Below are 41,946 nucleotides of genomic sequence, written 5' to 3' on the forward strand. Positions count from 1 at the left end.
TTGCCTCCCGCCCAGTGCACCAGCCTGATGTCGGGGTAGGTCAGCTGCTGGCCGTTGTAGTCGTACTGCGCTCCCGGGTTGAGCAGCATGTCGGCGATGCGCGCGACCGGGATGAACGCGCCGACGGGGTTGGGGCCCTGCGGCAGCGTCGGCAGCCACAGCACCGGGCCCTCGTCGCCGACGTCGGCCATCGAACCGTAGCCGTGACCGAAACCACCGCCGGGCAAGCCGATCTGACCCAGCATCGCCGCGAGCGCGATCCCCGCCCACACGGGTTGCTCGCCGCCTCGGGCGCGCTGCAACGACCAGGTGACCGTCACCAGCGTCCGTCCCGAGGCCATCCGGCGGGCCAGCTCGCGGATGTCGTCGGCCGCGATCCCGCAGATCGGGGCCGCCCACTCCGGCGTCTTCGGCACTCCGTCGGTCTCGCCCCGCAGGTAGTCGGCGAAGACGTCGAACCCGGTGCAGCAGCGGGAGAGGAAGTCGGTGTCGTGCAGGTCTTCGGTGAGCAGGACCTGCGCCAGGGCGAGCTGCATCGCCACGTCGGTGCCTGGCTCGATCGAATACCAGCGCCCACCTGCGGGAACGTCTGCGGTCAGCGGGCTGATCGAGGCCACCTCGACCCCGGGGTCGGCCGCTGCGGCGGCGCTGGTGTGCCGGGTGACCCCGCCGGGGGAGACCGACAGGTTCTTCGTCGGCAGCCCGCCGAAGGCCACGATCAGGTCGGTGTGCTCGCGCACCGTCGCCCAGCTGTCGGCGTAGCCGAGCACCGCGGCCGAGCTGCCGACCACGTGCGGCAGCAGGACCTGCGAGGTCCCGAAGCTGTAGTTGTTCCGCGAGGACGTGTAGCCGCCGATGGTGTTGAGGAAACGGTGCAGCTGGGACTGGGCGTGGTGGAACCGTCCGGCGCTGCCCCAGCCGTAGGAACCGCCGAAGATCGCCTCGTTGCCGGACTCGACCCGCACCCGGTCCAGCTGCGCGGCGACCAGGTCCAGCGCGGTGGCCCACTCGACCTCGACGAACTCGTCCCGGCCGCGCTGCGAGGAGGGACCCGGCCCACCGATGAGCCAGCCCCGTCGGATCGCCGGGCGCATGACGCGCGTGTCGTGCAGCGCGCTGCCGGGCACGTTGCCCAGCAGCGGCGAAGGGGCCGGATCGTCGGGGTGCGGGCGGACCCGGACACCGCCGTCGGCGTCGACCGCCGCCTGGTAGGCGCCCCAATGCGCGGTCGTCGGCACCCAGCGCTCGGTCGGCATCCGGCTCCTCCCGCGGCCGGAGGTGTTCCGACCTGCGAACTCGTGGTCGGCCCCGATGCTACCGGCGCTCGGAGAACGTCACCGACGCCTCCGCCGAGACCTGATCTGAGCGCACCGACATCGCCCCATCCTCGTCGCCGCAGACCAGCACCGGATCACCGGAGAACACCGGGCGGCGCAGCCGGTAGGACACCGAGCCGAGGGCCCCGTGCTCGCGGGCGAGCTCGGTCATGAGCAGAACCAGCAGCGGTCCGTGCACCACCAGCCCCGGATATGCCTCGACCTCGCGGCAGTAGGGCTCGTCGTAGTGGATGCGGTGGGTGTTGGCCGTCAGCGCGCTGAACCGGAACAACCGCGTCGGCTCACCGACGAACCGCCGCTGCCACGGCGCGTCGGAGGACGGGAAGTCGGTGGGCCGCAACCGGTCCGGGCTCTTGGCGTCCGTCTCACCGCTGCGGTAGACGTAGTCGACCTCCTCGGCGATCCGCAGCCGTCCGTCCTGGCGGAACTCGCGGCGCTCGGTCACGAACGCCATCTCGCCGGAACGTCCTCGCTTGACCGTGACACCGCCGAGCTCGGTGGTCCGCTCGGCGGGTGTGCCCAAGCGCAGGGGCTCGTCGATCGTCATCCGCCCGCCCGCGAACATCCGGCGACGATCGGGCACCGGCGGCAGGAAGTCGCCGTTGAGCGGATGCCCGTCAGGTCCCAGCTCGGAGTGCGGTGGCCAGGCCAGGAAGTGCACCCAGTGCCACAGCGGAGGCAGCTGGTCGACCGGGGCCGGTACCTCCAGCACGTTGGCCAGCGCCCGCGACTGCTCCGGACCCATCGGGTCGTGCTCGACCACGGCCTCCGGCCGCCACTCCCGCAGGAACTCCTCCAACATCCGAAACCTCCTCGTCGCCTTCGAGGTGCCCCGGTCATCCAAACATGTCGGAATCCTCAGCGGAGGTAGACGCGGGCCGGGTCCACCTCGTGCCTGAGCGTGTGGAGTTCGGCCTCGGTGGGCGGGGTGATGGTGCTGAGGTCGTCGGCGACCTGGAGGTCCCAGCCGGTGGCCTCGCGGACCTGCTCGGCGGTGACGCTCGGGTGGGTGGCCACGAGGCGGAGCTCTTCGCCGGCCCCGTCGCGCGCGAGGATCCCGAGGTCGGTGATGACCCGGGTGACACCCTTGCCGCGCGGGCGTATCCCGTCGGCCAGGGCGCGCTCCGGGCCCGGGGAGGTGCAGAAGTCGAGTTCGGCGGTGAACGAGCGGGGGTGGTGGCGCCGCATCACCACGAAGACCTCGCCGGAGTTGGCCATGACCTCCATGGCGCCGCCCGACCCGGGCAGCCGGACCGCGGGGGAGTGCCAGTCGCCGATCACCGAGGAGTTGAGGTTGCCGAAGCGGTCGATCTGCGCGGCTCCGAGGAAGCCGATGTCGATCCGCCCACCCTGCAGCACGTAGCCGAACAGCGCGGTCATCGGCAGCACGGCTTCCGAACCTGTGATCAGCACCGCGTCGGCGATCGTCTCCGGCAACTGGTCCGGATGCGCGCCGCAGACACCGGACTCGTAGACGATCTCCACGTCCGGCGCCACCGTCCGCTGCGCCAGCGACACCGCCAGCGTCGGCAGGCCGATCCCGGCGAAAACCGTGTTCGCACCGGCGAGTTCGCGTGAAGCGACCGAAGCCAGCAGCTCCGACGACGTGATGGACATGATCCTCCTCAAATCCTGCGGCCGTAGTTGACCGGCTCGCTCCACGCCTCGCCCACGGCCAAGTCCGCCCAGCGCTGCCCGCCGAGCTTGGCGACGTACTCGGAGTGGTCGACCGTGCCGAACACCCACTCGTCCAGCCACGTCCGCAACCGGTCCGGATCACCGCTGATCCGCGACCACTCGCGGTAGAACTCGCCGTCGCGGTCGTAGTAGCCCTGCACGAACGCCGGGTGCGCGCCGCGCGGGCACTCCACCACCGCGTCCACCGCGTGGGCGGGGATCACCGTGCGGTTCGGGTCCGAGCGGACGACCTCGTCGGACACCACCTCCTCGACCACCACGATCGCCTTGCGCCCGGCGTAGACGGCCTCGGCCTGGACGCCCGTCAAACCCCATACCTGGGTGTTGCCGGACCGGTCCGCGCGCTGCGCCTGCACGATCGTCACGTCCGGGTTCAGGGGCGGCACCACGTAGATCTGCTCCTCGCCGCCGTCGGGACCCGGGTAGGGAGAGGTGACCTTGCGGATGCCCGGGTTGATGCCGGGGACATCGCTGCCGGCGTAGGAGCGCAACGGGTAGAACGGCAGCCGCTGCGCACCGGCCAGGTAGCGGCAGATCATGCCGTAGTGGCTGTACTCCTCGTACTCCAGCGCGCCCGCCTCAACCCGCCGTCGCAGCTCACCGAGCGAACCGGCCGTGGAGTTGCCGACGAACGAGGAGATCAGCCTGCTCACGCAGTCACCCGCGATGAGCTGATCGGTGACCACGTCGGCGGTCATCCGCGCGATGGTCAGGTCTCGGCGGCCCTGCCGGATGATCTCGTGCCCGGCCGCGGTCGGGATCAGGTGCGTGAAGCCCTCCAGCGACACCGTGGCGCCGTCGGTGACGAACTCGGCGATGGCGTCCCGCATCGACGTGGTCTTGTCCGACTTGCTGACCTGCGACATCGATGCCCCCAGGGATTTCGCGGTGCGCCTGCGCATCAGCCTGCCACCCCAGATTGAGACAGGTCCAATACCGAATTAGTGTCAGATCCAGAGCAGAGTCGACTAGATCGGGGATGGGTGTGGAGCTGCGCTACCTGACCGCCTTCGTGGCGGTCGCCGAGGAGCTTCACTTCGGCCGCGCCGCCAAGCGCCTGCAGATGGCCCAGCCGCCGCTGAGCCAGCAGATCAGGCAGCTGGAGAAGGAACTCGGCGTGCGGCTGTTCGAGCGCAACACGCGGTCGGTGCGGCTGACCAACGCGGGGGAGTCCTTCCTCGAACCCGCGCGCACCGTCCTCGACGACGTCGACATGGCCGTCGGCGCGGCCCGGGCCGCCGGGCGAGGCGAACGCGGGCGGGTCACCGTCGGGTTCGCCGGAGCCTCCAGCCACGAGGCGCTGCCGGTGCTCACCCGTGCGGTGCGCGCCGCCCACCCGGGCCTGGAACTGGTGATGCGCGGGCAGACCTACGCCGACGTCGCCCTGGCCAAGGTCGCCGACGGAACGCTGGACCTCGGATTCGTCCGGATGCCGGTCAACCAGCCCGGCGTGAACACCCGCGTCATCGAGGTCGAAGAGCTCATCTGCGCCCTGCCCACCGACCACCGGCTGGCCGAGCTGGACCGCGTGCCGATCGCTGAACTCGCCGAGGAGCCCTTCGTCAGCTTCCCCTCCAACGCCGGGTCCACGCTGCGCGACGCGCTGGTCAAGGCGTGCGTGGCGGGCGGATTCACGCCGCGCGTGGTGCAGGAGGCGCCCGACTCCTACACGATCCTCGCCCTGGTGGCGGCCGGTGTCGGAGTCACGCTGACGCTGACCTCCTGCCAGCACATCCAGCAGACCGGCCTGGTCTACCGCCAGCTCGCGGGCCAACCGACCCGCTTGCGGGCGGCGCTGGCCTGGCGCGAGGACAACACCAACGCCGCGCTGCACACCGTCCTCGGCATCGCCGAAACCGCCCTGCCCACCCCCGATTGATCTGAGCGGCGTCTCAACGCGGCGTCGATTTCGTATTGGACGCCCCCGCGTTCGGCCTGCCACGGTTGCTGAGATCACACCGGGTTCGAAGGGGAACGCATGAGCAGCGCGCGCACGGCGAACCGTGCCGGGTTCGGGGCCTTCGTCGGCTCCACCATCGAATGGTTCGACTTCTACATCTACGGCACCGCCTCCGCGCTGGTCTTCGACGAGGTCTTCTTCCCCGAACTCGACGGTGCCCTGGGCACGCTGGTCGCCTTCGCGACGTTCTGGGTCGGCTTCCTCGCCCGCCCGATCGGCGGCGTCATCTTCGGCCACGTCGGAGACCGGTTGGGTCGCAAGAAGACCCTGGTCATCACGCTGCTGATGATGGGCATCGCGACCACCGCCATCGGACTGCTGCCCGGCTACGCCGAGATCGGGGTGTGGGCGCCGATCCTGCTGGTGTGCATCCGGATGGTGCAGGGCATCGGACTCGGCGGCGAGTGGGGCGGCTCGGTGCTCATCGCCTCCGAGCACGCCCCCAGGGGGAAGTCCATCCTCTACGGCGCCTTCGCCCAGCAGGGCTCGCCGGTCGGCAACACGCTCAGCACCGTCTGCTTCCTGCTGATCAGCGAGCTGCCCGAGCCCGACATGCTCAGCTGGGGCTGGCGCATCCCGTTCCTGGCCTCGGCCGCACTGGTCGTGGTGGGCCTGTTCATCCGGCTCCGCGTCACCGAATCCCCGGCGATGGAACGGCTCATCCAGGCCGAGAAGACCGCGAAGCTGCCGGTGTGGGAGGTCGTCCGCTCGCACCCGGGACTGCTGGCACTGGGCATCGGCGCCTGCACCATCGGCCTGTCGGCCACCTACTTCAAGTCGACGTTCGCGCTCGCGTGGGCCACCAGCGACCTCGGGTTCGCCAAGACCGACTTCCTGACGATCATCCTGACCGCCAACATCGCACAAATCCTCGTGCAGCCCTTCGGAGCCGTGATCGCCACCAAGATGCGCAGCCTGTCGCGCGCGGTGACGTTCATGCTGCTCCCGGAGGTCGTGCTGCTGCCGCTGATGTTCGTGCTCATCGGCACCGAGAACTACTGGCTGGCCATGGTCGGCGTCGCGGTGGCCACCGTGCCGCACTGCCTGTACTACGCGGCGATGGCCGGCATCCTCGCCGGCCGCTTCCCGGCCGAGGTGCGCTACACCGGGCTTTCGCTGTGCTACCAGCTCTGCGGCACGCTGCTCGGCGGAACCACCCCGGTCGTGGGCCAGTTCCTGCTGAGCGCGTCGGGCTCGATCAACCTTGTCATCGCCTACGCGCTGTTCCAAGTGCTGCTCACGCTCGGCTGCATGCTGTTGCTGCTGCGCCGGCCCAGTCATGACGAACGCGACGACCCGGGAGGCGAAGGTGACCAGAGCACGCTGGATCCGGCGGCCGGAAGGGTCCAACTGGGGTGACTTCGGGCCTGACGACACCTCGGGGCGGATGAACCTGCTGACTCCGCAGCGGGTCCGCGCGGCGGTGGCCGAGGTGCGCGAGGGCATCACGCACGCGCTGAGCCTCCCGCTGACCCTGCCGGGTGGGAACGGGTTGAACCCCAACCGGTTCCCACCGGTCCTGCGCCCCACCCGGCGCTTCGGCGAGATCAACTTCAACTACGAACTGCGCAGCAGGGTCGACGGCGCCACCGACGTGCTCTGCGACGACCTCGCCGTGCTCCACCTGCAGTACTCGACGCAGTGGGACTCCTTCGCCCACGCCGGAGCGCTGTTCGACGCCGACGGCGACGGGGTCCCGGAACCGGTGTTCTACAACGGGTTCCGGGCCGGTGCGGACGTCGTCGGGCCGTCCGAAGTGCACGACTCCGGGTTCGGCGGCCTGCACGAGCGCACCACCTCCACCGGCGGCGCGCTGGGCATCGACAACCTCGCGCGCACCGGGGCGCAGGGCCGTGGCGTGCTCATCGACCTGCGCAGGCACCTCGGCGAGGAACGCACGATCGTCGGCTACGACACCCTCGCCGAGATCATGGCCGCCGACGGGGTCGAGGTCGAGGAGGGAGACCTGGTCTGCCTGCACACGGGTTTCGCGCAGCGGCTCGTCGAGATGGGCGGCGACCCGGACCCGGACGTCCTGCACGGCGCGTGCGCGGCCCTGGACGGGCGCGACGAGCGCCTCCAGCAGTGGATCACCGACACCGGGCTGAGCGCGCTGATCGCTGACAACTACGCCGTGGAGAACCTGCCGTCACGCCCGGCCGACCCTCCGGCGCCCGAGCTGCCGCTGCACCACCACTGCCTGTTCAAGCTCGGCGTGCACCTCGGAGAGCTCTGGCACCTCACACCTCTCGCAGATGACCTCCACCGCCTCGCCCGCTCACGCTTCCTCCTCACGGCCCCACCCCTCAACCTCCCTGGAGCGGTCGGCTCCCCCACGACCCCCATCGCCACCCTCTGACCAGGATCGTTGCCGCAATCGGAACCCGGTGCGGGACGCGACGGGCGGGCGGGGTCGCCTTTGATCGGGCGCTTCAACCCACGAAAACGTCGCCCCTGAACACCGCCGCAATCAGGAACCCGAAGTCCCCTCGCGAGGGGTGGGGTGCGGAGGGTCTTCGGTGGTTGGTCGGGTTTCGGGCCAGTGGAGTTGCCGGTGGGAGTGGAAGTGGCGGTGTTCGCCCGTTGTGGGGTCGGTGAACTCGAGCGACCGGGCCAGGAGTTGGAGGGGGTTGGTGAAGTCGTCCGGGGACTTCTCGCGGACCTCGGGGTAGAGGTCGTCGCCGACGATCGGTAGGCCCAGGGAGTTGAGGTGGACCCGGAGCTGGTGGGTGCGGCCGGTGCGGGGGAGCAGGCGGTAGCGAGCCAGGTCGCCGCGGCGTTCGAGGAGTTCGACGCGGGTTTCGGCGTTCGGGGCGCCCGGTTCCTCGACGGCTGCCAGCACACCTCGGTGCTTGGTGATCCGGCTGCGGACCGTGCGGGGAAGCGCCAGTTCCGGGTCGTAGCCGGCGATGGCCTCGTAGGTCTTGCCGACCCGCCGGTCCTGGAAGAGTGCCTGGTACGCGCCGCGCAGCGCCGGGTCGACCACGAACAGCACCAGACCGGCCGTGGCGCGGTCCAGGCGGTGCGCGGGGGAGAGGTCCGGCAGGTCCAGCTGCCTGCGCAGGCGGATGAGCGCGGTTTCGGTGATGTGCCCGCCGCGCGGCGTGGTGGCCAGGAAGTGCGGCTTGTCCACGACCAGGATCTCCTCGTCCCGGTGCAGGACCTCCAGCTCGAACGGCACCGGCGTCTCCGGTGTGACGTCGCGGTGGAACCACACGAAACTGCCCGGCCGGTACGGGGACTCGTGCGCCAGCGGACCGTCCTGGGTGACGAACCGGCCCGCCCGCAGCATCTCGTCGATGCGGTCCTCCGCCAGCTTGGGGATCCGCTCGACGAGGAAGTCCCGGACGGTCGCCCACCGCCCGTCGGTGGGCAGGTGCAGCCGGACCGGGTCCAGGCCGTCGCGCTGGGGCAGCGGTGAGCGGAGCTTGCGGCGCATGGTCCGGCCAGCATAACCAGAGGTCACAGGTCCGTCGTGCAGCGGAGTGCATCCGCCCACCTCGGTCTGTGCGCGCAACTGCCCTGGCGTGCCAGTGCAGGGAAGACGTCAGCTGCGGGGTGCCGACCACGAGCCCGGCTGAGTCCTCACCCGGACGAGGCCCGGCAGACCGCGTACGTCGTCATCCCCGGACCTCCTCGGAGCCGCACCTCATCCCAGGAGCTTGGCGAGGAACCAGCCGACGCGGCTGACCTTGCGGATCTGCGGGTTGCCCTCGATGCCGTGGATCTCCCACTGCTGGCCGCACTCCGGGCACCGGTACAACCCGATCTGGGTGGGGACCTCGCACGGATGGCCGCGTCGACCTCGTCTCATCGGTCGATCTCACCACATCCGCGCTGCGCGGTGCAGTGAGAACCAGCCGCTGAATCGGTGACTTTGTACCTTACGGTCCGCATCGGGGCGTCCGTAGATTCGGCGACGTGAACACGACACGAGGAGTTCGAATCAGTCGCGGCACTCGCAGGCCGGGTCCTGGCACGCGTGGTTGAGACCGGGTAGCGGAGGAGTCTCCACCCGGTCCCCGCGGCCGATGGTCAACGCCGCGATCACCCCGCCTGCGGCGCACATCACGGCCGAGATGTGCAGCGCGGTCGCGAACCCAGGTCCCAGAGGTGCGCCGTCACCGGTGCCTGCCAGCCCGGCGACGACCGGCAGCACCGCCACCGCCAGCAGTCCGGCCAGGCGCGACACCGCGTTGTTGACCCCCGATGCGACGCCGCCCCGCTCCGGCCCGACCGAGCCCAGCACGGCCGCGGTCAGCGGAGCGACCGTGATCGACAGGCCCAATCCGAACACCAGCACGCCCGGCAGCACGCCGCCGAAGTAGGTCGCACCGGCCTCGGCGCCGGTCAGCAGCCACAACCCGGCAGCGCAGGCGAACGGACCGACCGTCATCAGCACGCGCGGACCCGTGCGCTGCGCGAGCGCACCCACCCGACCTGACAGCAGCAGCATGATGATCGTGATCGGCAGCGTGGCGATGCCCGTCTCCAAGGCCGAGTAACCCATCGTCTGCTGCAGCTGCAACGACAGCAGGAAGAGCGCGCCGCTGAGCGCCGCGTAGACCGTCAGCGTCACGAGGTTCGCGCCCGTGAATTGCGAGGACCGCAGCAACGACAGGGGCAGCAGCGGACTCGGGTGGCGCGCTTCCAGCCACGGGAACACCACGAGCGCGGTGGCTCCGACCACCGCAGCTGTGGTGGACGCGGTGTCCCACCCGGCGGTCGGGACCTCGATCAGCGCGAAGATCGTTCCCGTGAGCCCGACCGTGACCGCCACCGCGCCACCGATGTCCAGGTGTCCGGTGGCGTTCGGGTCCCGCGTCTCGGGAACGTGGCGCAGCGCGAGCAGCGCGGCGGCGGCGATCGGCACGTTGATGAAGAACACCCACCGCCACGACGCGGCGTCCACGAGCCACCCGCCCACGAAAGGCCCGATCGCCGAGGACACGCCGGTCAGCCCGGCCCAGCGGCCGACGGCCTCGCCGCGGTCGTCAGGGTCGATGGAGGCGTTGATCAGAGCCAGGCTGCCGGGGACCAGCAGGGCCCCGCCGACGCCCTGCGCCAGCCGCGCGATGATCAGCGCCTCGCCCGTGGGTGCCAGCCCGCAGCCCAGCGAGGCGAGGGTGAACACCACCAGCCCGATCGTGAACACGCGGCGGCGGCCGTAGCGATCGCCCAGCGCGCCGCCGAGCAGCAGCAGCGCGCTCAACGTGAGCAGGTAGGCGTCCAGCACCCACTGCAGGACGCGCAGTCCGCCGCCGACGTCGCGGCCGATGGCCGGCAGTGCCACGTTGACCACGGAACCGTCCAGGAACGCCACCCCCGAACCGAGGATGGTGGCCAGCAAGATCCAGCGGCCGGAACCGGAACGAAGAGCGACGGCGGTGGACACGCGCCGACGATAGGCCGCTACCCGGACACGGGCACGGCCAGGCCCTCGGCGGGCAGCGCCGAGGTGATCGCGTCGGCGGAGTAGCGCGCGAGCAGTCCCAGGCCCAACTGCGCACGACGCACCCGCTCGCGGCCCAGTGCGACGGCGGTGGAGGTGAGGTGGCTGCCGCTGGGGTAGATGTTCGGCGCGTTGCGCAGCCCGAACTTGACGTAGACCGGGGCCGCGACGCGCACGATCTCGGCGATCTCGAAGTGCCGGACGAACCCGCCCATGTCGTCCGGCGCTTCGACGTAGATGTCCAGCGGCAGGTCCGTGGCTGCCCGGATCGCCGCCAGCTGACCGAGGCTGAGATCGGTGGGCACGTTGTAGGTGTCGGCGCCCATGTCCTCGGCGATGCGCACCGAAGCCGGGTTCGCCAGGCCCATCTGGACGCTGATCTTGAACTGCAGGTCGGTGGGCAGGTCGCCTGCTTCGCGCATCGCGGAGGCGACCTTGAGCACGCCCAGGTCGGTGACGAGCACGCTGCGGATGCCGAATTCGGCCGTGCGGCGGATGTCCTCCAGCACGTGCACCAGCTGCTCGGTGCCGCGCGCCTGCGCGGCCACCGGCGCCCCGCCGGAGGACACCGCCATCGCGCTGGTGCCCCACCCGGCAAGCGGCCGGGCGAACAGGCTCAGCTCGACCGACCGCTCGGCGGCGGCGGAGGCCATGGCGGCGAGTTCGTCGTCGGTGAGCAGCATGCCGCCGCTGCCTTGGGAGATCCGGTGCACCAGCACGCCGCGGGCGTCGGCCTCGGCGAGCACCGCGTCGAGCACCTCGGGGCCTTCGGTGCTGGGGATCTCCACCCGGTACTGGGCGCCGTCGGGAAATCTCTTCCCGCTGGTGGCCGCGGTGTCGTCGGTGGGCAGACCCAGGGATCGCAGGAAGTCACGTGTCTGGCGCACCTGTGAAGTCTCCGTTCGATATTCCGAACAACGTTCGTAGAATCGTATGGTCGGAATGAAGCGGAGGTCAATACGCCGTCGATATCAGGTACGATGTTCGAAATACCGGTCAACTCGGGGTTGGCCTCGAAGCGGAAGGAGTGCCAGCGTTGGCACGAGCGGTACCGGCCGTGGAACGGGCGTTCGACGTCCTCGAACTGTTCCTGGAGGCCGACGAACTCAGCGCCCCGGAGATCACCGCGCAGCTCGGGCTGCCGCGCACCACGGTGCACGAGCTGGTCGGCACGCTCAACGAGCGGGGCTACCTGATGCCCACCGGGCGCGCCACCAACAAGTACCGGCTGGGCGTGCGCAGCTTCCAGCTGGGGTCGGCCTACGCCGAGCGGCTGGACCTGGCCCGGGAGGGGCAGCTGGTCGCGGAGGAGATCGCCGAGCGTTGCCAGGAGACCGTGCACGTGGGCGTGCGCGAGGGCGCCGACGTGCTCTACGTCTCCAAGGTCGACAGCAGCCACCCGGTCCGGATGGTCTCGGCCGTCGGGCGCAGGCTCCCGGCGCACTGCACGGCGCTGGGCAAGACGCTGTTGGCCTCGTTGCCGCGCGCCGAGGTGGACGAGATCTACAGCGGCCACAAGCTCGACGCGATGACCGAGCACAGCATCACCAACCGCAAGACGCTGCGCAGGGAACTCGACGAGATCGCCGAGGACGGCGTGGCCCGCGAGTACTGCGAGTCCAACGATTCGGTGGCGTGCGTCGCCGCTCCGGTGCGCGACACCAGCGGTGAGGTCGTCGCGGCCATGAGCATCTCGGTCCCGATCCTGCGCTGGAACGACGAGACCGAGGCCGCACTGCGCGACCTCGTCCGGGACGGTGCGACCGCGTTGTCCGAAAGGCTCGGCCACACCGCCTGAAGGACCACGTGAACCACGACGAGGTGGGCCTCCTGCTCGCGGGAGGCCCACCTCGGCTCCTGCGAGCCTGGAGGAGCGCCTTCGCCGCGTTCTGAGGACGAGCCCGGCGATCAGCGCCGGACGATGACCACCGGGCACTTCGAGTGCAGCGCGGAGCGCTGGCTCACCGAGCCCAGCAGCGCGCCGTAGAAGCTGCCGTGGCCCCTGCTGCCCACGACCAGCAGATCGGCCTCGGTGGAGGCGTCGATGAGGGCCTGCGCGGCGTGGCCGTGCACGAGCACGCGCTCGATGGTCACCTCCGGCGTGGCCTGCCTGAACTCCCCGACGGTGTCGTCCAGGCATTGCCGGGCGGAGTCCTCGAAGTCGTCGGGCGGCATCGGACCGCCTTCCCAGGAGTAGAAAGCGGGGAATTCCCAGGCGCTGATCGCGCGCACCGTCGCACCGGTGAGCTTGGCCTGTTCGAGCGCCCAGCGCATCGCGCACTTCGAGGGTTCCGATCCGTCGACGCCGACGACGATCCTGCCGTGCTCCGTCATGACGACCTCCCGCGTTGGCCCTGCCTCCATGGAAGTACGCGAGCCTGATCCGCGTCCAGTCCGACGGTGTTGGTGCGGCGTGTCGACCCCGCCATCCCCGTACCGGGTAACCCGAACGGGTTTAGGGGGCCGGATACCGTTGTGATCGTCGATCTCGGTCGGTTACCGATGAGGAGCACCCGTGCCAACAACCGACGAGGAGCGACATGGCCTCCAGCCAAACCGGGCGGTACCTGGTCCTGCTCGATGATGACTCGACCATCATCGGCACCCGAGAGGTGACCCGCTTAACCGGGATCCGATGCGCCAACACCGCCGACGCGGCGGGCGCGGCACCCGGCGAACTGTTCAGCGGTGCAGGCGGAATCGTGCTGAACCAGCTCGGAATCGCCCTGATCGACGCCGACGAGGAGCAGTTCGCCCACCTCCAGCGCGCGGCGGGTGAAACCGGCCCGATCGCCGGGATCGAGGCCGAGCGCAGAGTTTTCGCCATCGGCGAGCCGACGCCGCCGCCGGAGGGCGAGTTCACCTGGGGACTTCAGGCGGTGCGCGCCGACGCCGCCGCCGCGACCGGAGCCGGAGTGCGGGTCGCCGTGCTCGACACCGGCCTGGACGAGCAGCACCCCGACTTCGCCGGCCGCGACATCGTCACCGGCGAGTTCGTCGAGGGCCAGAGCGCCCACGACGGCCACGGGCACGGCACCCACGTCATCGGCACCGCGTGCGGGCCGCGCACCTCGCAGGCCGGACCCGGCTACGGCATCGCGCACGAGGCCAGCATCTACGCGGGCAAGGTCCTCGGCGACGACGGATCGGGCTCGGACAGCGGGATCCTGTCCGGCGTCGAGTGGGCGATCTCCAACGGCTGCTCGATCGTGTCCATGTCGCTGGGCTCGCCCACCGAACCCGGCGCGCCGTACTCGGAGGCGTTCGAGCGCGTCGCGCGTCGCGCCCTGGAGCGCGGGACCCTGATCATCGCCGCGGCCGGCAACGAGAGCCAGCGCTCGGCGGGCGTCATCGCTCCGGTCGGTCACCCGGCCAACTGCCCGTCCGTGATGGCCGTGGGGGCGGTGGACTCGCAGATGCAGATCGCCGACTTCTCGTGCGGCACCGTCGACGAGGTCGGGCAGGTCGACCTGGCCGCACCCGGCGTGGACGTCTACTCCAGCTGGCCCGGCGCTGAGCGCTACCGCAAGCTCAGCGGCACCAGCATGGCCACCCCGCACGTCTCCGGCATCGCCGCGTTGCACGCCCAGCAGTCGCCGGACCGCGCGCGTGCGCTGTGGACGCGGTTGACCCAGTCGGCCCGCCGGTTGCCGCTACCGGCCACCGACGTCGGCGCCGGGCTCGTGCAGGCGCCCTGAGAGGTGAGGTCGGGCGGCGGATCAGTCCTCGTCGGCCAACTCGTCCTCGATCGCCCGAGCCGCCGCCCGCGTGCAGTTGCCCAGGTCTTCGGCCGCGGCGGCGGCCTGGTCGAGCGCCACGTGCACATCGGGCGGTTGGGAGCCGCCACCGCCACTGTCGGCCGCGAACAGGTCGAGCTGCCGGGCCAGGCGGGCGCTGGCCGCGCTGAGGTCCAGCAGCGCGTCGCGGGCCCTCGCCGCCTCCGCTGGAGTGCCCGCGATCGCGCGGGTGCCCTCGTGCAAGCGCTGACCGGCGACGCTGATCATGTCGGCGCTCGCGTTGACGTCCTGCCAACTCGTGGATCGTGCGCTCATCATCATGCTCTCCGGTGTCGAACAGGAAGGCGGCGTGACCCGGCCCGGTTACTTGCCGGGCAGCCTCGGACTACCCGCGAATACCGGAGGTCAAGCATCCGCGCACCGCCCGCGAGACCAGCACCACACCGGCCGCACGCGCGGCGACCGCCAACCGGCGCGAGACGGGCACGGCGATGCGCCTGCCGAACACGTCGTAGCCGGAAGCGACCACGTGGTCGAGGATCTCCGCGTAGAGCACCGCCGCCGTGCGCACGCACGGACGCGACTCCGGTGCCAGCAGCGCGATGCCCGGCTCGGCGGCCCGGTAGTGCGCCCGGGTCCGCGCCACCTGGTCGGCCAACGCGCGCCGCACCGGCCCGTCGGCCCGTCCGCGCGCGCGGCACCACAGCAGCCGCTCCCGGTCCACGCCGAACGCGGCCAGCTCGTCGGCCGGGAGGTAGACGCGCCCCCGGTCCAGGTCCTCGCCCACGTCGCGCAGGAAGTTCGTCAGCTGGAACGCCACGCCCAGCGCGGCGGCGGCAGCGCGTGCCTCAACCGGCGGACCGACCGTGCCCAGCACCGGCAGCAGCTGCAAGCCGATGACCGCGGCCGAGCCGTGGATGTAGCCCTCCAGCTCGGCGCGGGTGGTGTAGGAGGTGACGGTGAGGTCCATCCGCATGGAGGCCAGGAAGTCCTCGAACAGCACCGGATCGACCTGGTGGCGCTCCACGGTGTCGACCAGCGCGGCCAGCACCGGGTGCTCGCTGGTCCCCGACTTCAGCGCCAGGCTCAGCCGCTCTTCGAGCAGGTCGAGCCGTTCGGCCCGCAGCGCGGCCGAGTCCTCGCCCAGCTCGTCGACGATGTCGTCGACCCAGCGCGCGAAGCCGTAGAGCGCGTGCACCGCGGGTCGCCGATCCGGCGGCAGGAGGCGGGTCGCCAGGAAGTAGGTGCGCCCGTGCTCGGCGTTGAGGGTCCGCGACCGCAGGTAGGCGGGGCGCAGTCCGGGCGGTACGCCGGCGGAGTCGAGTTCACGGCGTGCTCCCACCGCCGACCAGGCACCCGCGTCCATGCGCTGAATCTCAGCACACCGCGCCCGGTCCGGTGCCGTCGGTAGCGCCGCTCGGTGAACCCGGTCACGTGCTGGGACCGCCGGGCACGACCCGCATCCACAGCAGGTGCGCCCGGCGGCCTCCCACACGCGGGATCCCCTCTGCTTCCCGCGCGCCCGTGGGCGAGAACCAGGCTGCCCACGTGTTCGGGACCGACCCGGGGTGTGGCCATGGCGCGAGGTCGCGGAACCTCTTCCCCGCGTCCCCGACCTGCGGCGTTGCTCCCGTCACCACAGATGTGGTGATCAGGACGCCCTGCGCGACCCCTGCTCGGCTTCGGCGACGGCCTGTTCGAGCTCGGCGCGCTTCATCTTCGACCGGCCCTTGATGCCCAACTGCTTGGCGCGGTCGTCGAGCTCGGCCTTGGTGAGCTCCGAGAGGTCTTCGGACGGAGCGGGCTTGCGGCCCTTGCGGGCCTCGTCGACGCTGCGGCGCAGCGCCTCGGTGAGGTCGATGACGTCGGTGGGCTGCGGCGGGGCCTCGGCCGCCTGCACCTCGCCGCCGCGCGCCTTCTCGGCCAGCAGCGCCTCGACGCGTTCGGTGTAGGTGTCGGAGTACGCCTCGGGCTGCCACTCACCGCTCATCGACTCGATGATCGTGGTGGCCATCTGGAGCTCCTTGTCCGTGGGCTTGGACTGCTCGGGCTGGTCGCCTACCAGATCGGCCGGGTCGCGGATCTCGTCGGCGAAGTACAGCGTGTTGAGCGCCAGCACGTCGGAGTCGGCGCGCACCGCCGTCAGGTACTGCTTGCCGCGCAGCACGAACGTGGCGATCCCGGCCTGCCCGGTCTGCTCCATCGCGCGCCGCAGCAGGTTGTACGGCCGGTAGTGCTCCTTGGAGTTGGGCGCCAGCCAGTAGGTCTTCTGGAAGTGCACCGGGTCGATCTCGCCGAGGTCGACGAACGTGCTGATGTCGATGGTGCGCGAACGCCCCGGCGCGATCTCGTCGAGTTCGGACTGCTCGACGGTGATGATCCCGTCGCCGTGCTCGCGCCCCTTGACGATGTCGTTGTAGCCGACCTCGTCGCCGGTGGTCTCGTTGACCCGCTTGTAGCGGATCCGGTCGGCGGTCCCGCGCTGGTACTGGTGGAACTGGATCGTGTGGTCCTCGGTCGCCGCGTACAGCCCGACCGGAATGGTCACCAGGCCGAAGTTGATCGACCCGGTCCAGATCTTGCGCGGCATGGTGTGCCTCCCATCGCCCGGCGCCTGCTCCCACGATGAGGTGGCGGCCGCAAGATCGCAGCGCTCAGCGCACCAGGCGGTGGGTGCCGTCCGGGAGCCTGCGGGTGCGGCCGCGGCGAGCGAGCATCTCCAACAAGGGAACCGCGACGCGCCGCGTGGTGTCCAGCGCCCGCTTGGCCTCGCTGAGGGTGAAGGGCTCGGCCAGTTCCGCGAGCCGGGGCAGCGCGGTGCGCTCGGCGTCGGGCAGCAGCGCCAACCCTGGGCCCAGTCGCAGCAGCGCACCGGTGCGCTCGGCGGCGGCGAGCTCGCGATCCCCGATGCCGAGTTCGGCCAGCTCCTCGGCGGTGGGCGCGCGGAACGGGTGCTCCCGCAGCCCGCTGCGGATCGCTTCCACGGCGCGCGCGACCCGGTCGGGCAGCGCGGTGGTGCCGTCGCTGAGCCGGCCGGCCGCCAGGTGCAGGCGCGCTTCGGCCGCGATGCCGGCCAGCAGTGCCCGATCCGGGAGGTCCAGGGCGCGGGCGGCGGCCCCGGAGGGCATGCCCTCGTGCAGCGGGTGCGCGCGCCGGTGCTCGGCGAACACCTCGCGCAACCTCGCGGCGAGTTCGGCTCGGTGCTGCGCGGACACCAACCACGGACCTGCGGTGGACGGGGTGGCGCCCATCGCGGCCAGCTCGTCGGCCCGCACGATCCCGCGCCGTCGCAGCTCGTCGGCCCAGTCCGGTGTTCCGTCCATGCCGGAGAGGACTTCGGCGCGCAGTCGGGCGGCGCCTCGGCGGCGCAGCGGGGGAGGCCGCACGTCGAGGACGGTGATCCCGCCGCGCACCTGGTGCCCGCCGGGGTCGCGCAGCAGCGCGCGGTCGCCGATCCGCAGCGGCAGCGCCTCCTGCAACGTCAGCCGGGCGGTGTCGGTGCCCAGCGGGCGGACCCGCGCGGGCACGGCGGCGGAACCGATGTGCAGCACCAGCTCTCGCGGCACGCCCCCCGCCGGGTGCAGGCGCACGTCGAGGACGTCTGTGGTCAGCCAGCGTCCGGGGGTGATCAGGGCGTGACCTCGCCGGACCTGGTCGAGGTCCACTCCGCGCAGGTTGACCGCCACCCGCGCGGGAGCGGAAATCGATTCCTCGGCGGTGCCCAGCGCGTGCAGCGCCCGCACCGGGGCGTCGAGCCCGGACGGGGTGATGGCCAGCTGGTCGCCGACGCGCACCGCGCCGCCCTGCAGGGTTCCGGTCACGACCGTGCCTGCGCCTCGGATGACGAAGGCGCGGTCGATCCACAGCCGCACGTCGGCGTCGGCATCGGCGGGCGGAAGCCGGTGCAGCATCGCGTCCAGGGCCGCGGCGAGCTCGTCGAAACCGGCGCCGGTGCGACCGCTGACCAGCACCGACGGGATCTCCGCCAGGCTCGTTCCGCGCAGCCGGCGCCGAGCCTGCTCCAGCGCGGGCCGGGGATCGGCGAGGTCGCTGCGGGTGATGACCAGCAGCCCGTCGGAGACCCCCAGCGCGTGCAGCGCGTCGAGGTGCTCATCGGACTGCGGCATCCAGCCCTCGTCCGCGGCGACCACGAACAGCACCGCGGGCACCGGGCCGACCCCGGCGAGCATGTTCGGCACGAACCGCTCGTGGCCCGGCACGTCGACGAACGCCACCGAGCAGCCGTCGGCCAGCTCGGTCCAGGCGAAGCCGAGGTCGAGCGTCAGGCCTCGCCGCCGTTCCTCCGCCCACCGGTCGGTTTCCATGCCGGTGAGCCGCCGGATCAGCGTGGACTTGCCGTGGTCGACGTGCCCGGCCGTGGCCACCACGCGCATGGGCACCTCCTAGTGCGCGGCCAGCACCGCGCGCCGCAACGCCTCGTCGTCGTCGGGGTCCAGGGCGAACAGGTCGAGCAGGCAGCGGTTGCGCTCCACGCGCGCCATCACCGGCGGTTCGCCGAGGCGCAGCTGCTTGGCGAACCGCGCAGGCAGCGCCACAGCCGCGCTCGGGAGCACCACCCCGGGCGCCCCACCGCCGCCGACGCTGGCGCCGGAGTCGACCGCCTCGGCGGGAATCCCGGCCGCTGCCAGCGAATCCGCCAGCGCCGCAGCGCGTTCGGCCAGGCCGGAGCGGTGCAGCGCCTCGGCGACCGGCGGGCGCGGCCCGCGCACGGTGGCCTCCAACGCGGCCAACGTCAACTTGTCGACTCGCAGCGCGCGAGCCAAGGGATGGCGGCGCAACCGCTGCACGACGTCCGCGCGGCCCAGCAGCAGACCGCACTGCGGGCCGCCGAGGAGCTTGTCGCCGCTGGCGATGACCAGATCAGCCCCATCGGCCAGCGTCGACGCCGCGTCCGGTTCGCCGGGCAGCGCCGGATCCGGCCGCAGCAGCCCCGAACCGATGTCGGCCACCACGGGCACGCCGAGCTCGCGCAGCTCGGCCACCCCGACCTCGGCGGTGAAACCGCTGATCACGAAGTTCGACGGATGGATCTTGAGGGCGAAACCGACGTCGTCGCCCAGCGCCTGCCGGTAGTCGTCGAGCCGCACTCGGTTGGTCGTGCCGACCTCGCGCAAGCGCGCGCCGGTGGAGGTCAGCAGCTCGGGGATGCGGAAACCGTCACCGATCTCCACCATCTCGCCGCGCGAGAGGATGATCTCCCGGCCGGTCGCCAGCGCGGTGGCCGCCAGGGCGAGCGCCGCCGCGCCGTTGTTCACCAGGTGCGCGTCCTCGGCTCCGGGCACCGCGTCCAGCAGCGCCTCGATCGCCGAGGCGCCGCGACGGCCCCGATCACCGGTGTCGAGGTCCAGTTCCACGTCGGTGGTGCCTGCCGCCACGTCGAGGGCTTCGCGCGCCGCGCGCGACAGCGGCGCGCGCCCGAGGTTGGTGTGCAGCAGCACCCCGGTCGCGTTGATCACCGGTCGCATGCCGGATGCAGAACGAGGCAGCGCGGCAAGCGTTTCCGCCACGACGCGCTCCGGTTCCAGCAATCCGTCCCGCGCCCGCTGCGCTACCTCTCGAACGGTCCGGGCGACCAGCCGATGCCCCAGGCGCTCCACCGCTGCGGCCACGCCCGGATCGGCCAGCACGCGGTCGGTTCCCGGAACAGCACGCCGCCGATCACCCATGCCCCCCACCATAGGAAGCCACCCACCTCTCCGCCCGCCAACGCCCCTCCCGGCGCGGCCCGGGTCCCGGATGCCAGTGGGATGCCGGGTCCGACTTCCGTCGAAATTCGGGTGTTGGCGGAAGTTCGGGTGGTTGCGGGGTTCGATCGGGCGGGACTGTGACAACAGTCGTTGACAACGTGGTTAGGCTTCGCGCATGAATGGCGCATCGCTGCGGGACAGCACCAGCCAACGGCTCGAAACCGCTGACCGGCTGGGATTGGCCGTGCAGGTGCACGGACCGCCGGACGCGCCGACCGTGCTGGCGGTCCACGGATACCCGGACAACCACACCCTCTGGGACGGAGTGGTCGCCGCGCTGTCCGACCGGTACCAAGTGGTCACCTACGACGTGCGCGGAGCAGGCGAGTCGGACCGACCCGCGACCACCGACGGCTACCACGTCGACCAACTCGCCGACGACCTGTTCCGCGTCGCCGACGCCGTCAGCCCGGATCGGCCGGTGCACCTGCTGGCGCACGACTGGGGATCGGTGCAGTCCTGGCACGCCGTCACCGAACCGCGCGCCGCCGAGCGAATCGCCTCCTACACCTCGATCTCCGGCCCGGGCCTGGACCACTACGGCCGGTGGCTGCGCTCGAAAATGCGCCTCAACCCGCGAGATCTGCGCGAACTGGCCACGCAGCTGGCCTTCTCCGCCTACATCGCGTTCTTCCAGCTGCCCGCCGCGCCCGAGCTGGCCTGGCGCAGCGGCATCATGCCCAAGCTGATCTCGACCCTGCAACGCCTCGACCCCAAGGCCGCCGGAAGGCCCACCCGCCCGGTCACCGCAGACGGCATCAACGGCCTGGAGCTCTACCGCGCCAACGCCGGACGCCTCGGCGATCCGGTCCGGCGGCGCACCAGCGTCCCGGTGCAGGTCCTGGCGCCCACCGGCGACCCGTTCGTCTCGACGCCGCTGCAGACCCAGGTCGAGGGCCTGGCCGACGACCTGCGGGTGCGTCGGCTCCCGGGCGGTCACTGGCTGCCGCGCAGCCGTCCCGAACTCGTGGCCCGCTGCGCCGCCGAACTCATCGACCACGTCGAAGGCGGTGGTCATACCCGAGGACTGCGCCGCGCCCGGGTCCGGCCGGGACGGGGTGAGTTCGCCGACCAGCTCGTCGTCATCACCGGCGCGGGCAACGGCATCGGCCGGGCCACCGCGCAGGCCTTCGCCGAAGCCGGAGCGCACATCATCGCCGCCGACGTCGACGAGAAGGCCTTGCGCGGCACCGCCGACCTGCTCGGCGACGCCGCCACCACCTACCGCGTGGACGTCACCGACCGGACCGCGATGAGCGACTTCGCGCTGCGCGTGCGAACCGAACTCGGAACCCCGGACGTGGTGATCAACAACGCCGGGATCGGCCTGGCCGGGTCGTTCCTGGACACCAGCGTCGCCGACTGGGAGAGCGTGATCGACGTCAACCTCTGGGGCGTCATCCACGGCTGCCGCCTGTTCGGCCAGCAGATGGTCGAGCGCGGCGAAGGCGGCCGGATCATCAACGTGGCCTCCGCCGCGGCCTACCTGCCGTCCCAGGTGCTGCCCGCCTACAGCACCACCAAGGCCGCCGTGGTGCGGTTGAGCGAGTGCCTGCGCGTCGAGCTGGCGGCCGAGGGGATCAAGGTCACCGCGGTGTGCCCGGGAATGGTCAACACCGGCATCACCACCAGCAGCCGCTTCGCGGGCACCGACGACGCCGAGCAGGCCAAGCGCAGGCGCGCCGCCACCGAGCTCTACCAGCGCCGCGACTACAGCCCCCAGCGCGCCGCCGAGGAGGTCCTGCGCGCGACCCGCCGGGCTCCGGCCATCGCACCGGTGACGCCGGAAGCGCGTGCCGGACTGGTGCTGTCGCGGCTGACCCCGCGACTGCTGCGCGCCGCAGCACGGGCCGACCTCATGCCCAAGTAGGAGGAGGCATGCCGCAACTCGACCCCGGTGACCCCGACCGCGTCGCGCTGCACGCACGCGACGTGGAGTTCGACTGGTCCCAGCTGCCGATGCACTGGATCCCCGGCGAGCCGTTCGCCACGCACTGGGTGAACTTCCTGCACCTGGTGCTGCCGGAGGGCGAGCGCTGGTTCGTCGAGGTGTTCAAGCAGGCACTGCCCCTGATCAACGACGAACGACTGGCCGAGGACGTGCGCGGTTTCGTCGGCCAGGAGGCCGTGCACGCCGAATCGCACCAGGGCGTCATCGACCACTTCGACGCACACGGCCTCAACACGCGGCCGTTCGTCGACCAGGTCCGCTGGATGTTCCGCAAGACCCTCGGGGACCGGCCGCTGCACGGCAAGCGCGCCGAGTCCTGGCTGGTGCAGCGGCTGGCGCTGATCGCCGCGATCGAGCACTTCACCGCCTTCCTCGGCCAATGGGTGCTCGACGCCGAGGAGCTCGACTTGGCGGGCGCCGACGAGACGATGCTGGACCTGCTGCGCTGGCACGGCGCCGAGGAGGTCGAGCACCGCGCGGTCGCCTTCGAGGTCTACCAGCACGTCCACGGCCGGTACTGGCAGCGCTGCCTGTCGATGCTGCTGGCGACGGCGGTGCTGACGACGCTGTGGGTGCGCGGGATGCGGTTCCTGATGGCCGCTGACCCGGTGCTGCGCGGCAGGCGCACGCCCCGCTGGCGCGACCTGGTCCGCACCGGGCGTCTCGGACTCACCCCCAGCTACCGGGCGCTCTTCGGCGCGATCCCCGCGTTCTTCCGCCCCGGTTACCACCCGTCGCAGCACGGTTCCACGGCGCAGGCGGTGGAATACCTGGCGAGCTCACCGGCGGCGCTGGCGGCAGGGCGCTAGATGACCACCGAGCGACAGTCGCGGCCCGACCGGATGACGCGCGTGCTGCACCGGGTCGTCAGCGGAGTGGAATGGCTGCACCGCAACAGCCGTCGGCACGCCGGACCACCCCGTCCCGTCAACCACGACCTCCCGCTGGTGATCTCCGAGATCAGGGCTGAGGCCGACGGTGTCCGCAGCCTGCGGTTGACCCGGCCCGACGGCGGCACGCTGCCCTCCTGGAAGCCGGGCGCGCACCTGGACGTGCTGCTGCCGTCGGGCCGGAAGCGGCAGTACTCGCTGTGCGGTCCGCCGGGGGAGCGGCGGTACTACCGGATCGCGGTGCGGCGACTCGCCGACGGAGCGGGCGGATCCCGGGAGATCCACGACGAGCTCGCCGAGGGCGACCGGATCGTGGCGCGCGGCCCGCGCAACGCGTTCCCGTTCGTAGCCGGGCGCTCCTACCTGCTCGTCGCGGGCGGCATCGGCATCACACCGATCCTGCCGATGGTCCGCACCGCCGCGACGCGCGGAGCCGACTGGCGGCTCGTCTACACCGGACGTTCCCGCGCGTCGATGCCGTTCCTTGACGAGCTCGCCGGCCTGCCCGCCGACCGCGTGTGGATCCGGCCCGACACCGAGTTCGGCATCCCCGCCGCGGGTGGCGAACTGCTCGCGCACGCCCCGCTGGGCGCCTCGGTCTACGCCTGCGGTCCGGTGCCGATGATCACAGCGCTCCGGCTGGGTCTGCCCGGGAGCACCGCGAGAGGTCTGCACTGGGAACGCTTCTCAGCACCACCGATCGTCGACGGACGGGCCTTCACCGTGGAGCTGACCCGCAGCGGACGCACCGTCGAGGTGCCCGCCGACCGCACCGCACTGGAAGCGATCGGCGAGGTGCTGCCCGAGGTCGCCTACTCGTGCCGCCAGGGTTTCTGCGGCACCTGCCAGGTCCCGCTGCTGTCCGGCCAGGTGCGCAGGCGCGGACGGGCGCGCGGTGACGAGGTGGCCATCTGCGTGGATCGAGGGCAGGGGCACATCGCCGTCGACCTGTGAAGCCCCGGTCGGGGGACCGGAGGGGAAGCGGGGCCGCCCGGTGGCGGGGTGCAGCCGGGCGGCCCCGCGAAAATCGCTTCTGCGGCCGAAGCGCGGGCCGTAGGGTCGTGGGAGGCGACCTGGGAGGCACCGTGGAACTCGAAGGCCTGACCGAGATCACCTCGACCGGCGAGCTGGAAGAGGTGGTCGGCGCACCGCTGCAGCGGGTCATGGACAAGCAACGGCCCGCGCTGCACGCGCTGGACCGCGAGTGGCTCGCCGCATCACCGTTCTGCCTGGTGGCGACCTCCGACGCCGAGGGTCGGTGCGACGTCTCGCCGAAGGGCGACCCGGCCGGGTTCACCCACGTCCTGGACGACACGACCATCGCCATCCCGGAACGCCCCGGCAACCGCCGGGTCGACGGGTTCCGCAACGTGCTGGCCAACCCGCACGTCGGACTCCTCTACTTCATCCCGGGCCGTGGAGACACGCTGCGGATCAACGGCCGTGCCCGGCTGCTGCGCGACGCACCGTTCTTCGAGCGCATGGTCGTCAAGGGTCACCGCCCGAGCGTGGTGCTCCTGGTGGAGGTCGAGGAGGTCTTCCACCACTGCTCCAAGGCGTTCCTGCGTTCCGGGCTGTGGGACAGCCAGACCTGGGACCCCGGGGCCGTGCCCTCCCGAGCGCACATCGCCAAGAACCTCGAGCGCCCGAACGATTCGATGTCCGAGCTGGAGCACTACTACTCCGACGAGCGCTACGCCAAGCTCCTCTACGACGCGACGGTCTGACCGCCAGCCGCGTCGGCGGAAGCGCGCCGGGGTGATGGCGTAGTAGCGGCCGAACCAGCGGGTCAGGTGGTTCAGCCGCGACCTGCCCACCGCGATCTACTCGCACGGCATGTTCAGCACCGGCGACGACACCGACAACCGCGGCGTCGTCGCCGAACGCCCCACCGACGAGCTCGACCTGGTCGGCTTCGCCGTGCACGGACCGCGCAACGCCGTGGACGAGGTCTGCGGAGGACTCGCTGTGCACCCCTGAGCATGTGTGCGAGATCGACGAGGTGGGTAGCCTGCGGTCATGGTGGCCACGTGGCTGAACTGGCCGGTGCTGCGGCAGCTCACCGGCCCCGACCGGCTGGCCCGAGGTCCGGCGGCCCGGTCCCGGAGCACCGACCAGATGCGGGCGCGCACCAGCGACGCCGAGAACGTCACGCGCTCGGTGTGCCCCTACTGCGCGGTGGGCTGCGGCCAGCGGATCTACACCTCCGGCGGACGGGTCACCCAGATCGAGGGTGACCCGGATTCGCCGATCAGCCGAGGCCGGTTGTGCCCCAAGGGCTCTGCCTCGCGCGAACTGGTCACCTCACCGCTGCGCGAGACCAAGGTGCGCTACCGGCGCCCGCACGGCACCGAGTGGGAAGACCTCGACCTGGACACCGCGCTGGACATGATCGCCGACCGGGTGCTGACCACCCGGGACGCCACCTGGGAGGACGCCGACGCCGACGGCAGGCCGCTGCGGCGCACGATGGGCATCGCGAGCCTCGGAGGAGCGACCCTCGACAACGAGGAGAACTACCTCATGAAGAAGCTCTACACCGCCCTCGGCGCGATCCAGGTGGAGAACCAGGCGCGCATTTGACACTCCTCCACGGTGCCCGGTCTGGGCGCCTCCTTCGGGCGTGGCGGCGCCACCACCTTCCAGCAGGACCTCGCCGAATCGGACTGCATCCTCATCCAGGGCTCGAACATGGCCGAAGCCCACCCGGTCGGGTTCCAGTGGGTCATGGAGGCCAAGAACCGCGGCGCCACGATCATCCACGTCGACCCCCGCTACACGCGCACCTCGGCGGTGGCGCACAAGCACCTCGCGCTGCGGGCCGGGAGCGACATCGCCTTCCTCGGAGGGCTGATCAACCACGTGCTGACCCGCGAGGCCCACTTCCACGACTACGTCGTCAACTACACCAACGCGTCGATGATCGTCGGCGAGGACTTCCGCGACACCGAGGACCTCGACGGCGTCTTCTCCGGCTTCGACCTCGACGCCGGTGCCTACGACACCAGCTCGTGGCAGTACGAGGGCAGCCACGCCGTTCCGCCCGTGGGCGGGCACGGCCCCGAACAGGCGCCGAGCACCCGGCACAGCCGTGAGCGCCAGAGCAGCCGCCCGGAACGCACCGGATCGGGCGGACCCGTCTACCACGGCCGCCCCGACTCCGATCCGTCGCTGCAACACCCGCGTTGCGTGTTCCAGCTGCTCAAGCGGCACTACGCCCGCTACACCCCGGACGTGGTGGAGGAGATCTGCGGGATCTCCCAGGACGACTTCGCATGGGTCGCCGACCAGCTCGTCGCCAACTCCGGACGCGACCGGACCTCGGCCATCGCCTACGCCGTGGGCTGGACCCACCACACCGTCGGGGTGCAGTACATCCGGGCGGCCTCGATCCTGCAGCTGCTGCTGGGCAACATCGGCCGGCCGGGCGGCGGCATCCTCGCGCTGCGCGGGCACGCCAGCATCCAGGGCTCCACCGACATCCCGACCCTGTTCAACCTGCTGCCCGGCTACATCCCGATGCCGCACGCCCACGCCGACACCGACCTGGAGTCCTTCGTCGCCGACGACGAGCAGGCCTGCGGCTACTGGGCCAACATGCGCTCCTACCTGGTCAGCCTGCTCAAGGCCTGGTGGGGTGAGCACGCAACCGCCGACAACGACTTCTGCTTCGACCGGCTGCCCCGGCTCACCGGCGACCACGGCACCTTCCAGACCGTCCTCGACCAGATCGAGGGCCGCTGCAAGGGCTACTTCGTCATCGGCGAGAACCCCGCCGTGGGCACCGCCAACGCGCGCCAGCAGCGCAGGGGTCTGGCCGCGCTGGACTGGCTGGTGGTGCGCGACCTCAACATGATCGAGACCGCCACCTTCTGGAAGGACGGTCCCGAGATCGAGACCGGCGAGATGCGCACCGCCGACATCGGCACCGAGGTCTTCTTCCTGCCTGCCGCCGCGCACTCCGAGAAGGACGGCACCTTCACCAACACCCAGCGGCTCCTGCAGTGGCACCACAAGGCCGTCGAACCCACCGAAGACCAGCGCAGCGACCTGTGGTTCTACTACCACCTCGGCCGCCGCATCCGGGACAAGCTCAGCGGCGAGACCGAACGCGACCGCGCCCTGCTGGAGCTGACCTGGGACTACCCGACGCACGGCGAGCTCGGCGAGCCCAGCGCCGAAGCCGTGCTCGCCGAGATCAACGGCCACGACCGCAACGGTGACCCGCTGTCGGCCTACCCGCAGCTGCGCGCCGACGGCTCCACCAGCTGCGGCTGCTGGATCTACTGCGGCGTCACCGCCGACGGGGTCAACCAGTCCGCCCGCCGCACGCCCGGCCACCAGCAGAGCCGCGTGGCACCCGAGTGGGGGTGGGCGTGGCCGGCCAACCGTCGCATCCTCTACAACCGCGCCTCGGCCGACCCCGACGGACGCCCGTGGAGCCAGCGCAAGGCCTACGTGTGGTGGGACGACGAACGCGGCGAGTGGACCGGACACGACGTCCCCGACTTCGACAAGACCAAACGACCCGACTACCGGCCCGAAGTCGGGGTCGCGGGGCCCGAGGGCATCTCGGGCACCGAACCGTTCATCATGCAGAGCGACGGACGCGGCTGGCTCTACGTGCCCGCGGGGCTCGTCGACGGCCCGTTCCCAGCGCACTACGAGCCGCAGGAATCGCCGGTCGCCAACCTCTTGCACCCCCACCAGCAGCGCAACCCCGCGCGCCAGGTCAACTCGCGCCCGGAGAACCGGTACCAGCCCAGCGCAGGCGAACCCGGCGCCGAGGTCTTCCCGTACGTGTTCACCACGTTCCGGCTCACCGAGCACCACACGGCCGGTGGGATGAGCCGCTGGCTCCGGCACCTCAGCGAACTCGCGCCCGCTCTGTTCGTGGAGGTCTCCCCGCAGCTGGCCGCCGAACGCGGTTTGGAACACGGCGACTGGGCCACCGTGATCACCGCGCGCAGCGCCATCGAAGCCCGGGTGATGGTCACCGAGCGGATGCGCCCGCTGCGGGTCGCGGGCCGGACCTTGCACCAGATCGGCATCCCGTGGCACTGGGGGCCCAATGGCCTGACCACCGGTGACGCCGCCAACGAACTCATCGGGGTGGCGCTGGACCCCAACGTGCACATCATGGAGACCAAGGCCGGGGCCTGCGACATCCGGCCGGGACGGCGGCCGCGCGCCGCCGCGCTCAACCGCCTGGTCGCCGAGTACCGCGACCGCGCGGGCATCACCGAGCGCACCGGCACCGAGCACTCCGACGACCCCGAACAGGCAGGAGGCTGAACGTGACCGTCAACCGGCTGTCCGGACCGCTGCCCGACCCGGCGGGGGAGACCGGCTACCCGCCGCAACCCCGCGCCGGGTTCTTCACCGACACCAGCGTGTGCATCGGCTGCAAGGCCTGCGAGGTCGCCTGCAAGCAGTGGAACCTGCTGCCCGAGGACGGCTTGGACCTCACCGGCATGTCCTACGACAACACCGAGGCGCTCAGCGGTACGACCTGGCGGCACGTGGCCTTCGTCGAGCAGCGCGGCACACCCGCCGAGCTCGGCATGCCCGAGTTCGGCGCACCGGACGAGCAGCAGGTGCGCTGGCTGATGTCCTCCGACGTGTGCAAGCACTGCACGCACGCGGCCTGCCTGGACGTGTGCCCTACCGGGGCGCTGATCCGCACCGAGCACGGAACGGTGGTGGTGCAGGACGACGTGTGCAACGGCTGCGGCTACTGCGTGCCCGCTTGCCCCTACGGCGTGATCGACATCCGTCCCGACACCGGCGGCGCCGCCAAGTGCACGCTGTGCCAGGACCGCCTCGGAGCCGGGCTGATGCCCGCCTGCGCCACCGCCTGCCCGACCGAGTCCATCCAGTACGGCCCGCTCGACGAGCTGCGCGAACGCGCCGCTGTGCGGGTCGACGAACTGCACGAGCAGGGGGTGACCAGCGCCCGACTCTACGGCCACGAGCCCACCGACGGCGTCGGAGGAGACGGGGCGTTCTTCCTGCTGCTCGACGACCCCGAGGTCTACGGACTGCCACCGGATCCCGTGGTCACCACCCGCGACCTGCCGTCGATGTGGCGGCACGCGGCCGCGGGCGCGTTCACCGCCGCCGCGCTCATCGCCGGATCGTTCCTCGGGAGGCGGCGGTGACCTCCTACTACGGTCGCCCGGTCCTCAAGGAACCGGTGTGGAAGGTCCCCGACGTCCCCGCCTACCTCTACCTCGGAGGGATGGCCGGGGCCTCGTCGACGATGGCGCTGCTGGCCGAGCTCACCGGCCGGCAGCGGCTGGCCCGCGCGGGCAGGCTGGCTGCGGCGGTGGGCGCGACCACCAGCGTCGGCTTCCTGGTGCACGACCTGGGGCGTCCGATGCGGTTCCTGTACATGCTCCGGGTGATCAAGCCGACCTCGCCGCTGAGCGTCGGATCCTGGATCCTCGCCCCGTTCTCGGGCCTGACCGGGGCTGCGGCGGCCAGTGAGCTCACCGGCCTGCTCCCGCTGCCCGGCCGCGCGGCCGGGGTGGCGGCGGGTGTGATCGCCCCCGCCATGACCACTTACACCGCCGTGCTGCTGTCCGACACGGCCGTGCCGGGCTGGCACGAAGGCTACCGGGAGCTCCCCTTCGTGTTCGCCGGTAGTGCTGTGTCCAGCGCGGGGGCGGTGGGCATGGTGGCCGGCGCCGCCGAGTCCGGGCCGGCGCGGCGGATGGCGGTCGCCGGATCGGTGCTGGAGCTGGTCGCGAGCAGGCGCATGGAGTCCCGGCTCGGACTCGCGGCCGAGGCCTACCGCACCGGGCGCGCGGGTAGGGTGCTGCGAACGGCGCGAGCGGCCACCGCGGTGGGCGCCGGGCTCGCGCTGGTGGCCGGGCGCAGCCGCGCGGCGGCGATCGCGGCAGGCGGGTGCCTGACCCTCGGGGCGATCGCGACGCGCTTCGGCGTCTTCGAAGCCGGCCGCGAGACGGCCCGCGACCCTCGGTACGTGGTCGAGCCGCAACGCGAACGGGTCGGCGGAACAGGGCCTTCGGTCCGTGGGCAAGTGCACTGATCGAATCCGCGTGATGACATCGGGTAGTCACTCACGTGAGTGAGTAGTGGTTCAACTCTCACCCTGAGTGGTTGGATTTCAAGTGAACACTTCGTTTCTGATCAAGGAATGACCAGCCTAAACGTCCGCATCGCCGCGATCTTGATTACGTTTCTATGACGAGCGCCACCGGCTTGCGGTTTTGTTCACGCTTTTCAGCTACGTAGCGTTGCCTTGCGTCGGCGCCCCCGAGCCGACGGCAAGACCGGAGGTCCGCAGCGCCGAACCCTGCCCGGCGGGCTCTCCGAAACCCCGAGACGCATTGCGGGCAGGGACGTGACGACCGCCGGAACCCGGCGCGGCGGGCCGGATCGAATCGGCCCGAGCGCCCGGGACGCCGGAGTCGAGGCGGCACGAAGGCGCTGCTGGAGACGAAGACAGAAAATGGGCAAGCACCGCAAGTCCACCCCCAGCCGCCGCACCGTCACCCGCGTCGCCGTCGCCGGCGCCATGGTCGCTGCGCCGTTCGCGATGACCATGCCCGCCAACGCGGCCTCGGAGTCCACCTGGGACGCCGTCGCGCAGTGCGAGAGCGGTGGCGACTGGAGCATCAACACCGGCAACGGTTACTACGGGGGTCTGCAGTTCAGCGCGTCCACCTGGTCCGCCTACGGCGGCACCAGCTACGCCTCGAACGCCTCGCAGGCCAGCAAGTCCCAGCAGATCGCCGTGGCCGAGCGCGTGCTGCAGGCGCAGGGCCCGGGTGCGTGGCCGGAGTGCTCGAAGAAGGCCGGCCTGAGCAAGAGCGGTAGCGCCGAGCACCAGGACGTCGCCTCGGGCAGCAGCGAGAAGAAGTCCACCACCAAGAAGAAGAACCCGGTGAAGAAGACCGTCCAGGTCGAGGGCACCTACACCGTGCAGGCCGGTGACACCCTGGGTTCCATCGCTCAGAAGTACGGCGTGAGCTGGGAGTCGGTCTTCGAGAAGAACCGTTCGACCGTCAAGGAGGCGAACCTGATCTTCCCGGGTCAGCAGCTCGCCATCAAGTGACCCACCCGGTCCGCGGACCTGGGTGCGCATGAACGAGGGACCCCGCCTTCCTCTCTCCGGTGGGGTCCCTCGTCTGCGAACGCCGAAGCGCCTCTCATTTGAACTTGCGGCGGCGCAGGTCGTTGCGGATGTCCCATGCGGTCCAGCCGATTCCGGCGAAGGCGAGAAGGCCCAGCAGCAGGACGAGTTCGGTCATGTTCGGCTCCCTTCGGATCGTGACGGACGCCGTCGGGATCAAATCCGAGAGTAATTGCACATTCGGTGATCGCAGAGCGTATGGCCGCAATAGACCCCAACGGGTGAGCCGCGGGACGTGAATGATCCGCCGTTCGGCCTCAAACGCCAGCAGCCGCAAGGAGAAAACCGGAGATCTGAACCCGGTCCTGATCTGTCGCATCCGCGTGCTGATCACCTAGCGTGCCCTTTCGGAACCAAGGCGGGTGAAAGATCCCCGATCGCGGGAAATACCGGCATGTCAACCGCGCTCAGCCCCGGTATGCGGCCGGAACATGGACGTGACCGCACTCACCCCGCGTGCCCTTACCCCCTAACTTCGGAAAGGGGACCCCGATGCTCCTCGCACTTCAAGCGGACGCCGCGGCCGAGTCCGGACTCGACAGCTGGGTCGGACCAGCGGCCATCACCACGGGTGTCCTGCTATTGATCGTCGCGCTGTTTCGCCGCAGCCGGGCCACACTGGCCAAGAAGCGAAGGGCGGCGCGATCCAGTGCGGCCGATTAGCGGTGTCGCGCAGCCCTGAGCCGACCTGGCGTGCCGCGTGCGACGGCCGCCTGAGGGGGGAGGGGACGCATGACCGACACCACGCGGGACACCGACGAACCATCACTCGACCAGACGCCGGCCCAGCGCCAGGCGCCCGAGCAGCAGAGCACCGGACGGCACCGGCTACCTGACCAGGGCCAGAGCGCCGACCAGCACTGGAAGGTCGTTCCCGCGCCGGAGCAGCAGCCCGCAGAAGCGGGCCGCATGGACCTGCGCACCACCACGGCCATGAACGTCGGACGAATGGCCGCGTCGCTGTCGCAACGCCTCGGTCTCGGCTCCGGCGGCATGATCGGCGGGCGTCTCGCACTGACGCTACAGCCCAAGCTCCTGCAGCAGTTGGCAACCGGTCGGCGTGTCGTCATGGTCACCGGCACCAACGGCAAGACCACGACCACCCAGATGGTGGCCGAGGCCATGCGCGCGCAAGCGCCTGCCGTCAGCAACGCCACCGGCGCGAACATGCTCGACGGCCACGTCGCCGCCCTGCTGACCCGGCTCGACGCCCCGTTCGCCGCGCTGGAGGTCGACGAGCTCCACCTGGCCCAGGTCACCGGCCGCTTCGAACCCGCCGCCATCCTGCTGCTCAACCTCAGCCGCGACCAGCTCGACCGGGTCGGCGAGGTGCGCACCGTGGCCGCGAGCCTGAAACGCGCCCTCGCCCAGGCACCCGGCGCGCAGGTCATCGCCAACCGCGACGACCCCAACATCGTCTTCGCCGCAGCCGACCACCCCAACGTCACCTGGGTCTCGGGTGGTGTGCGGTGGCGCGATGACGCGTTGAACTGCCCCCGGTGCGGAGCCTTCATCGGCGACGTCGACCGCGACTGGCGCTGCCAGTGCGGCCTGGCCCGCCCTCCGGCCGATTGGAAGGTCACCGACACCGGAGTCATCGACGGCGCTGGCACCCACCACGAGCTCGCCCTGGCCCTTCCCGGGCACGTCAACCGCGTCAACGCCACTTTCGCCCTGGCCGCGGCACTGCACCTCGGCGGCGAGGAAGCCCCCGCGCTCGCCCGGATACGCCGCATCTCCCAGGCCGCGGGGCGCTACGACACCATCCGCCTCGGCGGACGCCGGGTGCGGCTGCTGCTGGCCAAGAACCCCGCCAGCTGGCTGGAGATGCTCGACCTGGTCTCCGGCAGCGACGAACCGCTGGTCCTGGTGGTCAACAGCCGTGAAGCCGACGGCTACGACGTCTCCTGGTTGTGGGACGTCGACTTCGAAATGCTGCGCGGCAGGCGCGTCCAGGTGGCAGGTGACCGGGCCCTGGACCTCGCGGTCCGCCTGCGCTACGCCGGGGTGCAGGCCAACGTCGCCTCCACGGTCGAGGTCGCCCTCGGCGGCACCCAAGGCGGCCTTCCCGACGTGATCGCCAACTACACCGCCTTCCGCGACGTGCTCACCAGGAGCCGCACATGACCGGGGAACGAGTCCGCATCGCCCTCGTCCTGCCCGACCTGCTCGGGACCTACGGGGACCGCGGAAACGCGATCGTGCTGGCACAACGCCTTCGCTGGCGCGGGATCGGCAGCGAGCTGGTCACCGTGCTCTCCTCCGACGACGCCGTGCCCGAGGACTGCGACCTGTACCTCATCGGCGGGGGAGAAGACGTCGCGCAGGTCGCCGCCGTCCGCTTCCTGCGCAGGGGCGGGGGTCTGACCCGTGCGGTGCAGCACGGGGTTCCGGTGCTGGGCATCTGCGGCGGGCTGCAGGTGCTGGGCACCGGGTTCGTCACCGGCGACGGGCAGCGCCACGAAGGTCTGGGCCTGGTCGACGCCTCGACCGAACCCGGGAGGGGCCGAGCCATCGGCGAAGTCACCACCCAGTCCAGCCTGGGTGGGGTCGGGATGCTCACCGGCTTCGAGAACCACCTCGGCCGCACCACGCTGGGTCCCGGCTCACACGCGCTGGGCAGGGTGGTGCGCGGCACCGGCAACGGCCACGACGAGGCCGAGGGCGCGGTCACCGGTCACGTCATCTGCACCTACATGCACGGGCCGGTCCTCGCGCGGAACCCGAAGCTGGCGGACCTGCTGCTGGAGTGGGCCATCGGCGAGCCGCTGGCACCCCTGCCGGACCCGCCCGAGATCAAGGCGCTGCGCACCGAACGCACCCGCATCCACGTGCGCAACCGCAAGTAGGTCACCGCCGAGCGAGCCGGCGCAGCTTCTGCAAGGCCGGCTTCAGCTCGGGTGCCCGCAGCAGCGCCAGCACCCCGAGGCTCACCGCGAGCACGACGATCCCGTGCAGCACCAGCGCCAGCCAGGCGTCGGCCATCGGGCTCAGGGGTCCGGTCAGCGACCGCGTTGCGGCCAGCACCGCCAGCGAGCACAGCGCCCCGACCACCCCGGCCACCAGCGCGCGCACGCACCCCAGCAGCGTCGCCCCCGTGCGCAGCGATCCGAGGCGGGCGCGCAGCCAGACCTGCCCGACGACCGCTCCCAGCAGGAAGCTCGCCGACATCGCCGCCGTCACCCCGAGCACCAGGTCCTGCGGATCGACGGTGGCCAGCACGAGGTAGCACAGCGCGCTGCGCACCACGACCATGATCACGTTGATCCAGGTCGGGGTGCGCGCGTCGTGCATCGCGTAGAACGCCCGCAGCTGGAGCATGGTGATCCCGAACGGCACGACACCGGCGGCCGCAGCCGCCAGCGCCCAGCCGAGCCGCCCGGCGGCGGCCACGTCGCTGGCGCCCAGCGAGAAGAACGCCACCGCCAGCGGGCCACCTGCCACCACCAGCAGCGCGCTGACCGGCATCAGCAGCACCGCGGTCATCCGCGTTCCCCACGCGACGTCGTCGACGAACGCCCGCGTCCTGCCCGCGGCGGCGGCCTCGCTGATGCGCGGCATCAACGCCGTCAGCAGCGACACCCCCAGCACGCCGTAGGGGACCTGCGAGAGCAGCCAGGCGTAGTTGAACGTCGCCACGCTGCCCGGTGTGCCCTGTGCGGTGACCCGGGTGATCACGACCATCCCGGCCTGGCTGATCAGCGTGTAGAGCACCACCCATCCGGCCAGCCCGCCGAACTCCGACAGGCGCCGGTCCCAACCCCACCGCCACCGGTACCGGAACCCGCTGCGCTGCAGCGAAACCACCATCACCAGCAGCTGGGCGGTGATCCCCGCCAGCGTCCCCAGGCCCAGCACCAACAGCTTCGGTTCGCCGATGCGCACCGGGTCGGTGGAGATCTCCCCGGGCACCAGCGCGTAGACGATCACGGTGGCGATGACGACGAGGTTGTTGACCACCGGAGCCCAGGCGGGAGTGCCGAAAACACCGCGCACGTTGAGGATCGCCTGCAGCAGGGCCGACATCCCGTAGCAGACGATGCCCGGCAGCAGCAGGTAGGCGAACGCCGTGGTCAGCTCCGCGTTGGCGCGGGTGTCGGCGCCCAGGTAGAGCGCGGTGAGCAGTCCCGCGCTGGCGACCGCCACGGCGGTGGCGACGGCGAGCAACACGCCGCCCATGGTGATCATCCACTGCGCGTAGGACTCGCCCTGCTTCGGTCCCTCCTGCTGCGCCCGCACCAGCAGCGGCACGGCGATGCTGGTCAGGACCCCGCCCAGCAGCAGCTCGTTGACCACGGTCGGGAGGGTGTTGGCCACGGTGTAGGAGTCGTTGATCATGCCCAGCCCGAGCACCACCACCAGCAGCACCTTGGCGAGCAGACCGCTGACCCTGCTGGTCGCGGTGGCCACCGCCATCGCCGCGCTCGCGCGGGCCAGTGAGGGGCGTCGGACACCGGTGTCGGCCTGATCGACCACGTATCCCCTCCCGTCGGCGCGTTCGATGCTGAAGGTGCCACGAAACACCCGGTCTCGCCGGTTGGAGCCGGTCCGTGGCAGGCTGATTCCAACGCCTGCGGAAGGGGAGCTGCGCGTGATCGTGTTCGGGGTCGTGCTGTTGATCGCCGGAGCGGTGGTGGCCGTCGTGTTCGGCGGTGACGCGGGAGGCTGGCTGCTGCCGGTCGGCCTGATGGCCGCAGGACTGGGCATCAGCCTCGCGGGCCTGGTCGCACGGCTGCGCCGGTCACCGGTGCGGGCCGCCGTGCGCGCGCACCGGGCGGGGGCGGCGGGCTCGCCGCTCGACCGGGTCCGCGCGGTGCCCGCGATGGTGGGCACTACCGCGCGCGGCCGCAATCCCGAACTCCCGCGCTACCAGCTGCTGCTGTGGCTGATCGCCCTGGTCTACCTGGTTTCGCCGATCGACTTCATCCCGGAGTTCTTGCCGCTGCTGGGCATCGGCGATGACATCGGCGTCGCGAGCTGGTTGCTGAGCAGCCTCTACGCGGAGTCGGGTAACTACATCGCCGCCAGGGAGCAGCCGCGCGAGGTCCAGCCCGGCGAGCCTCAGTAGGAGTCGCCGGGCTGGCGGTGCTGCGCGTCGGGCTGTTCGCCCTCCGCCCGGCGGCGGTCCTTGCGGCGGCCGAACAGCCCGTGGTCGATCGACCAGTTGCCCGGGTTGAAGCTCATCGCGAGGGTGGCGGCACCGAGGGCGAGGGGCAGCTCGAACCCGTTCGGCGCGAACAGCCCGTGCGGCAGGTGCACGAAGATGATCGCGCCGGCCATGTCGATGGCCACTGCCAGTCCGACCAGCGGCAACGCGATGCCGAGGATCAGCAGGATACCGCCGGCGAGTTCCACTACGGCCGAGTACCAGGCGGCGGTCTGGGGGAAGGGGATCCCCACCTTGCCGAAGTTCTCAGCCGTGGTCGGAATGCCCCAGGTCACGAGCTTCTGCCACCCGTGCGCGATGAGGATGATCCCGACCCCGACGCGGCCGATCAGCGTGAGCAGACTCCGAAGCGCGGTCATGGCGACTCCCGTGTTGAACACCTTGCGTCGAACCAGTGTCACGGTGATCGAGACAACCGACATCTCGGCCCCGGTGGGACGGTTCGGCCCCGGCGGTCGGTTCCACCGGGGCCGAAGTGCCTCAGGGCCTCACTTGAGCAGGTTGCGGGCCATGACCATGCGCTGGACCTGGTTGGTGCCCTCGTAGATCTGGGTGATCTTGGCGTCGCGCATCATGCGCTCGACCGGGAAGTCGCGGGTGTAGCCCGCGCCGCCGAAGAGCTGGACCGCGTCGGTGGTGACCTCCATGGCCACATCGGAGGCGAAGCACTTGGCGGCGGCGGAGATGAACCCGAGGTTGGGTTCGCCGCGCTCGGCGCGGGCCGCGGCCACGTAGACCATCTGGCGGGCCGATTCGACCTTCATCGCCATGTCGGCGAGCATGAACTGCACGCCCTGGAACTCGGAGATGGACTTGCCGAACTGCTTGCGCTCCTTGACGTAGGCCAGCGCTTGGTCCAGCGCGCCCTGCGCGATGCCGACGGCTTGCGCGCCGATCGTGGGACGCGTGTGGTCCAGGGTCTTCAGCGCGGTCTTGAACCCGGTGCCCGGCTCGCCGATGATCCGGTCGGCCGGGATGGTGGCGTCCTCGAAGTACAGCTCGACGGTCGGGGAGCCCTTGATGCCGAGCTTCTTCTCCTTCGGCCCGACCGTGAAGCCCGGGTCGTCGGCGTGGACGGCGAAGGCGCTGATGCCGTTGGCGCCCTTCGAGGGATCGGTCACAGCCATGACCGTGTACCACTTGGACACACCGCCGTTGGTGATCCAGCACTTGCTGCCGTTGAGCACCCAGTTGTCGCCGTCGAGGCGGGCGCGGGTCTTCATCGCCGCGGCGTCCGAGCCGGCCTCGCGCTCCGACAACGCGTAGGACGCGGTGTTCTCACCGCTGGCGATCGAGGGCAGGACCTCCTTCTTGAGGTCTTCGGAGGCCGCCAGGATGATCGGCATGGTGCCGAGCTTGGTCACCGCGGGGATCAGCGAGGAGGAGCCGCACACGCGTGCGACCTCTTCGATGACGATGCAGGTGGCCACCGAGTCGGCGCCCTCGCCGCCGTACTCCTCGGGGATGTGGGTCGCGGCGAAACCCGCCTTGACCAGGGCTTCGCGCGCTTCCTTGGGGTAGCGCTCCTGCTCGTCGACCTCCGCAGCGTAAGGGGCGATCTCCTTCTCGGCGAGGGCGCGCACCGCGTCGCGCAGCGCATCGTGCTCCTCGGCGAGCTGGTAGGTGTCGAAGTTCGGGTCCACCGGGTCCCTCCCTGGTCCCGTCGCATCGCCGCGGCGGGATTTCGTCGCAATGCCGCCTGCGTCACGCGGCGGACCGATATCGACGTCATCGTAACGGCACTGAGTGCCACTAGCAATTCGCCGGTGCTATATTCCGGCCATGTCCGAGGCAGTCGCTGCGGCGCCCAAGTCCCGTTCCGGACGAACTCCGCACGGCCGCCGGAAGGTGCGCAGCGCGATCGCGGTCGCGGCGCTCGAGAAGTTCGCAGAGCAGGGGTTCGAGGCGACCACTGTCGACCAGATCGCCGAGGCCGCCGGGGTCGGCAGGCGGACCTTCTTCCGGTACTTCCGGTCCAAGGAGGACGTCGTGTTCCCCGGGCACGACGAGCGGCTGGCCGAGGTCGTGGAGCTCCTGGAGGCGGCCTCCGAGAACGCCGACCCGCTGCTGGTGCTGGGCGAAGCGGCGGAGTTCGTGCTGGGGATGTACCTGGAAGAGCCCGAGGTCTCGCGCAAGCGCTCGGAGCTGACCAGGCGGGTTTCCTCTCTGCGGGACAAGGAGATCGCCAGCATCGACCGCTACCAACGAGTTTTCGCCCGCTACCTGCGCGCCCGCTTCGCCGATCAGCCCGACGGCGAGCTGCACGCGGCCGTCGCCGCCGCGGCGGTGGTCGCCGCTCACAACCACGTGCTGCGACAGTGGCTGCGCAGCGGGGGAGAGCTCGACGCCAGGGCGGCGTTGCGGCGCGCCACCGACCAGCTCGGCGAAGCCCTCTCGGGCCAGTGGCCCAGGGGAGGGCCCGATGGGGGCCGGGAGTCGGTCGTGGTGGCGGCGGTGCGCACGTCGGAGTCGGCCGAGGTGGTCCTCAAGCAGGTGCAGGAAGCCCTGCGCGGAATCGAACGCTGAACCACGGCACTGAGTGCCGAAATGATCATCACCCATCACGTGTTGATCACATTCGTGGCTTCAGCGCAGAACGAAAAGACAGACGTGGGTGCGGGTCCGCCTGAACAACGCCACCACCCGGCATCGAAGGGCACAGCCTCATCCCACGTACGCCTCGATGGCGTCCACGGCGGCCAGGGCGCCGCCTGAGGAACGCACCGTCGCGCATGCGGGCGAGTCGGCGACTCATGTCAGGACTCGAATCGTTACTCGCCTTTGCGGGTTCAGCGTCGAGTGAAATCAATTCACCGGAGAACACCACGTCACAAGCGCGGAAGAGGGGAGGGCGCGCCGCCTGGTCCTGGGAGGTGTTGCTGCGACCGTCGGCGGCGCGCCGGATCAGCGGGTCAGTCGTAGCCGCGGATGACGTGGTTCTCGTCGTCTTCGGTCTCGGCTGGTTCCCGGCAGGTCTGGACAGGGAGGTCCAGGCCCACGTCCGGGTCGAAGGAGTCCTGCGGGGCAACTCGATGATCTGAGAGCGTCATGGCGGGGCTCCTCTCGGAAATGGATTTCACCGGCCGATCGTCCTTCTCCAGTGGGCAGATCGCATGTGGGGCGCGCCACACGCACTGGGGAATCCCTCGGATGAGCTGGCTTTCTTCCTCAACATTGAGTTCTATAACGTCAGTGGTGGCTGAAATAAGTGCTCACGTGAACGCCCCACCCATGCCCGCGCGAAGACGCAGATCACGCCCCGATCAGGCACCGGGGGTCAGGCGCGTGCCGACTCGCGTGCCGAGGAAGTCGCCGCCTTCGACGACGGTCCTGCCTGCCAGGCACACCCACGGGATTCCCGCCGGTGCCCGCATCGGGTCCTGGTAGTCGCCGACGTCCACGACGGTGTCGGCGTCGAAGGCCACGAGGTCGGCGACCTTTCCCGGGGCGATCAGACCGCGGTCGGGGATCCGGAACGCCCCGGCGGGAAGGGAGGTCATGCGGCGGATGGCCTCGGGCAGCTCCAGCACGCCGCGTTCGCGGACGTAGCGGCCCAGGACTCGGGGGAACGTGCCGGTCATGCGCGGGTGCGGTCTGCCGCCGCTGCCGGGTGGCAGCCCGTCGGAACCGATCATCGTGCGGGTGTCGCGGAGGGCGAGTTCGAGGTCGTCCTCGTGCATCGAGAAGTGGATCATCGCCACTCGGAGCTCTTCGGTCACCAGCAGGTCGATGAGGGCGCTGATCGGGTCGGTGCTCCGGGCGTCGGCGATGTCGGCGAGGGTGCGTCCCTCGTGGCGGTGGCTGGTCGTGGTGGCGATGAGGATGCGGTTCCAGTGGGTGGTGTAGCCGATCGCGGCGGTGAGTTCGGAGTGCGCGGTGGAGGCGGTGAGCTTGGCGAGGGTGTGCCCGGAGTCGCCGCCGAGGTAGTCGGTGGGCAGCACCGAGGTGAGGGTGGTGGAGGAGGCGGTGTAGGGGTAGACGTCCTGGTGGACGTCGTGTCCGGTCTCGCGGGCCTGGTGGATGCGGTCGAGGGCGTCGGGCATCCCGTCCCACTCGCGCGGGGCGGTGGCCTTGAGGTGCGACAGGTGGGTGCGGCCAGCGACGTGGCCGATGCGCAGGGCTTCGTCGATGGCGTCGAGGAGGTGGTGGCCTTCGTCGCGCATGTGGGTGGCGTAGAGGCCGTTGCCGCCGAGGACCGCGGCCAGCGCGGTGAGCTCGTCGGTGGTGGCGAACAGGGCCGGTGGGTAGATCAGGCTGCTGGAGAGTCCGAAAGCGCCTGCGGTCATGCCTTCTTCGAGCATCGCGCGCATGTGGTTCAGGACGTCGGCGTCGGGGGCCGCGTCGGTCATGCCGGTGGCGGCGACGCGCAGGGTGCCGTGGCCGATGAGCGGGCAGTGGTTGGTGATGTGGCCTGCGGCGTCGGTGGCGTGGAAGAGCTCGGCGAAGCTGGTCCAGGTGGTGTTCAGGGGTGGGAAGAGGCGTTGCAGGAACGCGTTGTGGACCTCGGCGTGGGTGGTGATGCGGGGTGCGAGGCTGAATCCGCAGTTGCCGACGACTTCGGTGGTGACGCCCTGCAGGATCTTGGTGGTGTCGTGTTCGGTGAGCAGGGGTGCGTTGTCGGCGTGCGAGTGGACGTCGATGAAGCCGGGTGCGAGGACGAGTCCGGTGAGGTCGCGTCGGGGGTGGTGTTCGGGCAGCGTGCCGGGTGGTTCGACGGCGGTGATGTGGTGGTCGTCGATGAGGACGTCGGCGGGGCGCAGGGGTGTGCCGGTGCCGTCGGCGATGAGTGCTCCGGTGAGCAGCTCGGTCATGGGCGCGTCTTCCTGGGTGCTGGGTCTCGTCGGGAGATGCCGGCGGCTGTGCGTGGTGTTGTCGATGTTGTGGGAGGGGGGCGCGGTGTGCACGGTGAGTTGAAGGTTCCGGGCGGCATGTTGGTTCCGGTGGAGGGGCGATGTTCGTGGAGCCGGGGAACACGGTGACGTGTTCGCCGTACGCGCCGCCGTCGCTGGTGGCGGGAAGATCGGTGGTGCGGCGCAGAAGCGGATGGCTTCGTGTGCGGTGTTCACCACGCGACGATGTCGTACTCGATCGATGGTGCGAAGCTCGGTGAGGTGCTGCGCGTGGGCCGGGAGGAGTTGTCGGACGAGCACGTCGCGAGCGCTGCCGAGCGGGTGGATCCGCTGGCGCGGCAGACGAGCTTGGCGCGTGAGGTCCTCATCGAGCGGCTGATCAGGGGTTCCGGTCGCGGTTCGGGCTCGTGGAGGGGCCGGTGAGCGCGGTGGAGGGAGCTCGCGCTGGGGCGTCGGTCGAGTCGGCGTTCGCGGCGGATTCCTGGTTGTGGCGGGTGTCGTGATCAGGTGATGACGTTGGGGACGCCGGGGGTGTTGCGTTTGCGGCGGAGCCAGATCTTGCGGGTGCCGTCGGCGTAGAGGAGTACGCGGGAGAGTTCCCAGCCGGAGTATTCGGCGTGAATGCTGAGTTGGGTCGCTGCGCTGATGCGGGTGGTGCCGGGTGGGAGGCGCAGCGGCCGGTATTCCCAGTCGGTGTCGGTCTCGATGTTCTCGGTTTGTGCGCTCACATTCTCACCACCTGGTATCCGGCGCCGTTGGCGGAGGCGATGTAGAGGGTTCGGGTGTCGGGGTCGATGGCGATGGTGTCGGGTTGGCTGATGGTGGGGATGCGGTGGCGTTCTTGGGGTTCGCCGCCTGCGATGTCGTAGCCGACGAGTTCGTTGGTGGCGGTGAGGGTGACCCAGGCGGTGTCGGTGGTGGGGTCGTAGGCGAGGGCGTAGGGGGCGCCGGGGACGGGGTAGCGCTGTTTGAGGA

At 70.8% G+C, this 41,946-nt stretch carries 40 protein-coding genes (1 of these 40 only partly in view); 19 read left to right on the forward strand and 21 right to left on the reverse strand.

What is annotated here, in order from left to right:
* The 4 genes in view from E1161_RS17850 to E1161_RS17865 are tightly spaced (at most 58 nt apart) and all read right to left on the reverse strand, a layout consistent with a single transcriptional unit that may run on beyond the window.
* A protein-coding gene (locus E1161_RS17850) for a molybdopterin-dependent oxidoreductase (protein ID WP_132624697.1) crosses the window boundary here: on the reverse strand, window positions 1–1,256 show its 5' portion. It extends 1,021 nt beyond the left edge of the window; the window shows 1,256 of its 2,277 coding nt (coding positions 1–1,256); it begins with the start codon at window positions 1,254–1,256; its stop codon lies off the left edge, out of view.
* Between the two features lie 58 nt (window positions 1,257–1,314).
* Complete coding sequence (locus E1161_RS17855; RefSeq protein WP_132624699.1) at window positions 1,315–2,139, reverse strand: hypothetical protein; 825 nt, start codon at window positions 2,137–2,139, stop codon at window positions 1,315–1,317.
* Between the two features lie 56 nt (window positions 2,140–2,195).
* Window positions 2,196–2,954, reverse strand: a complete 759-nt coding sequence (locus E1161_RS17860; RefSeq protein WP_132624701.1) for a CoA-transferase subunit beta — start codon at window positions 2,952–2,954, stop codon at window positions 2,196–2,198.
* Between the two features lie 8 nt (window positions 2,955–2,962).
* Window positions 2,963–3,937 carry a CoA transferase subunit A gene (locus E1161_RS17865; protein ID WP_235875116.1) on the reverse strand — a complete coding sequence of 325 codons (975 nt, stop codon included), beginning with the start codon at window positions 3,935–3,937 and terminating at the stop codon, window positions 2,963–2,965.
* An 83-nt stretch (window positions 3,938–4,020) separates the two neighbouring features.
* Here E1161_RS17865 and E1161_RS17870 point away from each other — a divergent pair, with 83 nt between their 5' ends.
* The 3 genes from E1161_RS17870 (at window position 4,021) to E1161_RS17880 (ending at window position 7,354) form a co-directional block, all read left to right on the forward strand.
* Window positions 4,021–4,914, forward strand: coding sequence for a LysR family transcriptional regulator (locus E1161_RS17870; RefSeq protein WP_132624783.1), 894 nt, complete (start codon window positions 4,021–4,023; stop codon window positions 4,912–4,914).
* Between the two features lie 99 nt (window positions 4,915–5,013).
* Window positions 5,014–6,354 (forward strand): MFS transporter, encoded by a 1,341-nt coding sequence (locus tag E1161_RS17875; RefSeq protein WP_132624703.1) that lies wholly within the window; start codon window positions 5,014–5,016, stop codon window positions 6,352–6,354.
* Window positions 6,305–7,354, forward strand: coding sequence for a cyclase family protein (locus tag E1161_RS17880; protein WP_235875117.1), 1,050 nt, complete (start codon window positions 6,305–6,307; stop codon window positions 7,352–7,354). Before E1161_RS17875 ends, E1161_RS17880 begins: the two co-directional genes overlap by 50 nt.
* 111 nt (window positions 7,355–7,465) lie before the next feature.
* Here E1161_RS17880 and E1161_RS17885 read toward each other — a convergent pair whose 3' ends face one another.
* The 4 genes from E1161_RS17885 to E1161_RS17895 all read right to left on the reverse strand — a co-directional run bounded on the left by E1161_RS17885 (window position 7,466) and on the right by E1161_RS17895 (window position 11,334).
* Window positions 7,466–8,434 carry a pseudouridine synthase gene (locus E1161_RS17885; protein WP_132624707.1) on the reverse strand — a complete coding sequence of 323 codons (969 nt, stop codon included), beginning with the start codon at window positions 8,432–8,434 and terminating at the stop codon, window positions 7,466–7,468.
* 210 nt (window positions 8,435–8,644) lie between these two features.
* Window positions 8,645–8,809 carry a hypothetical protein gene (locus E1161_RS27275; protein WP_165939847.1) on the reverse strand — a complete coding sequence of 55 codons (165 nt, stop codon included), beginning with the start codon at window positions 8,807–8,809 and terminating at the stop codon, window positions 8,645–8,647.
* Window positions 8,810–8,941: 132 nt separating this feature from the next.
* Complete coding sequence (locus E1161_RS17890) at window positions 8,942–10,390, reverse strand: MFS transporter (protein ID WP_132624709.1); 1,449 nt, start codon at window positions 10,388–10,390, stop codon at window positions 8,942–8,944.
* A gap of 17 nt (window positions 10,391–10,407) precedes the next feature.
* The gene (locus E1161_RS17895; protein WP_132624711.1) at window positions 10,408–11,334 is read right to left on the reverse strand and encodes a U32 family peptidase; all 927 of its coding nucleotides are present in this window, start codon (window positions 11,332–11,334) and stop codon (window positions 10,408–10,410) included.
* 149 nt (window positions 11,335–11,483) lie between these two features.
* Between E1161_RS17895 and E1161_RS17900 the strand changes: the two genes are divergently transcribed.
* Window positions 11,484–12,245: an IclR family transcriptional regulator gene (locus E1161_RS17900; RefSeq protein ID WP_132624713.1), complete on the forward strand. Its 762-nt coding sequence runs from the start codon at window positions 11,484–11,486 to the stop codon at window positions 12,243–12,245.
* Window positions 12,246–12,355: 110 nt separating this feature from the next.
* On the opposite strand, the gene E1161_RS17905 is transcribed toward E1161_RS17900, so the two are convergent.
* Window positions 12,356–12,781 (reverse strand): universal stress protein, encoded by a 426-nt coding sequence (locus E1161_RS17905; RefSeq protein ID WP_132624715.1) that lies wholly within the window; start codon window positions 12,779–12,781, stop codon window positions 12,356–12,358.
* A gap of 206 nt (window positions 12,782–12,987) precedes the next feature.
* On the opposite strand from E1161_RS17905, the gene E1161_RS17910 reads away from it, so the two are divergent.
* Window positions 12,988–14,145 (forward strand): S8 family peptidase, encoded by a 1,158-nt coding sequence (locus E1161_RS17910; RefSeq protein ID WP_132624717.1) that lies wholly within the window; start codon window positions 12,988–12,990, stop codon window positions 14,143–14,145.
* Between the two features lie 21 nt (window positions 14,146–14,166).
* Here E1161_RS17910 and E1161_RS17915 read toward each other — a convergent pair whose 3' ends face one another.
* From E1161_RS17915 to selA, 5 genes are all read right to left on the reverse strand, one after another.
* Window positions 14,167–14,499, reverse strand: a complete 333-nt coding sequence (locus E1161_RS17915) for a hypothetical protein (RefSeq protein WP_235875118.1) — start codon at window positions 14,497–14,499, stop codon at window positions 14,167–14,169.
* A gap of 70 nt (window positions 14,500–14,569) precedes the next feature.
* Complete coding sequence (locus E1161_RS17920; protein WP_132624721.1) at window positions 14,570–15,550, reverse strand: phytoene/squalene synthase family protein; 981 nt, start codon at window positions 15,548–15,550, stop codon at window positions 14,570–14,572.
* 285 nt (window positions 15,551–15,835) lie between these two features.
* The gene (ku, locus tag E1161_RS17925) at window positions 15,836–16,774 is read right to left on the reverse strand and encodes a non-homologous end joining protein Ku (RefSeq protein ID WP_132624723.1); all 939 of its coding nucleotides are present in this window, start codon (window positions 16,772–16,774) and stop codon (window positions 15,836–15,838) included.
* Window positions 16,775–16,838: 64 nt separating this feature from the next.
* The gene (gene selB, locus E1161_RS17930; protein ID WP_132624725.1) at window positions 16,839–18,578 is read right to left on the reverse strand and encodes a selenocysteine-specific translation elongation factor; all 1,740 of its coding nucleotides are present in this window, start codon (window positions 18,576–18,578) and stop codon (window positions 16,839–16,841) included.
* 9 nt (window positions 18,579–18,587) lie between these two features.
* Window positions 18,588–19,871, reverse strand: a complete 1,284-nt coding sequence (selA, locus tag E1161_RS17935; protein WP_132624727.1) for an L-seryl-tRNA(Sec) selenium transferase — start codon at window positions 19,869–19,871, stop codon at window positions 18,588–18,590.
* A gap of 196 nt (window positions 19,872–20,067) precedes the next feature.
* Between selA and E1161_RS17940 the strand changes: the two genes are divergently transcribed.
* The 11 genes from E1161_RS17940 to E1161_RS17995 all read left to right on the forward strand — a co-directional run bounded on the left by E1161_RS17940 (window position 20,068) and on the right by E1161_RS17995 (window position 33,803).
* On the forward strand, window positions 20,068–21,822 hold the full coding sequence (locus tag E1161_RS17940) for an SDR family oxidoreductase (RefSeq protein ID WP_132624729.1): 1,755 nt from the start codon (window positions 20,068–20,070) through the stop codon (window positions 21,820–21,822).
* An 8-nt stretch (window positions 21,823–21,830) separates the two neighbouring features.
* Complete coding sequence (locus tag E1161_RS17945) at window positions 21,831–22,712, forward strand: metal-dependent hydrolase (RefSeq protein ID WP_132624731.1); 882 nt, start codon at window positions 21,831–21,833, stop codon at window positions 22,710–22,712.
* Window positions 22,713–23,747: a PDR/VanB family oxidoreductase gene (locus E1161_RS17950; RefSeq protein ID WP_132624733.1), complete on the forward strand. Its 1,035-nt coding sequence runs from the start codon at window positions 22,713–22,715 to the stop codon at window positions 23,745–23,747. It begins immediately after the preceding gene.
* Window positions 23,748–23,878: 131 nt separating this feature from the next.
* A complete protein-coding gene (locus E1161_RS17955) occupies window positions 23,879–24,520 on the forward strand; it encodes a pyridoxamine 5'-phosphate oxidase family protein (protein ID WP_132624735.1) in 642 nt (213 codons plus the stop codon).
* Window positions 24,521–24,602: 82 nt separating this feature from the next.
* Window positions 24,603–24,773, forward strand: coding sequence for a DUF2000 family protein (locus E1161_RS17960; protein WP_268951406.1), 171 nt, complete (start codon window positions 24,603–24,605; stop codon window positions 24,771–24,773).
* Between the two features lie 39 nt (window positions 24,774–24,812).
* A complete protein-coding gene (gene fdh / locus E1161_RS17970; protein ID WP_235875119.1) occupies window positions 24,813–28,088 on the forward strand; it encodes a formate dehydrogenase in 3,276 nt (1,091 codons plus the stop codon).
* Window positions 28,089–28,090: 2 nt separating this feature from the next.
* Window positions 28,091–28,954 carry a 4Fe-4S dicluster domain-containing protein gene (locus E1161_RS17975; RefSeq protein WP_132624743.1) on the forward strand — a complete coding sequence of 288 codons (864 nt, stop codon included), beginning with the start codon at window positions 28,091–28,093 and terminating at the stop codon, window positions 28,952–28,954.
* Complete coding sequence (gene nrfD, locus E1161_RS17980) at window positions 28,951–29,847, forward strand: NrfD/PsrC family molybdoenzyme membrane anchor subunit (RefSeq protein ID WP_235875120.1); 897 nt, start codon at window positions 28,951–28,953, stop codon at window positions 29,845–29,847. The genes E1161_RS17975 and nrfD overlap by 4 nt, the downstream gene beginning before the upstream one ends.
* A 423-nt stretch (window positions 29,848–30,270) precedes the next feature.
* Complete coding sequence (locus tag E1161_RS17985; RefSeq protein ID WP_132624747.1) at window positions 30,271–30,876, forward strand: LysM peptidoglycan-binding domain-containing protein; 606 nt, start codon at window positions 30,271–30,273, stop codon at window positions 30,874–30,876.
* Between the two features lie 810 nt (window positions 30,877–31,686).
* Window positions 31,687–33,081 carry a DUF1727 domain-containing protein gene (locus E1161_RS17990; protein WP_132624749.1) on the forward strand — a complete coding sequence of 465 codons (1,395 nt, stop codon included), beginning with the start codon at window positions 31,687–31,689 and terminating at the stop codon, window positions 33,079–33,081.
* Window positions 33,078–33,803, forward strand: a complete 726-nt coding sequence (locus tag E1161_RS17995; RefSeq protein ID WP_132624751.1) for a type 1 glutamine amidotransferase — start codon at window positions 33,078–33,080, stop codon at window positions 33,801–33,803. Before E1161_RS17990 ends, E1161_RS17995 begins: the two co-directional genes overlap by 4 nt.
* Window position 33,804: 1 nt before the next feature.
* Here the strand turns inward: E1161_RS17995 and murJ are convergent, their stop codons facing one another.
* Window positions 33,805–35,430, reverse strand: a complete 1,626-nt coding sequence (gene murJ / locus E1161_RS18000; protein ID WP_132624753.1) for a murein biosynthesis integral membrane protein MurJ — start codon at window positions 35,428–35,430, stop codon at window positions 33,805–33,807.
* 115 nt (window positions 35,431–35,545) lie between these two features.
* Between murJ and E1161_RS18005 the strand changes: the two genes are divergently transcribed.
* The gene (locus tag E1161_RS18005) at window positions 35,546–36,022 is read left to right on the forward strand and encodes a YkvA family protein (protein ID WP_132624755.1); all 477 of its coding nucleotides are present in this window, start codon (window positions 35,546–35,548) and stop codon (window positions 36,020–36,022) included.
* Here the strand turns inward: E1161_RS18005 and E1161_RS18010 are convergent.
* Together E1161_RS18010 and E1161_RS18015 are read right to left on the reverse strand one after the other, a co-directional pair.
* A complete protein-coding gene (locus tag E1161_RS18010; RefSeq protein ID WP_132624757.1) occupies window positions 36,016–36,480 on the reverse strand; it encodes a DoxX family protein in 465 nt (154 codons plus the stop codon). The genes E1161_RS18005 and E1161_RS18010 overlap by 7 nt on opposite strands.
* A 129-nt stretch (window positions 36,481–36,609) precedes the next feature.
* The gene (locus tag E1161_RS18015; RefSeq protein ID WP_132624759.1) at window positions 36,610–37,764 is read right to left on the reverse strand and encodes an acyl-CoA dehydrogenase; all 1,155 of its coding nucleotides are present in this window, start codon (window positions 37,762–37,764) and stop codon (window positions 36,610–36,612) included.
* Between the two features lie 139 nt (window positions 37,765–37,903).
* On the opposite strand from E1161_RS18015, the gene E1161_RS18020 reads away from it, so the two are divergent.
* The gene (locus E1161_RS18020; RefSeq protein ID WP_132624761.1) at window positions 37,904–38,647 is read left to right on the forward strand and encodes a TetR family transcriptional regulator; all 744 of its coding nucleotides are present in this window, start codon (window positions 37,904–37,906) and stop codon (window positions 38,645–38,647) included.
* Between the two features lie 386 nt (window positions 38,648–39,033).
* Here E1161_RS18020 and E1161_RS27280 read toward each other — a convergent pair whose 3' ends face one another.
* Window positions 39,034–39,171, reverse strand: a complete 138-nt coding sequence (locus tag E1161_RS27280) for a hypothetical protein (protein ID WP_165939848.1) — start codon at window positions 39,169–39,171, stop codon at window positions 39,034–39,036.
* A 213-nt stretch (window positions 39,172–39,384) separates the two neighbouring features.
* Window positions 39,385–40,932 carry an N-acyl-D-amino-acid deacylase family protein gene (locus E1161_RS18025; protein WP_132624763.1) on the reverse strand — a complete coding sequence of 516 codons (1,548 nt, stop codon included), beginning with the start codon at window positions 40,930–40,932 and terminating at the stop codon, window positions 39,385–39,387.
* A 264-nt stretch (window positions 40,933–41,196) separates the two neighbouring features.
* Between E1161_RS18025 and E1161_RS18030 the strand changes: the two genes are divergently transcribed.
* Complete coding sequence (locus E1161_RS18030; protein ID WP_132624765.1) at window positions 41,197–41,394, forward strand: lipoate--protein ligase family protein; 198 nt, start codon at window positions 41,197–41,199, stop codon at window positions 41,392–41,394.
* 80 nt (window positions 41,395–41,474) lie between these two features.
* Here E1161_RS18030 and E1161_RS18035 read toward each other — a convergent pair whose 3' ends face one another.
* Both E1161_RS18035 and E1161_RS18040 read right to left on the reverse strand, forming a co-directional pair.
* Complete coding sequence (locus E1161_RS18035; protein ID WP_165939849.1) at window positions 41,475–41,699, reverse strand: DUF5703 family protein; 225 nt, start codon at window positions 41,697–41,699, stop codon at window positions 41,475–41,477.
* A partial coding sequence (locus E1161_RS18040) for a YncE family protein (RefSeq protein ID WP_408011996.1) occupies window positions 41,696–41,946 on the reverse strand: 251 nt, incomplete at its 5' end. The genes E1161_RS18035 and E1161_RS18040, both read right to left, overlap by 4 nt.

The organism is Saccharopolyspora aridisoli (assembly GCF_004348445.1).
GTDB lineage: Bacteria > Actinomycetota > Actinomycetes > Mycobacteriales > Pseudonocardiaceae > Saccharopolyspora > Saccharopolyspora aridisoli.

Excerpts from the sequence above, each read along its gene's own strand:
- E1161_RS17855 (WP_132624699.1), bottom strand. The coding sequence starts at position 2,139 with ATGTTGGAGGAGTTCCTGCGGGAGTGGCGGCCGGAGGCCGTGGTCGAG.
- E1161_RS17860 (WP_132624701.1), bottom strand. The coding sequence starts at position 2,954 with ATGTCCATCACGTCGTCGGAGCTGCTGGCTTCGGTCGCTTCACGCGAA.
- E1161_RS17865 (WP_235875116.1), bottom strand. The coding sequence starts at position 3,937 with ATGCGCAGGCGCACCGCGAAATCCCTGGGGGCATCGATGTCGCAGGTC.
- E1161_RS17875 (WP_132624703.1), top strand. The coding sequence starts at position 5,014 with ATGAGCAGCGCGCGCACGGCGAACCGTGCCGGGTTCGGGGCCTTCGTC.
- E1161_RS17885 (WP_132624707.1), bottom strand. The coding sequence starts at position 8,434 with ATGCGCCGCAAGCTCCGCTCACCGCTGCCCCAGCGCGACGGCCTGGAC.
- E1161_RS27275 (WP_165939847.1), bottom strand. The coding sequence starts at position 8,809 with ATGAGACGAGGTCGACGCGGCCATCCGTGCGAGGTCCCCACCCAGATC.
- E1161_RS17905 (WP_132624715.1), bottom strand. The coding sequence starts at position 12,781 with ATGACGGAGCACGGCAGGATCGTCGTCGGCGTCGACGGATCGGAACCC.
- E1161_RS17910 (WP_132624717.1), top strand. The coding sequence starts at position 12,988 with ATGGCCTCCAGCCAAACCGGGCGGTACCTGGTCCTGCTCGATGATGAC.
- E1161_RS17915 (WP_235875118.1), bottom strand. The coding sequence starts at position 14,499 with ATGAGCGCACGATCCACGAGTTGGCAGGACGTCAACGCGAGCGCCGAC.
- E1161_RS17920 (WP_132624721.1), bottom strand. The coding sequence starts at position 15,550 with ATGGACGCGGGTGCCTGGTCGGCGGTGGGAGCACGCCGTGAACTCGAC.
- ku (WP_132624723.1), bottom strand. The coding sequence starts at position 16,774 with ATGCCGCGCAAGATCTGGACCGGGTCGATCAACTTCGGCCTGGTGACC.
- selB (WP_132624725.1), bottom strand. The coding sequence starts at position 18,578 with ATGCGCGTGGTGGCCACGGCCGGGCACGTCGACCACGGCAAGTCCACG.
- selA (WP_132624727.1), bottom strand. The coding sequence starts at position 19,871 with ATGGGTGATCGGCGGCGTGCTGTTCCGGGAACCGACCGCGTGCTGGCC.
- E1161_RS17940 (WP_132624729.1), top strand. The coding sequence starts at position 20,068 with ATGAATGGCGCATCGCTGCGGGACAGCACCAGCCAACGGCTCGAAACC.
- E1161_RS17945 (WP_132624731.1), top strand. The coding sequence starts at position 21,831 with ATGCCGCAACTCGACCCCGGTGACCCCGACCGCGTCGCGCTGCACGCA.
- E1161_RS17950 (WP_132624733.1), top strand. The coding sequence starts at position 22,713 with ATGACCACCGAGCGACAGTCGCGGCCCGACCGGATGACGCGCGTGCTG.
- E1161_RS17985 (WP_132624747.1), top strand. The coding sequence starts at position 30,271 with ATGGGCAAGCACCGCAAGTCCACCCCCAGCCGCCGCACCGTCACCCGC.
- E1161_RS17990 (WP_132624749.1), top strand. The coding sequence starts at position 31,687 with ATGACCGACACCACGCGGGACACCGACGAACCATCACTCGACCAGACG.
- E1161_RS17995 (WP_132624751.1), top strand. The coding sequence starts at position 33,078 with ATGACCGGGGAACGAGTCCGCATCGCCCTCGTCCTGCCCGACCTGCTC.
- E1161_RS18010 (WP_132624757.1), bottom strand. The coding sequence starts at position 36,480 with ATGACCGCGCTTCGGAGTCTGCTCACGCTGATCGGCCGCGTCGGGGTC.
- E1161_RS18020 (WP_132624761.1), top strand. The coding sequence starts at position 37,904 with ATGTCCGAGGCAGTCGCTGCGGCGCCCAAGTCCCGTTCCGGACGAACT.
- E1161_RS27280 (WP_165939848.1), bottom strand. The coding sequence starts at position 39,171 with ATGACGCTCTCAGATCATCGAGTTGCCCCGCAGGACTCCTTCGACCCG.
- E1161_RS18025 (WP_132624763.1), bottom strand. The coding sequence starts at position 40,932 with ATGACCGAGCTGCTCACCGGAGCACTCATCGCCGACGGCACCGGCACA.
- E1161_RS18030 (WP_132624765.1), top strand. The coding sequence starts at position 41,197 with ATGTCGTACTCGATCGATGGTGCGAAGCTCGGTGAGGTGCTGCGCGTG.